General features: G+C 64.1%; 54 protein-coding genes, 2 tRNA genes and 1 pseudogene (1 of these 57 only partly in view). 33 read left to right on the top strand and 24 right to left on the bottom strand.

Annotated features, from left to right (window positions below):
* The first annotated feature begins 131 nt into the window (after nt 1-131).
* Both RBH22_RS05525 and RBH22_RS05520 read left to right on the top strand, forming a co-directional pair.
* Nucleotides 132-1,226 carry a putative sulfate/molybdate transporter gene (locus RBH22_RS05525; protein WP_306676790.1) on the top strand — a complete coding sequence of 365 codons (1,095 nt, stop codon included), beginning with the start codon at nt 132-134 and terminating at the stop codon, nt 1,224-1,226.
* A gap of 309 nt (nt 1,227-1,535) precedes the next feature.
* Entirely contained in the window at nt 1,536-3,023 is a 1,488-nt protein-coding gene (locus tag RBH22_RS05520; RefSeq protein ID WP_256545204.1) for an MATE family efflux transporter, read from the top strand.
* 317 nt (nt 3,024-3,340) lie between these two features.
* On the opposite strand, the gene RBH22_RS05515 is transcribed toward RBH22_RS05520, so the two are convergent.
* Both RBH22_RS05515 and RBH22_RS05510 read right to left on the bottom strand, forming a co-directional pair.
* Nucleotides 3,341-3,655: a hypothetical protein gene (locus tag RBH22_RS05515; RefSeq protein ID WP_306676789.1), complete on the bottom strand. Its 315-nt coding sequence runs from the start codon at nt 3,653-3,655 to the stop codon at nt 3,341-3,343.
* A gap of 63 nt (nt 3,656-3,718) precedes the next feature.
* The gene (locus tag RBH22_RS05510; RefSeq protein WP_306676788.1) at nt 3,719-4,549 is read right to left on the bottom strand and encodes a helix-turn-helix domain-containing protein; all 831 of its coding nucleotides are present in this window, start codon (nt 4,547-4,549) and stop codon (nt 3,719-3,721) included.
* Nucleotides 4,550-4,841: 292 nt separating this feature from the next.
* Between RBH22_RS05510 and RBH22_RS05505 the strand changes: the two genes are divergently transcribed.
* The gene (locus RBH22_RS05505; protein WP_306676787.1) at nt 4,842-5,648 is read left to right on the top strand and encodes a helix-turn-helix domain-containing protein; all 807 of its coding nucleotides are present in this window, start codon (nt 4,842-4,844) and stop codon (nt 5,646-5,648) included.
* Nucleotides 5,649-5,759: 111 nt separating this feature from the next.
* The gene (locus RBH22_RS05500) at nt 5,760-6,098 is read left to right on the top strand and encodes a HalOD1 output domain-containing protein (protein ID WP_306676786.1); all 339 of its coding nucleotides are present in this window, start codon (nt 5,760-5,762) and stop codon (nt 6,096-6,098) included.
* 67 nt (nt 6,099-6,165) lie between these two features.
* Here the strand turns inward: RBH22_RS05500 and RBH22_RS05495 are convergent, their stop codons facing one another.
* Nucleotides 6,166-6,519, bottom strand: a complete 354-nt coding sequence (locus tag RBH22_RS05495) for a hypothetical protein (protein WP_306676785.1) — start codon at nt 6,517-6,519, stop codon at nt 6,166-6,168.
* 1,592 nt (nt 6,520-8,111) lie between these two features.
* On the opposite strand from RBH22_RS05495, the gene RBH22_RS05490 reads away from it, so the two are divergent.
* Complete coding sequence (locus RBH22_RS05490; protein ID WP_306676784.1) at nt 8,112-8,582, top strand: DUF5805 domain-containing protein; 471 nt, start codon at nt 8,112-8,114, stop codon at nt 8,580-8,582.
* Complete coding sequence (locus RBH22_RS05485; RefSeq protein WP_306676783.1) at nt 8,572-9,642, top strand: tyrosine-type recombinase/integrase; 1,071 nt, start codon at nt 8,572-8,574, stop codon at nt 9,640-9,642. Before RBH22_RS05490 ends, RBH22_RS05485 begins: the two co-directional genes overlap by 11 nt.
* A 48-nt stretch (nt 9,643-9,690) precedes the next feature.
* On the opposite strand, the gene RBH22_RS05480 is transcribed toward RBH22_RS05485, so the two are convergent.
* The 3 genes from RBH22_RS05480 to RBH22_RS05470 are packed head-to-tail and all read right to left on the bottom strand — an operon-like array spanning nt 9,691 to nt 12,457.
* On the bottom strand, nt 9,691-10,752 hold the full coding sequence (locus RBH22_RS05480; RefSeq protein ID WP_256289815.1) for an ABC transporter ATP-binding protein: 1,062 nt from the start codon (nt 10,750-10,752) through the stop codon (nt 9,691-9,693).
* Between the two features lie 3 nt (nt 10,753-10,755).
* Nucleotides 10,756-11,565, bottom strand: coding sequence for an ABC transporter permease (locus tag RBH22_RS05475; protein ID WP_256289814.1), 810 nt, complete (start codon nt 11,563-11,565; stop codon nt 10,756-10,758).
* Nucleotides 11,540-12,457, bottom strand: a complete 918-nt coding sequence (locus RBH22_RS05470; RefSeq protein ID WP_306676782.1) for an extracellular solute-binding protein — start codon at nt 12,455-12,457, stop codon at nt 11,540-11,542. Before RBH22_RS05470 ends, RBH22_RS05475 begins: the two co-directional genes overlap by 26 nt.
* A 60-nt stretch (nt 12,458-12,517) precedes the next feature.
* Here RBH22_RS05470 and RBH22_RS05465 point away from each other — a divergent pair, with 60 nt between their 5' ends.
* Entirely contained in the window at nt 12,518-12,943 is a 426-nt protein-coding gene (locus RBH22_RS05465) for a Tfx family DNA-binding protein (RefSeq protein ID WP_256289812.1), read from the top strand.
* 95 nt (nt 12,944-13,038) lie between these two features.
* Nucleotides 13,039-13,560 carry a phosphopantetheine adenylyltransferase gene (locus tag RBH22_RS05460; protein WP_256545190.1) on the top strand — a complete coding sequence of 174 codons (522 nt, stop codon included), beginning with the start codon at nt 13,039-13,041 and terminating at the stop codon, nt 13,558-13,560.
* Between the two features lie 24 nt (nt 13,561-13,584).
* On the opposite strand, the gene RBH22_RS05455 is transcribed toward RBH22_RS05460, so the two are convergent.
* The gene (locus RBH22_RS05455; protein WP_256289810.1) at nt 13,585-13,893 is read right to left on the bottom strand and encodes a transcription initiation factor IIB family protein; all 309 of its coding nucleotides are present in this window, start codon (nt 13,891-13,893) and stop codon (nt 13,585-13,587) included.
* 83 nt (nt 13,894-13,976) lie between these two features.
* Between RBH22_RS05455 and RBH22_RS05450 the strand changes: the two genes are divergently transcribed.
* Nucleotides 13,977-14,059: transfer RNA gene (locus RBH22_RS05450), tRNA-Leu, on the top strand.
* Nucleotides 14,060-14,532: 473 nt separating this feature from the next.
* Here the strand turns inward: RBH22_RS05450 and RBH22_RS05445 are convergent.
* Nucleotides 14,533-14,973: an SRPBCC family protein gene (locus RBH22_RS05445; RefSeq protein WP_306676781.1), complete on the bottom strand. Its 441-nt coding sequence runs from the start codon at nt 14,971-14,973 to the stop codon at nt 14,533-14,535.
* 112 nt (nt 14,974-15,085) lie between these two features.
* Here RBH22_RS05445 and RBH22_RS05440 point away from each other — a divergent pair, with 112 nt between their 5' ends.
* From RBH22_RS05440 to RBH22_RS05430, 3 genes and pseudogenes are all read left to right on the top strand, one after another.
* Nucleotides 15,086-16,273, top strand: a complete 1,188-nt coding sequence (locus tag RBH22_RS05440; protein WP_306676780.1) for an ABC transporter ATP-binding protein — start codon at nt 15,086-15,088, stop codon at nt 16,271-16,273.
* Nucleotides 16,270-17,079 carry an ABC transporter permease gene (locus RBH22_RS05435; protein WP_256289807.1) on the top strand — a complete coding sequence of 270 codons (810 nt, stop codon included), beginning with the start codon at nt 16,270-16,272 and terminating at the stop codon, nt 17,077-17,079. The genes RBH22_RS05440 and RBH22_RS05435 overlap by 4 nt, the downstream gene beginning before the upstream one ends.
* Before the next feature lie 72 nt (nt 17,080-17,151).
* A pseudogene (locus RBH22_RS05430) lies at nt 17,152-17,682 on the top strand (class I SAM-dependent methyltransferase); the annotation flags it as partial.
* Nucleotides 17,683-17,784: 102 nt separating this feature from the next.
* Here RBH22_RS05430 and RBH22_RS05425 read toward each other — a convergent pair.
* A complete protein-coding gene (locus RBH22_RS05425; RefSeq protein ID WP_256289805.1) occupies nt 17,785-19,239 on the bottom strand; it encodes a DHH family phosphoesterase in 1,455 nt (484 codons plus the stop codon).
* A gap of 186 nt (nt 19,240-19,425) precedes the next feature.
* Between RBH22_RS05425 and RBH22_RS05420 the strand changes: the two genes are divergently transcribed.
* Nucleotides 19,426-19,499: transfer RNA gene (locus RBH22_RS05420), tRNA-Lys, on the top strand.
* 157 nt (nt 19,500-19,656) lie between these two features.
* Here RBH22_RS05420 and RBH22_RS05415 read toward each other — a convergent pair.
* Complete coding sequence (locus RBH22_RS05415) at nt 19,657-20,142, bottom strand: Lrp/AsnC family transcriptional regulator (RefSeq protein WP_121570647.1); 486 nt, start codon at nt 20,140-20,142, stop codon at nt 19,657-19,659.
* A gap of 201 nt (nt 20,143-20,343) precedes the next feature.
* Between RBH22_RS05415 and RBH22_RS05410 the strand changes: the two genes are divergently transcribed.
* A complete protein-coding gene (locus RBH22_RS05410; RefSeq protein WP_121570646.1) occupies nt 20,344-20,676 on the top strand; it encodes an FUN14 domain-containing protein in 333 nt (110 codons plus the stop codon).
* A 24-nt stretch (nt 20,677-20,700) separates the two neighbouring features.
* Here the strand turns inward: RBH22_RS05410 and RBH22_RS05405 are convergent, their stop codons facing one another.
* Nucleotides 20,701-21,426 carry a ribosome assembly factor SBDS gene (locus RBH22_RS05405; RefSeq protein ID WP_121570645.1) on the bottom strand — a complete coding sequence of 242 codons (726 nt, stop codon included), beginning with the start codon at nt 21,424-21,426 and terminating at the stop codon, nt 20,701-20,703.
* Nucleotides 21,427-21,689: 263 nt separating this feature from the next.
* Between RBH22_RS05405 and RBH22_RS05400 the strand changes: the two genes are divergently transcribed.
* Complete coding sequence (locus tag RBH22_RS05400; protein ID WP_256545182.1) at nt 21,690-21,875, top strand: hypothetical protein; 186 nt, start codon at nt 21,690-21,692, stop codon at nt 21,873-21,875.
* A 130-nt stretch (nt 21,876-22,005) separates the two neighbouring features.
* On the opposite strand, the gene trxA is transcribed toward RBH22_RS05400, so the two are convergent.
* Together trxA and RBH22_RS05390 are read right to left on the bottom strand one after the other, a co-directional pair.
* Nucleotides 22,006-22,344 (bottom strand): thioredoxin, encoded by a 339-nt coding sequence (trxA, locus tag RBH22_RS05395; RefSeq protein ID WP_256545181.1) that lies wholly within the window; start codon nt 22,342-22,344, stop codon nt 22,006-22,008.
* A gap of 133 nt (nt 22,345-22,477) precedes the next feature.
* Nucleotides 22,478-23,146 (bottom strand): 2,5-diamino-6-(ribosylamino)-4(3H)-pyrimidinone 5'-phosphate reductase, encoded by a 669-nt coding sequence (locus RBH22_RS05390; RefSeq protein ID WP_256545180.1) that lies wholly within the window; start codon nt 23,144-23,146, stop codon nt 22,478-22,480.
* 137 nt (nt 23,147-23,283) lie between these two features.
* On the opposite strand from RBH22_RS05390, the gene RBH22_RS05385 reads away from it, so the two are divergent.
* The gene (locus RBH22_RS05385) at nt 23,284-24,309 is read left to right on the top strand and encodes a glycosyltransferase family 4 protein (RefSeq protein ID WP_306676973.1); all 1,026 of its coding nucleotides are present in this window, start codon (nt 23,284-23,286) and stop codon (nt 24,307-24,309) included.
* 117 nt (nt 24,310-24,426) lie between these two features.
* Here the strand turns inward: RBH22_RS05385 and RBH22_RS05380 are convergent, their stop codons facing one another.
* Entirely contained in the window at nt 24,427-24,840 is a 414-nt protein-coding gene (locus RBH22_RS05380; protein WP_256545179.1) for a hypothetical protein, read from the bottom strand.
* A 149-nt stretch (nt 24,841-24,989) separates the two neighbouring features.
* Here RBH22_RS05380 and RBH22_RS05375 point away from each other — a divergent pair, with 149 nt between their 5' ends.
* The gene (locus tag RBH22_RS05375) at nt 24,990-25,745 is read left to right on the top strand and encodes a GNAT family N-acetyltransferase (RefSeq protein WP_306676778.1); all 756 of its coding nucleotides are present in this window, start codon (nt 24,990-24,992) and stop codon (nt 25,743-25,745) included.
* A 157-nt stretch (nt 25,746-25,902) separates the two neighbouring features.
* Here the strand turns inward: RBH22_RS05375 and acs are convergent, their stop codons facing one another.
* Nucleotides 25,903-27,888: an acetate--CoA ligase gene (gene acs / locus RBH22_RS05370; protein ID WP_306676776.1), complete on the bottom strand. Its 1,986-nt coding sequence runs from the start codon at nt 27,886-27,888 to the stop codon at nt 25,903-25,905.
* Between the two features lie 171 nt (nt 27,889-28,059).
* On the opposite strand from acs, the gene RBH22_RS05365 reads away from it, so the two are divergent.
* From RBH22_RS05365 to RBH22_RS05350, 4 genes are read left to right on the top strand one after another with little or no spacing between them, the layout of a single operon-like run.
* On the top strand, nt 28,060-28,677 hold the full coding sequence (locus tag RBH22_RS05365) for a nitrous oxide reductase accessory protein NosL (RefSeq protein WP_256289798.1): 618 nt from the start codon (nt 28,060-28,062) through the stop codon (nt 28,675-28,677).
* On the top strand, nt 28,677-30,791 hold the full coding sequence (locus tag RBH22_RS05360) for a NosD domain-containing protein (RefSeq protein ID WP_306676775.1): 2,115 nt from the start codon (nt 28,677-28,679) through the stop codon (nt 30,789-30,791). Before RBH22_RS05365 ends, RBH22_RS05360 begins: the two co-directional genes overlap by 1 nt.
* Nucleotides 30,788-31,570 carry an ABC transporter ATP-binding protein gene (locus tag RBH22_RS05355; RefSeq protein WP_306676774.1) on the top strand — a complete coding sequence of 261 codons (783 nt, stop codon included), beginning with the start codon at nt 30,788-30,790 and terminating at the stop codon, nt 31,568-31,570. Before RBH22_RS05360 ends, RBH22_RS05355 begins: the two co-directional genes overlap by 4 nt.
* Nucleotides 31,563-32,573, top strand: coding sequence for an ABC transporter permease (locus RBH22_RS05350; protein WP_306676773.1), 1,011 nt, complete (start codon nt 31,563-31,565; stop codon nt 32,571-32,573). Before RBH22_RS05355 ends, RBH22_RS05350 begins: the two co-directional genes overlap by 8 nt.
* Before the next feature lie 87 nt (nt 32,574-32,660).
* On the opposite strand, the gene RBH22_RS05345 is transcribed toward RBH22_RS05350, so the two are convergent.
* Nucleotides 32,661-33,299, bottom strand: a complete 639-nt coding sequence (locus RBH22_RS05345) for an FAD-dependent oxidoreductase (RefSeq protein ID WP_256545173.1) — start codon at nt 33,297-33,299, stop codon at nt 32,661-32,663.
* A gap of 378 nt (nt 33,300-33,677) precedes the next feature.
* Between RBH22_RS05345 and RBH22_RS05340 the strand changes: the two genes are divergently transcribed.
* Together RBH22_RS05340 and RBH22_RS05335 are read left to right on the top strand one after the other, a co-directional pair.
* Entirely contained in the window at nt 33,678-35,432 is a 1,755-nt protein-coding gene (locus tag RBH22_RS05340) for a 2-oxoacid:acceptor oxidoreductase subunit alpha (protein ID WP_256289793.1), read from the top strand.
* Nucleotides 35,429-36,292 (top strand): 2-oxoacid:ferredoxin oxidoreductase subunit beta, encoded by an 864-nt coding sequence (locus RBH22_RS05335; RefSeq protein ID WP_256289792.1) that lies wholly within the window; start codon nt 35,429-35,431, stop codon nt 36,290-36,292. Before RBH22_RS05340 ends, RBH22_RS05335 begins: the two co-directional genes overlap by 4 nt.
* Before the next feature lie 59 nt (nt 36,293-36,351).
* Here the strand turns inward: RBH22_RS05335 and RBH22_RS05330 are convergent, their stop codons facing one another.
* Complete coding sequence (locus RBH22_RS05330) at nt 36,352-38,481, bottom strand: methyl-accepting chemotaxis protein (protein WP_306676772.1); 2,130 nt, start codon at nt 38,479-38,481, stop codon at nt 36,352-36,354.
* A gap of 592 nt (nt 38,482-39,073) precedes the next feature.
* On the opposite strand from RBH22_RS05330, the gene RBH22_RS05325 reads away from it, so the two are divergent.
* The 3 genes from RBH22_RS05325 (at nt 39,074) to RBH22_RS05315 (ending at nt 41,525) form a co-directional block, all read left to right on the top strand.
* Nucleotides 39,074-40,309: a digeranylgeranylglycerophospholipid reductase gene (locus tag RBH22_RS05325; protein ID WP_306676771.1), complete on the top strand. Its 1,236-nt coding sequence runs from the start codon at nt 39,074-39,076 to the stop codon at nt 40,307-40,309.
* A gap of 94 nt (nt 40,310-40,403) precedes the next feature.
* Nucleotides 40,404-41,186, top strand: a complete 783-nt coding sequence (locus RBH22_RS05320) for an aldo/keto reductase (RefSeq protein ID WP_306676972.1) — start codon at nt 40,404-40,406, stop codon at nt 41,184-41,186.
* Between the two features lie 144 nt (nt 41,187-41,330).
* Nucleotides 41,331-41,525 carry a hypothetical protein gene (locus RBH22_RS05315; protein WP_306676770.1) on the top strand — a complete coding sequence of 65 codons (195 nt, stop codon included), beginning with the start codon at nt 41,331-41,333 and terminating at the stop codon, nt 41,523-41,525.
* Nucleotides 41,526-41,768: 243 nt separating this feature from the next.
* Here the strand turns inward: RBH22_RS05315 and RBH22_RS05310 are convergent, their stop codons facing one another.
* Nucleotides 41,769-42,158 carry a DUF2237 domain-containing protein gene (locus RBH22_RS05310; protein WP_256289789.1) on the bottom strand — a complete coding sequence of 130 codons (390 nt, stop codon included), beginning with the start codon at nt 42,156-42,158 and terminating at the stop codon, nt 41,769-41,771.
* Nucleotides 42,159-42,206: 48 nt separating this feature from the next.
* Complete coding sequence (locus RBH22_RS05305; protein WP_256289788.1) at nt 42,207-43,313, bottom strand: DUF373 family protein; 1,107 nt, start codon at nt 43,311-43,313, stop codon at nt 42,207-42,209.
* A gap of 176 nt (nt 43,314-43,489) precedes the next feature.
* Here RBH22_RS05305 and RBH22_RS05300 point away from each other — a divergent pair, with 176 nt between their 5' ends.
* The gene (locus RBH22_RS05300) at nt 43,490-44,227 is read left to right on the top strand and encodes an SDR family oxidoreductase (protein ID WP_256546628.1); all 738 of its coding nucleotides are present in this window, start codon (nt 43,490-43,492) and stop codon (nt 44,225-44,227) included.
* A 156-nt stretch (nt 44,228-44,383) separates the two neighbouring features.
* Here RBH22_RS05300 and RBH22_RS05295 read toward each other — a convergent pair whose 3' ends face one another.
* Complete coding sequence (locus tag RBH22_RS05295) at nt 44,384-45,307, bottom strand: phosphoserine phosphatase (protein ID WP_121570625.1); 924 nt, start codon at nt 45,305-45,307, stop codon at nt 44,384-44,386.
* A 330-nt stretch (nt 45,308-45,637) separates the two neighbouring features.
* Here RBH22_RS05295 and RBH22_RS05290 point away from each other — a divergent pair, with 330 nt between their 5' ends.
* Both RBH22_RS05290 and nth read left to right on the top strand, forming a co-directional pair.
* Nucleotides 45,638-46,084, top strand: a complete 447-nt coding sequence (locus RBH22_RS05290; protein WP_306676769.1) for a DUF371 domain-containing protein — start codon at nt 45,638-45,640, stop codon at nt 46,082-46,084.
* Between the two features lie 83 nt (nt 46,085-46,167).
* Nucleotides 46,168-46,974, top strand: a complete 807-nt coding sequence (nth, locus tag RBH22_RS05285) for an endonuclease III (protein ID WP_256545166.1) — start codon at nt 46,168-46,170, stop codon at nt 46,972-46,974.
* A 51-nt stretch (nt 46,975-47,025) separates the two neighbouring features.
* Here nth and RBH22_RS05280 read toward each other — a convergent pair whose 3' ends face one another.
* The 3 genes from RBH22_RS05280 to RBH22_RS05270 all read right to left on the bottom strand — a co-directional run bounded on the left by RBH22_RS05280 (nt 47,026) and on the right by RBH22_RS05270 (nt 50,019).
* Complete coding sequence (locus tag RBH22_RS05280; RefSeq protein WP_256289785.1) at nt 47,026-47,526, bottom strand: hypothetical protein; 501 nt, start codon at nt 47,524-47,526, stop codon at nt 47,026-47,028.
* 115 nt (nt 47,527-47,641) lie between these two features.
* Nucleotides 47,642-48,028, bottom strand: a complete 387-nt coding sequence (locus RBH22_RS05275; RefSeq protein WP_256289784.1) for a methylglyoxal synthase — start codon at nt 48,026-48,028, stop codon at nt 47,642-47,644.
* 71 nt (nt 48,029-48,099) lie between these two features.
* Complete coding sequence (locus RBH22_RS05270; protein WP_306676768.1) at nt 48,100-50,019, bottom strand: beta-CASP ribonuclease aCPSF1; 1,920 nt, start codon at nt 50,017-50,019, stop codon at nt 48,100-48,102.
* A 264-nt stretch (nt 50,020-50,283) separates the two neighbouring features.
* Between RBH22_RS05270 and RBH22_RS05265 the strand changes: the two genes are divergently transcribed.
* The 4 genes from RBH22_RS05265 to RBH22_RS05250 all read left to right on the top strand — a co-directional run bounded on the left by RBH22_RS05265 (nt 50,284) and on the right by RBH22_RS05250 (nt 54,185).
* The gene (locus RBH22_RS05265) at nt 50,284-50,775 is read left to right on the top strand and encodes a hypothetical protein (RefSeq protein WP_256545162.1); all 492 of its coding nucleotides are present in this window, start codon (nt 50,284-50,286) and stop codon (nt 50,773-50,775) included.
* Between the two features lie 172 nt (nt 50,776-50,947).
* Nucleotides 50,948-52,414, top strand: coding sequence for a proline--tRNA ligase (proS, locus tag RBH22_RS05260; protein ID WP_256289781.1), 1,467 nt, complete (start codon nt 50,948-50,950; stop codon nt 52,412-52,414).
* A 131-nt stretch (nt 52,415-52,545) separates the two neighbouring features.
* On the top strand, nt 52,546-53,361 hold the full coding sequence (gene dacZ, locus RBH22_RS05255) for a diadenylate cyclase (RefSeq protein ID WP_256289780.1): 816 nt from the start codon (nt 52,546-52,548) through the stop codon (nt 53,359-53,361).
* Nucleotides 53,361-54,185: a mechanosensitive ion channel domain-containing protein gene (locus RBH22_RS05250; protein WP_256289779.1), complete on the top strand. Its 825-nt coding sequence runs from the start codon at nt 53,361-53,363 to the stop codon at nt 54,183-54,185. The genes dacZ and RBH22_RS05250 overlap by 1 nt, the downstream gene beginning before the upstream one ends.
* A gap of 44 nt (nt 54,186-54,229) precedes the next feature.
* Here RBH22_RS05250 and RBH22_RS05245 read toward each other — a convergent pair whose 3' ends face one another.
* Nucleotides 54,230-54,473, bottom strand: the end of a protein-coding gene (locus RBH22_RS05245; protein WP_256289778.1) for an acyltransferase. It continues 377 nt past the right edge of the window; 244 of the gene's 621 nt are visible here — the last part of the coding sequence; the start codon falls outside the window, past its right edge — the gene reads right to left on this strand; it ends in the stop codon at nt 54,230-54,232.

The following is a 54,473-nucleotide window of genomic DNA, read 5'->3' as shown; positions in this document are numbered from 1 at the left end:
TGATTCGTCTTCTATTATATCTGTCATTTTGAGTGCTGAGAAGAACGATCGGATAAACGACTTCCGTAGTTCCTCTCGCACCACAATAGCTTACCCAGACGTTATATCTCCCGAGGGACTCTGTCGAAGTGATGGACGTCTTCGCCCGGGGCCAGTACAGTAATCGGCTCGATTTCTCCCGAAACGAACTCACGGGAGCGTTAGGAGATTCGGTTACTGTTCTCCCGGTCGTCGTCGCCGCCGCGGCGCTCACGGACCTCTCGCTTTCACGGCTCCTGCTCGGCTTTGCGGTCTTTCAGGTCGTCTGGGGGCTCCACTACGGGCTCCCGATATCGGTCGAGCCGATGAAGGCGCTCGCGGCCCTCGTCATCGCCGGTTCGCTGACGACGTCTGAACTGGCGGTCGCCGGGCTCCTCGCCGGGGGCATCCTCCTCGCTGTCGGCGCGACTGGGACGCTCGCGCGAATCGAACGGTACGTCGGCCAGCCAGTGATTCGTGGCGTCCAGTTGGCCGTCGGGCTCGTGCTCCTCGAAACGGGAGTCCGGTTGAGCCTCGACGGCGTCTGGTACGCGCTCCTCGCACTCGCCGTCGTCGGGATCAGCGTCGCGATCGGTCAGCGACGGGCGAGCACGCTGGCCGTACTCGCGGTGGGCATCGGCATCGGACTGGGACAGACCGGGCTCCCGGACCCGCACCTTCCGACCGCGGCGCTCGCCCTGCCGAGTACGGCGGGGCTCTCGTCGGATTCGATCGGCGCGACTGTCGCGCAGTTGGCGATGACCGTCGGCAACGCGGCCGTCGCGACGTCGCTTCTGCTCTCGGATTACTACGACGCGGACGTCTCAGCCGACGACCTCGCGAGCAGTATGGGCGCGATGAACCTCCTCGCGGTCCCGCTGGGTGCGATGCCGATGTGTCACGGTAGCGGTGGCGTCGCGGGCAAGTACGCCTTCGGCGCGCGGACGGCGGGGGCAAATCTCATCCTCGGGATCCTCTACGCGCTGGCGGCCGTCGTCGCCGTGGGCGCGATCGCGGCGTTCCCCCTGGCGATGCTCGGGGTCGTCCTCGCGGTGATCGCCGTCGAGCTCGGCCGTGCTGGCCTCAAAACCGACTCGCTCTCGCTCACGGTCGGCATCGGCGTCCTCGGCGTCGTGACGAACGTCGGCGTCGCGTTCGTAGTCGGGATTGCGGCGTATCTGCTGCGCAAGCGGTTCCGCGACGACTGATACTATCGGACAGAAATTCGTGAATGATGTTGACACCCACGGGTGCCGGTGATTTTCACATCATTCTGTCCGACAGTATGAAGCCGGCTGTACGAGCGATAGCCCCTCACCGAACGGAACCGCTATACTCGCTGAGCGAGTATTTTGTCTCAGTGTCGTCCGCCAGTTCGCGTCTCGATTTTCTCGGGGACACGTGCGAAGAACCAATCTGTTCGCGCCTCCCGTCTGCAGTAAGAGCGGTTTCGCCGACCGTACGCGATCGATGCGCAAGCGTGCGACGGTGCGCCGCCGAACGGCGTTGGTGAGACGATGAGCGGAGGTCCCGGAGCGAACCGTGCAGTGAACGTCACGGACGGCCCTCTGATCAAGCCGCTTTTCGTCCTCTCGCTGCCGATCGTCCTCACCAATCTGCTGCAGGTGGCGTACAACCTCGCAGACACGTTCTGGGTCGGACGGCTCGGACAGGACGCGGTCAGTGCGCTCTCGTTTTCGTGGGCGATCGTGTTTCTCATCATCACGCTCGCGGCGGGCTTCACGGTCGCCGGGACGGTGCTGGTCGCACAGAACAAGGGCGCGGGCAACCTGGACCGTATCAACGCAGTCGCCGGGCAAACTATCGCGTTCGTGATCGGCCTCTCTATCGTGTTCTCGATCATCGGCTACGCGCTGGCGCCCTGGTTGCTCCAGTTGATCGGTGCAACGCGCGGGACCGAGGTGTTCGCGCTCTCGGTCACGTACACGCGGACGATGTTTCTCGGGATTCCGTTCGTCTTCGGGTTCTTCATCTTTCAGTCGCTGCTGCAGGGTTGGGGTGACACGCGGACCCCGCTGTATCTGATGCTCCTCGGCGTCGTGCTCAACGTCGTCATCGACCCGTTTCTCATCCTCGGGTTCCAGAACAACCTCCTGTTCGAGGTCGCCGGCCTCACTACGCTTCAGGCGGACCTCTACAGCGCGACGGGCTTCGCCGGGTACGGCGTTCAGGGTGCCGCGATCGCTACCATCGCTTCCCGGGGCGTCGGAGCCGTGATCGCGATCGGGCTGTTGCTCTCGGGCCGCGTCGGCATCCACCTCACGCTGAGGGACTTCGTGCCGACGCGCGAGACGGTGAGCAAGATCTTCCGCATCGGCGCGCCCGCGAGCATCGAGATGAGTACGCAGTCGCTGGGTGTGACAGTCGTCACGGCGCTCGTCGCGCTCGCGGGCGCTGAGGCCGTCGCCGCCTTCGGGATCGGAACCCGGGTCACCTCCCTCGTCGTGCTCCCCGCGCTCGGCCTCGCACGCGGGACAGAGACGGTCGTCGGACAGAACCTGGGGGCGAAGCAGCCCGACCGGGCGAAGCGGGCCGTCTTCGCGAGCGCCGGGATCACTGCTGGCGTGCTCGTCGGGGTCTCTGTGCTCGTCTACCTCAACGCCGCCGCGATCGTCGGCATCTTCATCACTGGTGCGGAGGCCGCCGCCGTCGTCGCTGCAGGCGCGGAGTACCTCCGGATCGTCGGCGTGACGTACGTCTTCCTCGGCGTGTTCTACGTCGTCCAAGGTGCCTACCGTGGAAGTGGAAGCACTCGACTGGCGATGATCTTCGGCATCGTCGGGCTCATCCTGCTTCGCATCCCGCCGGCGTACGCCCTTTTGGCCTGGTTCGATATGGGTGCTACAGGCGTCTGGTACGGCATCGCCGTGGCGAACGTCCTGATGGTGCTGCTCTCGGGTGCGTACTTCCTTCGTGGGACGTGGACTGACGGCGTCGTCGACCGCGGACAGCCGAGACGCGACATCCCAGCAGACGACGATTAGCTGATCTAGCAGACGACCATAACCGATCTGCCGGAGGCGTCGACAAGTGAAAGTTGAGACTACAGAGGGTTTAGCGGGGCTACGATGCGTGAATTTGACCGATTCGATCTGTGTAAACTGCTCTAGATGGCTCTCCAAGCGGCTATTCCTGTCACACACTCAATCATATGGGCAAATTTTCGAGACTTCCAGCAGCGTAGCCACTCAGCGGCACGCTAACCCGAATAGAGTTCCTCACTACCCGATTCCAGTTTCCTTCTTCAGCAGCGTCAGCGTGTTGCCCGCTGTAATCACCGGTGAGTGCTCATACTCGCCAGTCAACTCGGCTTGGACGAGTAGATCAGCAGGAACGCCCTGAAGAGTTGTGACATCTCGTATCGAGTCGGACCGGAGTACTGGTCGTGGGGACTGAACTCCGCGTAGGACAGTGGATACTGACAGACGAACCCCTCGACCGAGTCGTGGGCGTTGTGCTCGTACCAGACTCCCGAGACGGTCCGGAAATCCTCAGTGAGCGCCGGTAGTGAACTCTGGTCGTACAGTGGCGTCGAGTCGTAGGCTGGCCAGTCGAGATACTGTGTTGTAGCTATCGAACGGAAGACATCGCGCCGAGAGACGGCAGTCGGTGCCATCGGGGACACGTCTGCCGTTCCCGGCCAATGATTTGCCGTTCTCTCCGACGCTCCCGTGGGGACCTAAGTTTCCTCAGTTTCGGGGTCATTCACAGACAGCAATCCCGTCGCCATCAGCCGTCGCGTGATTGCGACCAACCCGTTGTCGAATCCGCGGCCAAAGACGCCTTGTTCGTGCTCACGGCCGTCTGCCCTCGTTTCGGTGAACGAACTCACCAAAATCGCCTCACGGTCGGCCAGTAACAGCCGACTGATTTCGGTATCGTCATCTGGAAGCGGTGACCGGCTCAACCAGTCCAATCCTGAGACGAACACCTCTATATCCGGGAGGGCATCCTGAATCGCGGCCCGGAGGTCTTCATCGACTGTCCCAATGATGACGTTCACATCGCGTTCCTGAGCCGACTGCAGTTGTTCGGCCAACCGGTCGGTGAATATACTCTCGTGGCCGATCACGAGGATTAACTCCTCTGTCGCTCCCTCGATCAACTGCCGCGTCCGGCTCGTAATGCCCTGATCGCCGGAGATGGACCACACCTCGTGGGTAGCCTCTGTCGAGTCTCCCTCATCGGTCGGTTCAAGCCCGGTCAGGGCACTCCGGAGTGACTCGGTGCGCTCGGCGTACTCCGACTGGAGGGTGTTGATAGCCTCGTCGATAGAGACCGCCCGAAATATCTGCGGGTTCGAGTGCTGGGTTTCTACCAGCCCCTTTGATTCCAGTACGCGAATCGCGTCGTAGACGCGCGTCCGGGGTACTTCGGAGGTCTCGCTAATGTCCTTGGCCGTTCCGCGCTGTCGGCGTGCGAGCGCGACGAACGACTTGGCTTCGTACTCTTTGAGCCCGAGTTGTTGGAGCAATTCGATCGCTTGGTCTTGATTTGAAACATCTTCCATTGGTCCCAACCTCGACTGCTACCTTCTGGTTTGTGCCCCGGATGTTTAGTACGTCCCACCGACATCTATCGATGTCACCCAAATTATCACAAAATGACCTCGATTTTGAGTGCTCTGAGCGCCTTGAAATCGGAACTATTCATCTATTCACTCACTTAATCACAATACTTCTTTGTGCGGGTAGCACGGAGGGTAGAGTGGCGTGTAGGCACAGATTTGGTCCCAACCTCTCTGTCGCTACACGTCAGAAGCCACCATACACGGTGGTTTTCACGAGATTGGTGACGAGTTAATGTCCGGCGATCCATCCGACCAAGCACGATTCACGGCCGTCAAACAGCTCAAAGCGCTCGGCCTCAGTACCTACGCCGCCCGGACATTCGTCGCCCTGGTCAGTCTGGGCGAAGGGACTGCTCAGGACGTGAGCGAAGTTGCCGATGTCCCCCGAACACGCGTCTACGACGCAGCTGACGAGCTTCATGACCGCGGTCTCGTCGACGTGAAACAGTCGAGTCCCCAGCGATATTGGGCCATTTCGACAGAGACGGCCGGCCGTCACTTCGAACAGGAGTACAACCACCGAGTGACGGTCCTGACAAGCGCACTCGACGAGCTTGCATCAGCGACTCGCAGTACTGAACAGCAGGGTGTCTGGACGGTAACTGGCCGGGACACCGTGACCGAACGCGTCGTGGATTTCATCTCGTCCGCTGATGATGAGGTCGTGTATATGACTGTCGGGGAGCTACTGACCGACGAGGTCGCTGAATGCCTCTCGACCGCCAACGACCGTGGAGTCTCGATTCGGCTCGCAGAGATGTCACAATCCGTCGAAGCCCGACTCGAACAGGACGTTCCTGACGCGCAACTGTTCGAATCGGTGTGGGACTGGTCGGATACGCCTGCTGGTCGCCTCCTTATGGTGGACCAGAATAAGACGCTCGTGAGTGTGCTCGTCGACGGCAACGGTGAACACCCACCCGAACCTCGTGACGAAACCGCTATCTGGGGCGCGGGTCAGACGAACAGCCTTGTCGTAGTGCTGAAAGCGCTGTTCACCTGGCAGCTCAACAACAATCGCGACTCTCAAAATGAGTAGTAACTCGGATACTCACAACAACCCCATACAGACCCGAGTTCAATATACGGGACCAGAAGCAATGGTGGTTGCTCCCGCTGTCGCTTCTTCCACGACAACTGGTGATAGCTAATGGATGACGACACGAACAGAGTTGACGACTCGGCGACCTCCGACCAGACCGACAGCACAGATGCGAGACCCCCGACAGTTCGTCACAACTGGCAGCAGTCGGACCAGCCCAGTGTGATGGTCGTCGAAGCAGTTGCTGCAGCCACTAATCGGCCCACGACGGAGCTCCCACCGCTGCAGAAAACCCTCGATGCGGATGCACTCGATACACTACTCAACGGACAGCCATCATCAGTAACGGTCTCTTTCCGGTATGCCGACACCGCCGTCTCGGTGAGCGAGAACGGAAGCATAGAAGTCCACGTCGATGGAGACCTCAGAGAGGAAAACAACGGATAGGAACTGTGGTCCATCAAAACACGCCACGGGACCCCGACTATGTGACGGCTGCTCAATCGAATAACGATCAGGAGGTAAACGACGATGTCTCTTCTTGCTGCTCGTCGATGGCCTCAAGCAGTGCGAGAACATTTTGGAACTCTCGACCTCGATGCACGGTTCCCTGGCTGGTGTCGTACTCGATCACGTTCGCGTCCTGTAACTTCGGCAGGTGAACGTGGTGAAGTTCGATACTTCGATGTTCTACAGAACCGTTGCCATCGGGTTGCAGTGAATCCGCCCCTCGCAGGTGCTGTGTGAGTTGGTCGACAGTCGTCCCGTCGGGTGTGTCAGCCACCCGGCGGAGAATCTGTCGTCGCTGCTGGTTGGTCAGCAGCTCTAGTGCTGTCTCGGTCGCTATCCGCTGTTCTGAGTTACTCATAAGTAGTCCCACTAAGTTCAGTTGGGACGTTAGCTCGCGTGAACACGGACTAGATACTTCACAGACCTAACGGATACTCGTGTCGTTAACCCGAATCCTCAAAGTGTGCAGACGGTTCGAGATGTATCTGGGCGAATTTGGGAGAAAATGATCTCAAAACCGTATGCATTGAGACGGCCAGTCTCAACTTCTGGTCGACAGGATATTGATATAGCGGAATAAAGTTTATACGTTCGAGCACAGACGCGAATCCTATACACTACTTGACGGTAATCACAGAATACGGACAGATTGTGCGAGATCTAGTTATGAAGTCACTCAATTCTCTGTGTGGGGACAGGCGTGAACCCGGAAGGCTACAGAGGAGCGGCTCCCCCGCCTAGCGCGTGGCCTGCGCGTAGCGTAGTTGCATCGCACCGATGTCCAGGATGCAAAGAACTCGTTGGAAGACCGTTCATCGGCATCAGCCTTCGTTCATTCTTCTTTCGCTCTGATAGAGGCGCAGTCGGTACGAAAATGATGCCCCCTGAGCGTGTATGCCCGAGCGTACGTACGAGGTCCCTTCAGGCCGATAGGACGGCCAGAAACGCGCGCCGCAGGACAGTGGAGCGTCCGACCACTCCGAGGCGACGCCGCTTGGAGTAGGATCGAGCACACAACACGACACACAGCCATCAAAGATACCCCTGACTACGATCCGAACTCTCGCTCACAGGGTAGCTGCCACGTACCGCTTGTTTGCTATCGAGGCGGCGCGTATACGAAGGCGAGACAGTCGGGTCAGGTCCTCACGACTACTGTTTGGCGTTTCACGCTTTGCCAGAGAGTTCGGCTATCAGGGAGTAGAGAAGTGGACGATTCCGCAGGATGACGGGACGTTCTCGAACCCGTCGTACTCGGAGTACGTCGTCATCGAGGCCAGGGATACCGGTGACGGCGACCGCTTGTTTCTACCAAAGTAGCACGTCCCTGGTCTATCGAACGAACGGTGCAGCAGTTGCGCGGCTCGGTAATCGACAGCGCGATTGCCTGTGCAGAGGCCTACGGGGCACAGTTGGTCCTCGGCGCTCCCCACGGAGAGTTAGTCCCGCTGTCGAACGTCCGACGCAGATAGTATGTGTGTCCACGTAACGAGGAATCCGAGGTCCCGAAGTCAACACCAGTTCGACTGACTCGAATAGAGCAATGGCACGATACAGTCACATCAGCATCTGGTCGGGATATCGAACCGAACCCGGGAGACTGATCTTTGGCAGCGACCCCCCGGAGTAGCGGGCCGAAGATACCCATTCAGATTTCGGGGGCCGATCGGCGCATCCGAGTGACTGACTCGGGCGCATTCTGTTGCATCGACAGAACAAGAATTTCAGTACTGGATCGCCTCTGCTGGAAGCGACCTATTCCTCGAAAATAAGACCTATAAAGAACGTCAGAATATAAGTGTGTGAATACAAGCACTTCGCAGATTTTAGATTGTAGAAATACAAATAACCTGATTATAGCCCCGGAAAGTCGCAATCAGAAACACATCTAATCTCTCTTATTCTGGTATCTACAGTAAAGTGAAGTGGGGGGCAAACGCAGGGTGTGGTATGGCTGCCGAGGAAGTCGACACCGAGCGGGCGACGGTAATGACGTACGTTCCCACCTATCAGAAAGAGCGCTGGAAAGAACACGCAGAGCAGTTGGGGATGAGCCAAAGCGAGTTCGTTCGGACGATGGTGCAGGCAGGCCGCCGCGACTTCGAGGTCCCCAACAGGCCCGGATATGAAGAATCCGGTGAAGGGGCAAACGGAGGGTCCGAACCCCAGGGGTCAAGTTCCGAGAACGGGCCAACAACACAGGACACCGAAGACGACTTCGAACGTCGCGTCCTCGAGGTCCTCTCGTCCTCCGAGTACCTCTCGTGGGACGAACTTCTCGCGGCGCTGACAGACGACATCGAGAGCCGTCTCGACGAGACGCTCCAGGAGTTACAGGCGTCGAACGCCGTGCGATACAGCGGGCGGCGCGGCGGCTACGCTCTCGCACCCGGCGGGGCGGAGGAGCACAATGAGCGCTGAGACCGCCGAGGGCGAGGCTCTCGAAGATCCGATCGCGTACTTCCTGCAGGATATGACGTACCACGGGAAGTCAGAACGGACCCGAGACGCCTACGAGCGCGTCCTCCGTCGGTTCGAGGCCTTCCTGAGCGATCCGTCGACGACTCCGAGCGGGTCACAGACCTCGGTCGCCGAGGCGACACATCGCGACTGTATGGCGTGGATCCACTCGCTCCGGCGATCGGACGTCGCCGACAGTACGGTCGCGACGTACGCCTCCTATCTGCATCGATTCTACGCGTACCTCGCGCAGGTCGGCGCGTTCGAGTCCAATCCGATGACGCTCGTGATAGAGGAGATGGACGAACGGATCGACACGAACCCCTCACGGCGGGAGATTTCACTCCCCGATATGCGGGACTTTCTTGCCACGGTCACGCATCCCCTCGATCACGCGGTCGTCACGACGCTTCTCAAGACCGGAATGCGCGTGGGAGAACTCTGTAATCTCGACCTCCGCGACCTGGCGCTCGACGACGACACACCGATCGACGCTGTATCGAACGGGATCGTAACGTCGCGCCCGCACCTCGACGGCCGTGGACCGTCGCTCTACGTCGCCGCTGAACCCGCGGCCGGGGCCGTCGTCGCCGGCGAGGAGCGCACGGCGTCGAACAAGCGGAAGCGTTCGACGGTGATCCCCGTCGATGACGAACTCGGAGTCGCGCTGCGTCGCTGGCTCGCGATCCGTCCGGCGGCGCGCTCGCCTGCAGAACCGTTGTTCGTCAGTACGTCGGGGAGCTGGGGAAGTCGGCTCACACCCGATATGGTGCATCACCTCGTCGAAGGACACGCGAGCGACGCCGGCTGGCATAGATCCGGCGGTGGTGCGGAAGAGAACGTCACCCCACACTACTTTCGGCACTTCTTCACGACGCATCTCCGCGATCGGACCGGCGATCGAGGGATCGTCAAGTATCTCCGGGGCGACGTCGGGGGCGACATCATCGACACCTACACCCACAACTGGGGTGACCAAGTCCGCGAGACCTACGAACGGCACATTTACTCGCTGTACTGAGCTGGGGGCGTCGTCTGAGCGGACACACGTAAATTGTATATCGCTATATCAAAGCTCGGCCTGGGCGTGTGGGATCAGATGGACGGCTTGCGGCGGAATCGCCACTTGGACGGGAGCGCCGGCGTCGATTGCTAAGCGATCAAAGGCAGGCGGACGAACGGTCGTCACCAGCGCGAGCGACGTCCCGGCGGCATTCACGTGGACACGATATTCCGTCCCTTCGTTCAGCCAGTCGTCGACGGTCCCACGAATCACGTTCGTCGGGTGGATCTCTGAGCCGTCGGCTGGACGGGCGCTCGGATCACAGAGTCGGATCCGTGAGGGGTGCAGACAGACGGTTACGGCCGACTCGGCCGGAACAGGCTCACTTGTCCGTAGTTCGACGTCGCCGACCCGAACCGTCGCGCCGCCTGTGGCGACGCCCTCGAAGAGGTTCTCGTTCCCCGTGAACGTCGCGACGAACCGCGTTTCCGGTTCTCGGAGTACGGTCGACGGCGGGCCGATCTGCTCGATCGTGCCGTTCCGGAAGATCGCGATGCGGTCGCCCAGCGCTGTTGCCGTCCGCTGATCGTGCGTCACGTACACGACCGGGATGTCCAGCGAGTCGAACAGCGCGTGGAGTTCGATTCGCAATCGACGGCGGATGGGCGCATCGAGGCTCGAAAGCGGTTCGTCGAGGAGCAGCGCGTCCGGGTCGGCCGCCAGAGTGCGCGCCAGCGCGACGCGCTGTTTTTCGCCGCCGGAGAGCGTCGCGGGCCTGCGGTCGAGGACGTCCCGTATTTCGAGCAGCGTCGCGAGTTCGTCGATCCGACCGCCACTCGTAGCCGCGTAGCCGATGTTCTCGCGGGCGGTCAGATGCGGGAACAGCGCCCCGTCCTGAAAGACCAGCCCCGTCCGGCGGTCTTCGAGCGATCGCCCGCTCAATGCTCGGCCGTTCAGCGATACGGACCCCGAGTCGGGAGCGACGATCCCTGCGATCACCGACAGCAGCGTCGTCTTCCCGCTGCCCGAGGGACCGAGTACTGCGAGGACCTCGTCGTCGACGGTCGCGTCGACGGGGCCGAACTCGAATCCAGCGTACGTCTTCGTGAGAGCGTCCAGTTCGAGCATCGATTACTCCAGGGGGTTCTGTCCGAGAGCGTTGAGGACGACGAGCGTCGCGACCGCGATACCGACCAGCACGACGGCCGCGGGGAACGCGTTGTCCAGGCCGAGCGTCGTGAACGAGACCCAGATCTGCACCGGCATCGTCCGCGGGTAGTACGCGAGCATAATCGTCGCGCCGAACTCGCCGATCGAGCGCGCGAACGCCAGCGTGACGCCCGCGAGGATGCCCGGCCACGCGAGCGGGAGCGTGACCCGGCGGAACGTCGTAAAGCGGCTCTTGCCGAGCGACCGCGAGGCGTACTCCAGGCTTCGGTCGACGCTCTCGAAAGCCGCTTTCGCCGTGACGACGACGAACGGCGACGACACGAACGTCTGCGCGAGCACGACGCCCGCAACCGACCGAGTCAGCGGCAGTCCGTTGGCGGCCGCCAGCCGTCCAACGACCGTCTCCGGGCCGACGATCGTCAGCAACACCATCCCGCTGACGATCGGGGGCAGAACGAGCGGGAGTACGACGAGCGCAGTCACCACCGTCTTGATCTGCCCGTCAGCGCGCGCGAGCCAGTATGCGAGCGGGAGACCGAACACCGTCGCGACGAGGGCGCTCGTGCTCGCAGAGACGATCGAGGTCGTCGTCGCCGAGACGATGTCCGGCTGCGTGATGCGGCGCAGCACCACGTCGGGCGGCTGGCTGACGACGAGCGAGACCAGCGGCAGGAGGTAATAACAGAGCAGGACCGCGCCGAGCACGAACGTGATCGACAGCCAGTCGAACCGTCCGACGCCGGAGTCAGTTCGCGATTTCGCTGGGAACATTGCCGGTGTAGGTGGGGTAGTCGTCGGGGATCACGAAGCCGAACTCCGAGAGGTACGGTCCGGTCGTGTGGGTCTGAAAGACGTCGGCGGCGGCCGACGTCTGGCTTCGGAGCGTCGCACCGTAGCTGATGAGGCCACCCTCGACGACCTTGCCGCTCGGGAGTTCGTAGGTTGCGTTCGCGTACTGTTCGGCGTAGGAGGGATCGCTGAGGTCGATCGCTGCCGGGAGTTCGACGTAGTCGTAGCCGCGCTCGACTGCCATATTCCGGTAGGCGATCGCGGCGTCGATCGATCCGGTCTCGAACTGGCTGACGAGTTGCGTCTCGGGGTAGATCTGGTCGCGGCTCGGGATCGCATCGCGAAGGTCGCGGTCAGTGTCGTAGTAGTCCGTCGCGAGTTCGAGGACGAAGAGGGTCCGGTAGCCGAGCGGGTCGAGGTCCGGGTCCGTCCGCCCGAGTTCGACGTCGCCGTCGAGTAGCGGACGGTACCACGAGTCGGTTCCGGCGGCAGCGATGCGTTCCCCGCCGTTGCTGTCGGGGTTGTAAGCGACGACGACGGAGTTGGTCGCGAACTCGGCGTACCAGTCTGGTCGCATCGGGCCGTCGAACAGCGCGACGTCGGCGACGGAGACGACGTCCGGGTCCTTCTGTCCCTCCGCGACGAGGCGGGCGACCTCTGCGGACCCGTGGGCTTCGATCTGGACAGGCGTGTCGACGCTCGAACGGAGCCCGTTTTCGAGCGCGTTGTTCAGGCTCCCGGCAGCGAGTATCGAGACGGGGGTCGCAGTCGTCCGGTCGCGACCGACGACGCCGGCACACCCGGCGGTCCCGGTGAGGAGCGCCGCGGCCCCTGCGAGAAACGAGCGCCGACCAGTCGGCGGTGCGACGACCATCGGTCCAAAATCTAATGTTTAACCAATAAACTTACCTCAAACAGATCTGTTTGACTTCGTATGGCCAACGTGGACTCGACAGTCCTGACAGAGCGACAGGTCGAGGTGTTAGAGCGACGCGAGCAGGGTAAGACCCAGCGGGAAGTCGCCGAGGAGTTGGGGACCACGGACGCGAACGTGAGCGCCATCGAACGCGCCGCAGAGGCGAACGTCGAGAAGGCGCGTCGAACGCTCGAACTCGTCCAGACGCTGCGGGCGCCGGTGCAGTTCACCGTCGCGGCGGGGACGTGCTTCGAGGACATCGTCGATCAGATCTACGCGCAGGGCGACGACGCCGGTCTCAAAGTCGACTACTGCCGGCCCGAACTCTACGCGCATCTCTACGGACTGCTCGGCGACGTCGCGAGCGAGAATATGCTGGAAGAACCGATCGACGTGGGACTCACGAGCGACGGAACGGTGAAAGTGTTCGCCGAAAGCGGCTGACACCGGGATTCTGTGCAATGGCGTGGATCGTCGGGTGCGGCCGGTACTCGACGGAGACCCGCCCAGTTTAAGTCCCGGGAGGACCTCGGCCGCGTATGCACGTCGCGCTGGGCGGGACGTTCGATCCAGTCCACGACGGCCACCTCGCGCTCTTCGAGCGTGCGTTCGAGTTAGGCGACGTAACCGTCGGGTTGACGAGCGACGAACTCGCTCCGAAGACCCGCCACGTCGACCGCTACGTCAGGTCGTTCGAGGATCGGAAGAACGATCTCGTCGCCGAATTAGAGCCGCTCGCCGCGGCCCACGACCGCGAATTCGAAGTGCGCAAACTGACCGAGCCGACCGGAATCGCCACCGAACAGAAGTTCGACGTCCTCATCGTGTCCCCGGAGACCCGCGAGGGGGGCGAGCGAATCAACGAAATCCGTCGGGAACGCGGGTACGACCCGCTCGACATCGAGGTCGTCGAGCACGTCAGCGCCGAGGACGGCGAGCGCATCTCGTCGACGCGCATCGTCAAGGGCGAAATCGACCGCCACGGAAACGTCACGCCGGAGCGGGACGGCCGCGGCCCGAAGCAACCGAGCACCGAGGAGTCCGAGCGATCCGACGCCTGATTGTGTCCATTTCTGCGTCCTCTGCTACCACGACGGCGGTTGGAATCCCGCCGACTCGAGCACCGGCTTCCAGTGCTGTTGGACGCTGAGCCGGGTCACCTCCATCGCGTCGGCGACGCGAGATTGCGACCGTTCCTCGCCGGCGATCAACGCGCCCGCATAGAGGCTCGCGGCCGCTATCGCACGCTTGGAGCGGTCTTCTTCGGGGGCTTCCGAGAGGAACAGATCCGCGGCGACCGAGCGCGCGTCGGATCCGAGCTCCAGTCGGTCTGCACCGCGCTCGATCCGGTTCAGCCACTCCTCGTTGGCGACGCGGTCCCGGGCGCTGTACATACACTGAGGTGCGTCGCCACTGCATAAGAACCCTGCGCGCGGAGCGACAGGTTGATTTGGGCCTTCGCTGTAGATGGGGCTGCGCGCGGGTAGCCAAGCGGTCAAAGGCGCAGCGCTTAGGACGCTGTCCCATAGGGGTCCGCAGGTTCGAATCCTGTCCCGCGCATATTCTGTCCGAGCGACAGCGAGGACGAATATCGTTCCGAAGGATTCGAATCAGGGAGCGTCGCGAGCGGAGCGAGCAGAGCGACCGTGGTTCGAATCCTGTCCCGCGCACTGAGGAGCAAAGCGACGAGGGAGCAGGCACGGATTCGAGCCCTGCGAGTCGCAGCGCGCGAACGGAGTGACCGTGACCGTCTCGTTCCGGTTCGAATCCTGTCCCGCGCATATTCGGTCCGAACTATAGTAGCGTTTGCAAGTCTTCACTCACAGAATCCCACGCAGTCGTGCGGTTGGCTGTGTAATCAGTTGCCAATGCTACTATAGCGAGGGCGAACCGGCCGCGACGTCGAGGCCGGATCGGAACGATGTCGATCATTCTGAAGCCACGTCTCAGTGTGCCATCTTTGAGCCGCGCTCTCGTCCGATTGTGCCTGTGTGTCTGGAATCCGGGGAATGCGTTCGGGAGTGATCCAGCGGTCAGGCGTCGCCCGGTTCGGAGAGCTGCTGGTCGAGATTCGCCAGCGTCCGTTCGAGTTCGCGTCGGTTGTATCGGGCGGCGATCGGACCGAGCACTCGATCGAGGATCGGTGGCAACCCGAGGTCGTAATCGGCGGCGTAGGTGACAAGCGTCCGGTCGTCGACAGTCTCGAACGTCCACTGGAGGCGTCCCTCGATGTCGCCCGACAGCTCGAAGACGATCCGTTCCGGTGGTTCGTGGACGACGCCGCGCACTTCGCCACGGAACGGGAGGCCGAGGCGGTAGGTGTAGCGCGCTCGCTTCCCGCCGTTGTCGAGCACGCCGAGGGTTTCGACGCGCGACAGTCGCGGTGAGATGCGCGCTTGGTTCTCGGGCACGTCCATATACTCGAAGACCGCCTCTCGTGGTCGGTCGATCACAGCCTCTGCGACAGCTCTCATACCGACTGGTGGGTCGGCAGTCACTAAACGACGGTGGCGGATTCGTCGGGAGAGGACCCAACGGGGTGCGAACCGGCTGTAGCTTTTGTAGTTCCGCGCCTTCCAGACGACAATGGATGCGGATGGCGGCGACGGGCGGGTGGCGGGCGGCGGCGACGGGCAGGCAGCGAGTGGCGGCAGCGTCACCACCGGGCCGGAATCCGAGCGATCGACGACCCACAGCGCAGACGTCGGAGCCGAGACGAACGGGAAGAGACGACCCGGCGACGACACTGACGTCGCGTCCGGGTCAGCGTCGCTGGACGACCACGCCGACGTCGCTGTCGCCGTCGAGGGGCTCTCGAAGCAGTTCGGAACGGGCTCCGACGCCATCACGGTGGTGGATTCGGTCTCGTTCGAGATCGAACCGGGCTCGGTCGTCGGACTCCTCGGCCCCAACGGGGCCGGCAAGACGACGCTCATCAAGTCCATCCTGGGGATGGTGCTCCCGGACGAGGGCTCGGTCCGGATCTGCGGAGTAGACGTGCCAGACCGCCCACGGGCGGCGTACGGGCACGTCGACGCGATGCTCGAAGGCGCGCGAAACGACTACTGGCGTCTGACCGTCCGCGAGAATCTCCGGTACTTCGCGACCATCGGCGGCATCGATCCCGACTCCGTGGCCGACCGCCACGAGCGGCTGCTCGAACGCCTGGAGTTGGCGGACAAAGTCGACGTCGCGGTCCGGAATCTCTCCCGCGGGATGAAGCAGAAGGTGTCACTCGCGAGTACGCTGGCGGGCGACGCCGACGTGATCTTTCTGGACGAGCCGACGCTCGGCCTCGACGTCGAGAGTTCACGGACGCTCCAGCGTGAACTCCGGCGGCTCGCCGAGGACCGAGGACTGACGGTGATCCTCAGCAGTCACGATATGGACGTCGTCGAGGCGGTCTGCGATCGGGTCCTGATTATGTCCGGCGGGCGGATCGTCGCCGACGACAGCGTCGACGCGCTCCTCGGTCGCGGCGAGCGACACGGCGTCCGGATCGCGAGCGGCGACTTCGATGCCGACCTGCTGGCGGACCTCCGCGCGGCGTTCGACGTGACTGGCGTCGAGCGCTTCGAGCGTCGGCCCGGTGCGCGCGTCGACGTGACGACCGACAGCGACGGACTGTACGCGCTGATGGCGCGGCTCGAAAAGCAGGGCGTGCGGATCGATCGTCTCACTGCGGTCGATCCGGATCTCGAAGACGTGTTCGTCGACCTGACCAGCGATCGCAAGGAGGAAACAGAGGACCAGCGATGGGAGGAACGGCGATGAGTGCCGGTCAGCGGGCGGGGCAGGGACCGAAGCCGGCCGGGTACTACCACCTCGCGCGGGCCGTCCTCTACCGCGAGGCCATCCTCTTCGTTCGGTACCCCGCCAACGCGATCGGCGGCGTCGTCATCGCCCTGTTCTTCTTCGGCGTGCTGTTCTACGGCGGGCGGATGGTCGCGGGCCGAGCGCTGACTGACTCGATCGAGGGGATCGTGGTCGGCTACTTCCTCTGGACGCTCTCGGTCGGCGCCTACTCGTCGATCTCGAACGACATCGGCAGCGAAGTCCAGTGGGGGACGCTGGAACGGCACGTGATGACGCCGTTCGGGTTCGCGCCCGTCGCGATGCTGAAGGGGATCGCCAAGATCGTCCGGACGTTCCTCACCTCGACGGTGATCCTCGTCGTGATGCTCGGTATGACCGGCACGGCGCTCCAGCTCAATCTATTTACCGTCGTCGTCGTCGCCACGCTCACCATCACGTCGGTGCTCGGACTCGGGTTCGCGGCGGGCGGCGTGACACTGCTGTACAAGCAGATCGGAAGCTGGCTCAATCTGCTGCAGTTCGGCTTCGTCGTCCTGATCTCGGCGCCGTCGCTGGACGTCCCGTGGCTCAGCCTCCTCCCGTTGGCGCACGGCAGCGGCCTCCTCCAACGCGCGATGCTCGACGGGACGCGGCTCTGGGAGTTCAGCGCCTTCGACTTGGCGCTCCTCCTCGCGACGGCCGTCGGCTATCTCGGCTTCGGGTACTTGGTCTTCCAGTATGCGACCCGCAGAGCCCGACGCCTGGGTGTTCTCGGAGATTATTGAGCGGAGAGCGCCCGCCGCCGACCGGCCAACCGGCCGACGCGCCTATGCGGCTCGCTGCCCTCCTAAAGTAAGATGGACCGAAACGCGATCCGGCGGGCGTGGGAGGAGATTTCGGAGACGTACGCCGAGCGGCGCGATCCGAGCGGCTCAGACGCCGACTTACTCGGTCGGCTCCGAGACGAGTTGGGACCGGATCCGACTGTCCTCGACGTCGGCTGTGGCGACGGCGCACGGACACTCGCGAATCTCCCACCTGGCAGCATCGGCCTCGACATCTCCCGGCGCGGCCTCGAACTCGCCCGGGAGAACGTGCCGGAGAGCCACCTTCTCCAGGCGGAGATGCGGGACCTCCCAGTAAGGGACGACAGCGTCGACGCGGTCACCGCGTATCACGCCGTCTCCCACGTCCCGCGAGCGGCGCACCCGGACGTGTACCGGGAGTTCGCGCGGGTATTGCGTCCCGGCGGCCGCCTGTTGATGACGCTGCCGCGCGGTCGCTTCGAGACGGTGCGTCGGGGCTGGATGGGCGGTCGAATGTTGTTCTCGGCGCCCGGCCGCGACGCCACGCTCTCACAACTGCGGGACGCCGGCTTCGAGAACCTCTGAACCGAGACCGTGAGCGATCCGCTGGGGAGCGACGCGGAGTTCGTGTTCGCAGAACGGGCCACAGACGGCGCTTGAAATCGAAAAAAAACGAGAAGCGTTTCAGCTACCGTTGCCGCTCTCGGAACTGTCGACGCCCATCGCTTGAAACAGTTTCTTCCGGACGGCTTCTTCGGTCAGTTGCAAGAGCGTATCGCGGTTGTCGTCGCTCGTCTCGATGCCAGTGAAGATTCCCAGCGGGATCTCGACGTCGCCCTGCGTGGAGTGTCCGCCCGTTTCGCCGATGCCGGCGAAGGCGTCCTGCAGGATCTTCCCGATGTTCATCCGGATGTCTTTCGAGCGCGCAGAGAGGAAGATGCGGTCGTCCGCGATGCCGAAGACGGCGGTTGTCGTGATTCCTTCGAGCTTCAAGAGGTGCTGTGCGGCCTGTCCGAGCGCGTCGCGGTCGCGGATGAAGCCGGCGTTCGAGACCAGATGACTCCCCTGGACCTCGCGGTTCTGGATGGCTTCTGCGAGGACGTCGAGCGTCTCTGGCGACATCGAGGGCGACTCGACCTGTTCGAGCGTGTCGTGGTTGGCGAAGGGATAGAGATACGCGGCGGCGGTGAGATCGGCAGGGGTCGTCTCGCGCTTGAAATCCAGCGTCTCCGAGCGGATTCCGTAGAGCAGCGCGGTCGCGACCGCCTCGCTGGGCGAGAGGTCGAACTCTTGGAGGTACTTCGTGAGGATCGTCGACGTCGAGGAGACGTTGGGACGGACGTCGGTGAACTCCGCCTCGATGTCTTCTTCGGGCTCGTAGTGGTCGATGAAGATGTCGACGTCGACGTCGAGATCGGGGTCGCCCGACTTCATATGGTCGACCAGCGCGACGGCCCCGTACTCCGAGAGGGGCTTGCCCTCCGAAAGCGGGACGAGTTCGATCCCAAGCAGATTCACGAACGCGCGGTTCTCCTGGTGGCCGATCTCGCCGTCGTAGTTGATGACTGCGTCGACGCCGTGCTCGCGGGCGATCGCCTGCAACGCCACCGCCGAGGCGATAGAATCCGGATCCGGGTTGTCGTGTGTGAGAACTGCGAGCCCTTCCGTCGCCCCTTCGAGCACTTCGGCGAGCTGTCGGGCCTTGTATTCGAGTTCGCCCGATTCGAGCGACCGCAGCGCCGAGTCCGCGATGACCTCCGAGGGGTTGATCACGACGTCGGCACCCAGTTCAGCGAGTTCGTCCTCGGAGACGGGGTCCGACGCGCGCACGACGATGAACTGATCGCCGTTGCGCTCGCGGATCGCCGAGACCGCCGCCTTGTTCGCCTCGACGTCGGAGGCGAGGATGAGGACGACATCTCGATCGGCGACCGCGTCGGCGACGTCGGGATCGGCGATGTTCGTCTGTTGTGCGTTCAGATCCTGATCACGGAGGGATTCGACGCGGCTCTCGTCTTTGTCGAGGATGAGGACGTCTTTGCCCTCCTCGGCGAGTTCTTCGGCCACCGCGTAGCCAACGCTCCCGCACCCGAGGATGGCGTAGGTGGACATCGACGAGATAGTGACCCCGGCGCTCATTCTGACGCCAACTCCGGTCGGACGCCACTTAACAGCACTCGTTTGGTGAGCAGCGGTGCGGCACTCGGGGAGGCAACGCCGGGGCGTCCGGATCTGAGTCATTTCAATCGGGTCGTGAGAGTCACTCCCGACCGTCGGCCGAAAGGAAACACATATAATTGCGCCACCAGAACTCAGGGATGCAGTGGGCCGGTAGCTCAGTCCGGCAGAGCGTCTGACTCTTAATCAGACGGTCGCGCGTTCAAATCGCGTCCGGCCCGTCTTCTCGCCGCGAACAACTCCGCGAGTGGCGCGTATCTGATCTGGCCAGAGGCACATTGTACGGAGGTCGCACGCAACGAAGCGAGCACGTCCCACCGTGCGTTCAGATCGCGCCCCGCCCGCCTCTCCTGTCCCTACACCCGTAGATACACGTTCTCACTCGTCTGCGAGTTCGGTGAGCAGCGTCTCCAAGTCGTAGTTCTGCAGCGCCCGCGTGCTGTGTCGGAGCGTCGAGACGACGAACGTCGAGTTCGTCCGGCGGACCTCCTCGATCGTTTCGAGGTCGGTGATGAGGCGCTCGACCATCTCGCGGTCGGGGAGGTGTGCGACGACCACGAAGTCGGTCTCGCCCATCGTGAAGTACGCCTGCGAGACCCCCTCGACGGCGAGGATCTTGTCCTCGAAATCGTGGTGTGACCCGTGGTAATCGGTGAGTAACTCGACGAGAACCGTGACGCCGAGTCCGACTTTCTCCAGGTCGATGTCGTACAGATCGTTCTCGATGATGCCCGCCTCGCGGAGATTGTTCAGCCGATAGTGGATCGTCGAGACGGGAATGTCGGTCTCCTCGTGGAGTCGCTCCGGGCTCCCGGTCCCGAGATCAGAGATGGCTTTCAGGAGGCGAATGTCGCGTTCGTCCATAATTCCGATAGGTCCCCATTTCGACCCGGATTCTTTGTAACTTCCGCCTCGTTTGCCTGACATTCCACGAAAATGTGGACTCACGAGAGGGGTGTCTCCCGTCTCGTCATTCTCTGACCGGAGGAAAATAGCCCGGACAGTCGGCCGATATCGGCACGCGATCCCCACAAACGACTTATACTGCGGCGGGAGAGTTTCGGTATGCTCGATTCGTTACAACTGTCGCTGGACCCGACGCAGCTCGGCTTGGAGTTCGGGAGCGGCGCGGTAATCGGCGGCATCATCGGCTTCGCGGCGAAGAAAGTCGCCAAGATCATCGCCGTGATCGTCGGTCTGGAACTGGCGCTCTTCAAGTTTCTCGAATCCCGCGGGATCCTCTCGGTCGACTGGGAACGGCTCACGTCCGGGTTCGTCGAGACGACCCAGAGCGCCGCCAACGGGACGCCGCCGGACTGGATCTCGACGATTCTCTCGACGCTGTCGGTCTCGGCCGGCTTCACCGGCGGCTTCCTGGTCGGCTTCAAGAAGGGATAGTTCGGCTCCGTCGCTACCGCATCGCTACCGCGTGCTGAGTTCGTCTTTGTCTTTGATAATGCGCGTCTCCGCCTCGCCCGAGGTCATCTCGTTGACGAGGTCGTAGAAGTCGTTCTGCATCCCGGCTGGGAAGGTGACGACGCCGACCCACGAGCCGTCCGGCTGCCACTCCTCGCGTTCGAGGTCCCCGTACTCGCGGACCTGTGCCTGGGTCTTGCCGGCGTAGTTGGCCGGGACCTGTACCGCGACAGTCACCTCGTCGAAGCGAATCGGAATGACCGGCCGGAGGGCGTCGAGGGCGTCGTCGACCTGTGACTCCACGCGCTCCATCGGATCGACGCGGAAGCCGGCCTCTTCGAGGGCGCGCTCGATTCGCTCGGGGGGATGCGGCGCGTTGTCCATCTGCGGGTTCACCGCGTTGCGCGCGATGCGGTTGATGAGTTGCTTTCGCTTCTGTTCCTGCATCTCCCGCCGCTGCTCGGCGGTGATCTGGATCTCGCCTTCGCGGACGACCTCGGGGATGATTTCGAGGGGGTCTGTGGTCCCGAACACGGTCTCTAGGTCTTTCTCTGCCGGTCTGTCGCCTCGCGAGGCGTCCTCGAAGACGTCCTCGGCGGCGATGACGTCCTCTAAGTCGCCCTCGAATTCGTCCCGTTTGATGGCGAGAGCGGCGTCGGGGTCGATGAGTACCTCGAACCGCTCGCCGTGCGATTCGAGTCGCGCCGTCACGGCTTCGTCAAGTGAGATCATACCGCTCCCTACTTGCTCCGAAGTAAAAAGCCCTCCCCGCGGCGTCGTGTGAGTGCCGTTCGGATGTGGGACTCGCGTTCCGTCCCGCGGATTCGGGTCCTATCCAGTGAATTCGACCCTCCGCAACCGAGGGCTCGGAACCGCGGGCAGACAGCGGCGTCGGGACGGTAGTCGTGTACTTCCCGCATTAAGGCGCGTTTTCTCGAACGGCCGCCTTCGATAATCGACGATTAGCTATCACCGCTTCTCGCGACAGAACAGGTATGAGCCGCGCTGTCGATTCCGACGCGGATTCCGGAGACCGGGTCTATCACGTCGTCTGTCACGACTGTCCGACCGAACACCTCACGAAGCGGGCGGCCGAGGCCGAAAAGCTGTTCTCGGAGCACCGGTCGGTGACCGATCACGACGTCGACGTCGCCGCGCTGCGGGCGCCCGACGCGACGTGACGTGCGGGCTGTTCCCGCACTGTCTCGGTGGCACGTTCGAGCCATCGGCTCTGGGTAGATACTCGAGGAGGAGTCGACGCGAGGCGTCGAAGCGGTTACAGCGAACGTCAGACCGCCGCGACTGCGGCGCTCAGTTCGACAGCTGTTCGATGACGCCGACGAGGTCGCTCTTCTCTTGGACGCCGATGACGCGCTCGGCCTGCTCGCCGTTCTTGTAGAACTCGAGCGTCGGAACCGATCGGACGCCGGCGTCGCGCGCGAGGCCCTGCAGTTCGTCGATGTCGACTTTCAGGACGGTCGCGTCGGTCTCCTCGGCGATCTCCGCTACTGTGGGTTCGAGCATCTTACACGGCCCACACCACTCTGCGTGGTAGTCGACGAGGACGACCTCGTGTTCGGCGAGAAGTTCTTGGAAGTGTTCCGCGCTCTCGACGTGGATCGGCGCGCCGGTCGATTCTGGCGAACTCATACCACGCTCTACTGGGGGCAGCCCTTTACCTATTTCGAGGATTGGGGCCCGCCTCGCACGACCGTCGGGAACCGTCGATATCGGCGCCGTCGACATACAACGGCGGCGAACGCAGCGGATAAACGACCGATAGTCACCGACCGAGTACCTCGTAGCTGAGCAGGACGCCGTCGTCGACGCGCCGGACGTCTTCGAGCGACAGTTTCGGAAAGTCCTCCACGAATCCGGGACCGTCGACGAGCGTCGGCGCCTCACGGCCGCCGAGGACGAGTGAGCCGACGTACACCGAGAGTTCGTCGACGAGGTCAGCCGCGAAGAGCGAGTGGATGATCTCGCCGCCGCCTTCCACCATCAGATCTGCGACGCCGCGGTCACCGAGCGCGTCGAGCGCCTCCGGAAGCGACACGCGCTCGTCGCCGGCGACGACGACCTCGGCGCCGGCCGCCGCAATCGCGTCCCGGCGCTCGGGGGTCGCGTCCGCCGAGAGGAGGACGTACGTCGTCGCCGCGTCGTCGAGGATCCGCGCGTCGAGTGGGGTCCGTCCACTGGAGTCGACGACGACGCGGGCGGGGCTGGGGTCGTCGCCACGCGCTGCTCGCTCGTCTCGGAGCGCCGCGTCGTCGAGTGTTAGATGGGGGTCGTCGGCGAGGACCGTTCCGATACCGACGAGAACGGCGTCGCTGTCGGCGCGGAGCCGATCGACGCGGGCGAAGTCTTCGGGGCCGCTGATCCGCACCTGCTCGCGGCGGCGCGTCGAGAGTTTCCCGTCCGCGCTCGTCGCTGCGTTGACGACGACGTGCATACCGAACGCTCGGTCCCCCGCGGCAAGCGAATTTCGGTTGCGATTCGGTCGACTCCGCGCCCCCCCGAGACGCGGCACGGACAGGACTTATGTGCGCGAGCGTGGTCACTTCTAGCAAGATGTCGCCGAAAGTGCTGATGCTGGGCTGGGGGTTTCCGCCGAACGTGAGCGGCGGACTCGACACCCACGTCGGGGAGTTGTTCGACGGAATGCGAGCGCGGGGCCTCGACGTCGAACTCGTTCTTCCGTCCGAGTACGCCCCCGAAGACAGAGCAGGAATCGTCGGCGTGCCGACCGGCGACGGCGACATCATCACGCGCGTGGGGCGGATGAGTTCGACGTTCGCCGAGCGCGCACAGGACGCAGACATCGTCCACACACACGACTGGTTCGGCTACGGCCCCGGGTCGCGCGCGAAGTCGAACGCGGACGTCGAGTGGGTCACGACCTTCCACTCGCTGTCGACCGATCGGAACCTCGATCCGCCAAAGAGGGAAGTCGAGACCGAGCGCCGACTCGCCGAACGCGCGGATCACCTCATCGCCGTCAGCGAACTCACCGCCGGCGACGTCCGCGAACACTACGGCGGCGATTGCCGGGTCATCTACAACGGGTTCTCGGAGTGTGAGACGACCGGGCGGGACTTCAAGGCCGAACTCGGAATCGACGGCGAGATGCTCTTCTTCGTCGGTCGTCACACCGACCAGAAGGGAATCGCCCACCTCGTGTACGCCTTAGAGAAGCTCCGTCGAGACGACGTGACGCTCGTGATGGGCGGTTCGGGGCATCTCACGGCACAGCTCAAGCGATTCGCGGAACTACTCGACGTCGACGACCAGATCGAGTGGGTCGGCTACGTGCCCGAGGAGGAACTGGGCGACTACTACGCGTCTGCGGATCTGTTCGTCTCGCCGTCGCTCGCCGAGCCGTTCGGGATCACGATCACCGAGGCGCTCTCGGCCGGGACGCGCGTGGTTGCGACCGAGAGCGGCGTCAACGAGGTGCTCTCTGAGGGGTGCGTCGTCGAGGTCGAACCCGAATCGGAGTCGCTCGCAGATGGAATCGAGCGGGGTCTCGAACTCGACGGTGCGCCGACGTACGACCCGATCACCTGGGACGAAGTCGTCGAAGAGACCATCGCGTTCTACGAGGAAATCGTCTGATAGTGATTACTCTCACTGTGTACCGCCGAGCGCCACTCCCGGTGGCGATGGTCGGCGGTAAGAGACGAGAGTAACCATTATGAGACAATCGGAGGCGCCGGTGCTGTTTTTGCGGTCCTACCGAAGGAGCCGTACGTCTGTCACGGGCTCGGGATGTCGGATGCGGTATCCCTCCGCAGTCGGAACGAGGCCCTCGCTCGGCAGGCTCTGTCTGGCGGCCTGATACGGACTGTCGCTCTGGATTCCCTGATACGGGCTGTCTCGCGTCCCCCGGTACGGACTGTCGTCCTGTGCGGACTGGTAGGGGCTGCCATCGCGTCGGACCGCGTCGCGCTCGAAGTCCTCCGGCGGCAGGTAGATCCGTTCGCCCGACGCCGAGCGGACGACGACGGCGGTGTCGCGGTCGCCGCGCATCGTGATGACGGTCTCTCCGCCCTCGATGTTCACAGCGAAGTTGACCTGCTCGTCCGCGCCGCTGCTTCCGCTGTCGGGTTCGGCGCTCCCATCCTCGTCGCGCCCGTCTGTATCCATAATAACTAGAGTGACAGCATTGTACTTATATTTCTGCCGTAGCGCAGAGTCCTGCGCGCGTTCGGTGGTCACATCGAACCCCCGATTATATACACCGGCCAGTATATGTGGCCCCCGAAGGTCAAGTAGGGGGACGACGAATAAGGGGTATGGACGTCCGTGACGCAACGACGGAAGACGTCGACGACATCCGACGGGTCGCAACGGAATCGCTGACCGCCTCTTACGGGCACGCGATCGACGAGGAAACGATCACGGCTGCCGTCGACGAGTGGTACAGCCCCGAGCGACTGCGAGAGTCGCTGACCGACGACACCGAGGTGTTCGTCCTCGCGCTCGACAACGGCGCTGTCGTCGGGTTCGCCCAGAGCGAGATTTCGGACGGTCGCGAGACCGTCGGCTACCTGGACTGGCTCCACGTCGTCCCGGACCACCGCGGTGAGGGCATCGGCTCACAACTCCTGGCGCGTCTCGAACAGGAACTCGTCGACGCCGGCGTCGACCGAGTCGAAGGCCGCGTCCTCACCGAGAATCGGGAGGGCGTCTCCTTCTACGACGAACAGGGCTTCACCGAGGTCGGCGAGCGGACCGTAGACATCCACGGCGAGTCGTTCACCGAGCGGGTCTTCACGACGTTCCTCGACGAGGAGGAACCCGCGCCGAGCGGCCTCGTCGAAAAGCAGGTCGGCGATCGGACCGTCCACGTCGCCTACGACGAGTCGGTACGCGGCTCCGAATCGCCCTTCTTCGCCGTCTACCTCGACGACGCACAGACCGAGCGCTACGGGTGGATGTGCGGGGCCGACGAGAGCTTCGACGTCGCGATCGACACGATGGAGCGCTTAGAGTGTAACGAGTGCGGAAACCGCCGAAAGCCCGTCCGCTGGGACGCCGCGTATCTGTAACCCCACATTTTTCGACGGTGAGTTCCCTCGCGGTACGAAGTGCTGAACACACCAGGAAAACGCTCGCGTCGCTATCTGTACTCCGACGGCGTCTACGCCGATCCGCGACTCGGCCGCATCCGAGAGAGGAATCAGGTCGCGGGGCGCTTTGCGCCGTTTATCGCTCGACTTTGTCCTGGATCTCTTTGACGATCTCCGGGTTGCGGAGCGTCGTCGTATCGCCGAGTTCCTCCTCGTTCGCGATCTCTTCGAGCAGGCGACGCATAATCTTCCCCGAGCGGGTCTTCGGGAGTTCCGGCGTGAAGACCACCTGCTGGGGGCGCGCGATCGGGCCGATGGCGTCTTCGACGCCCGCGACGATGCGCTCGCGCATCTCGTCGTCGCCGTCGTAACCGTCTTCGAGAATCACGTACGCGTAGACGGCCTCGCCTTTCACCTCGTGTTCGCCGCCGACGACCGCGGCCTCGGCGACGCCCTCGACGCCGACGATGGCGGATTCGATCTCCATCGTTCCGAGTCGGTGCCCGGAGACGTTGATCACGTCGTCGACGCGGCCGAGGATCGTGATGTAGCCGTCCTCGTCGATCTTCGCACCGTCCTCCGGGAAGTACACCCATTCGTCGGCGTCGGCGTCGGAGTACTCCTCCCAGTACTCCTCGATGAACCGCTCGTCGTTGTTGTACAGCGTCCGAAGCATTCCGGGCCACGGCTTGTCGACGGTGAGATAGCCCGCGCGGCCGGACTCGACCTCGTCGCCGTTGGTGTCGACGACGCGCGCGTCGATGCCCGGCAGCGGCGGCCCCGCAGAGCCCGGTTTCATCGTACAGACGCCCGGCAGGGTCGTGACCATCATCCCGCCGGTCTCTGTCTGCCACCAGGTGTCGACGATCGGGCACTCCTCGTTGCCGATGTGCTGGTAGTACCACTTCCAGGCGCGGGGGTTGATCGGCTCGCCGACCGTCCCCAGGAGACGCAGACTGGAGAGGTCGTGTTGCTCGGGGAACTGCGAGCCCCACTTCATAAACGCGCGAATCGCCGTCGGCGCGGTGTAGAACACGTCGACGGCGTACTTCTCGATGATCTCCCAGAGGCGGTCGCGCTCGGGGAAGTCCGGCGTTCCCTCGTACATCACGGTCGTCGTCCCGAGCGCGAGCGGCCCGTAGACGATGTAGGAGTGGCCCGTGATCCAGCCGATATCTGCCGAACACCAGTAGGTGTCCTCGGGTTCGAGGTCGAGGACGGCGTGGGAGGTCCACGCCGTGTAGGCGAGATAGCCGCCGGTCGTGTGTTTCACGCCCTTCGGCTGGCCCGTCGTTCCCGACGTGTACATCAGGAATAACATATCCTCGGCGCTCCGCTCGACAGGGTCGACGCGGTCGCCCTGGTGGTCGGCCATCAGGTCCTCCCAGGCGTATTGGTTGCCCTTCAGGTCGTGGTCGAAGCCGTCGTCGCCGAGGCGGTCGACGACGACCGTCGCGTCGACCCCGTGGTCGACGCCCGCTAAGCCCTCGTTGGCCTTCTGGAGGTGATCGAGGGCGTCGCCGCGGCGGTAGTAGCCGTCGCAGGTGACGAGATAGCGAGAGTCCGCGGAGTTCATCCGGGTCGCGAGCGCGTCCGCCGAGAAGCCGGCGAAGACGACCGAGTGCGGCGCGCCGATCCGCGCACACGCCAGCATCGCGATCGGCAGTTCCGGTACCATCGGCATATAGAGGGTGACGACGTCGTCTTCCTCGACGCCGAGGTCGCGGAGGGACGCGGCGAACTCGTTGACTTCGCGGTAGAGGTCCTGATAGGTGTAGGTTCGCGTGTCGCCGTGTTCGCCTTCCCACTTGATGGCGACGCGGTTCTTGTCGCCGTTCTCGACGTGCCGGTCGACGCAGTTGTACGAGGCGTTCAGCGTGCCGTCCGGGAACCACTCGTAGAAGGGTTCGTTCGAGTCGTCGAGGATCTCACTGTACTCTCGGTCCCAGTCGAGGAGGTCGGCCGCGCGACGCCAACTGTGCGGCCAGTTCTCCTCGAACTCCTCGTAGATGCCCGGATCCGAGACGTTCGCCTGCGATACGAACTCTTCTGTGGGCTCGAAGCTCTCCTGTTCGACCAGTCGCGCTTCGAGGTCCCCGTCTCCGTCGCCGTTGTCAGTCATATTCACTCACAGTTTTCGAATACCGGGTGATAAATCTGTGCGACCCGGTCCGCGAGGCGTCGAAACCGAACTACTGCGGCGATGTTTCTCGGACAGTAGCCACTTCCTATCTGCTCTCAAAAGCCTGGAATCGCCCAGAGTCTTTTATTACGCGGTCGCGTAGCTTGGTCTATGTGTGAGGAGCAACCCTCGGGAGTCGACGAGCAGGCTGACGCGACGTCGGTCGGGCGCCGCCGCCTCCTGCTCGCGAGTGCGGGGGCCGCGACCGTCTCGTTGACCGGCTGTCTCGGTGGCGGCGGTGGCGGGAACACAGAGCCGCCGGCTGCGGTCACGATCCCCGAGACTGCGACCTGTGAGGTCTGTGGGATGGTGATCCGCCAACATCCGGGGCCGTCTGCCGAGATCTTCTACAAGGACCAACAGCCGAACGGGCACGAGAATCCAGCCCGTTTCGACAGTACCTGGGAGGCCTACCAGTACGAGTTCGAGAAGGACGACAGCGGCTGGGAGGACGTCGCGTTCTACGTCACCGACTACTCGTCGGTGGACTACGAGACCTACGAGGACGGCGGCGACATCCTCATCACGCGACATTTCGAGGCGTCGACGTTCGTCTCGGCGACCGACGTGACCTACGTCGTCGACTCCGAGGTGAAAGGAACGATGGGCCGTGACCTGATCGCCTTCTCGAACCGGGAGGACGCCGAGTCGTTCCAGTCCGAGCACGGCGGGTCGCTCACGACCCACGACGGAGTCACCCCCGAAGTCGTCGCCGGCCTCGGAATGTGATGGCGATCCTGTCGTCGACGGGGACGAAGTGGGTGACGGCCGCCGTGACCCTCACGCTCGTCCTCGCGAGTCTCTCGTTCGCCCTGACGCCGGCGAGCGGCGAAACGCTCCGCCCGGTCGACTTCGACGACACCGTGAGTATGGGCGGGACGGGCGTCGACACACGCCGCGCTGAGGCGGAGGGGTTCGCTCTCCCGCGAGCGCAGGTGTTCTACTCGGGCTACCGCTACGTCGTCGGCTACGTCGGCGTCGAGACCGTCGTCAGCGAACTCGGCGACGCGAGCGCCCAGCGGCAGTTCGGAGATCCGCTCGCGGTCTACGTCTCGGACTTCTCGGACATCACACCCAATCTGACCGAGGAGGGGTACGTCGTTCCCGAGCGCGGCCGCGCCGTGGGCTGGACGCCCGCCGAATCTGCGTACTTCGTCGTCGGGAGCGAGGCGACGATCCCGTCCGGATCGGTGATACTGCCGTTCTCCGAGCGCAGCGACGCCGAGCAGTTCGCCGAGCAGTACGGCGGCGACGTCGTCGACTGGGCGGCCCTCCAATCCCGCGTCGGCGACCCGCTGCCGTCCCGGCTCGATCGGTTCGAGGCGTCGATCGACGCCCGACACGAGTGGGCGAACGAGACCGTCACAGAGACCGCCGAGCGCCGCGACCGACCGCGGAGCGTCGTCGTCGACGCGGATAGCTCCACCACGGAGGGCTCTGCGATAGACGCCTCGGCCACAGGCGACGTCGCTACCGCGGCGACGATCGCGGACGCCACCGCCGCTGCACCGCCGAACACGACCGTCTACCTCCCGCCGGGAACGTACGACGTCGACGACGTGGTCGTGAACAAGTCCATCACGCTCGCGGGCGCGGGACCCGAGACGGTCATCAACGGTGACGGAAACCGCAGCGTCGTCTTTCTGAAGGGCGACGGCTCGGCCGTCCGCGACCTGCGCGTCACCGGCGTCGGCGACGTCGGGAGCCGCGGCCGCGACTTCCGGAACGGCTCGGTCGACTGGGATACGACGGTCCAGTTGGCGTACGGCTACGGCGACGCGGCGATCGTCCTCGACGGGGCGGCCGGCGCCTCGGTCGCGAACGTCGAAATCGACACCTCCGCGAGCGGTGTCATCGTCCGGGAGAGCCCCGACTCCGCGCTGACGAACCTGACGGTGCGCGGCGCTGCGACGGCCCGCGAGGGCTTTATGGGCGTCGTGCTCATCGGCGCGCGGAGCGTCGTCCAGGACTCGGTGTTTATCGACGGCCGTGACGGCGTCTACACCCACCGCGCGGACGGGAGCGTCGTCCGGGACAACCGCGCCGATCCCGGTCGCTACGGCGTCCACGAGATGTACACCTCCGAGTCGCTGGTGGCGAACAACACGGTCCGGAACGCGCAGGCCGGCGTCATCGTGATGACTCGCCCGACGGACAACATCATCGTGGGCAACGACGTCCGACAGAGCACGTACGGCATCGTCCCTGCCGGCGGCGACTCCTACTACGCGCGAAACGTCGTCGTCGACAACGAGCGCGGGCTCCAGGTCGCCGGCGACCGCAACACGTTCGCCGAGAACGTCGTCATCGGCAACGAGATCGGCGTGCGCGCGAGCGACATCCTCCCGTCGAACTGGGTGCTCAGAAACGACTTCGTCGACAACGAACAGACGGTGGAGTCCACCATCGGACCGCTCCGTACCTGGTCACACAGCGGGGTGGGCAACCACTGGGGCGCACTGCCGATCCCCGACGGGAACGACGACGGTATCTACGACCGCCCGTACCGGCCGTCCGGGTCGGTCGACTCCCGGATCGGGACGGTCTCGGGCGCGACCGCGTTGGCGCAGTCGCCCGCGGTCGCGACGCTCCGTCGCGTCCAGGACGCCGTCTCGGGGCTCCGACAGTCCGGCGTCGTCGACACGCACGCCCGGACGGAGCCGTTCCATCCCGAAGTGATCGCCGCCGCGCGGGCGGTCGATACCGAGGGGTTCCTCGCGGAGGAACGTTCGACGAACGACAGCGCGACTACCGACGAGACGATGATGACGAGACCAGTCGACGAACGGCGGATCGAAGTGGAATCGAATCGACACGTGACAGCTCAGGAGGCGACAGCGTGAGCGACGACAGACCCGCGGCGCTCCGGTCGACGGGCGTCGAGCAGTCGTTCGGCGACGTCGACGTCCTCTCGGGCGTATCGCTGACGGTCGAGCGCGGCGAGGTCGTCGCCCTCGTCGGCCCGAACGGCTCCGGGAAGTCGACGCTCCTGCAGATTCTCGCCGGCGTCAGTCCGCCCACCGACGGCTCGGTTACGGTACCGCGCCGCGCCGGCGGCGCACGCAGCGTCGGCTATCTCCCACAGCAGCCCGCGTTCCGCGAGGGGTTCAGCGCGCGCGACACGCTCGAATTCTACGCGGAACTCCTCGACGGCGTCGACAGCGAGGACGTCGCGGCGACGCTCGACCGGATCGGCCTCGGAGACGTCGCGGATCGCGCGGTCGGATCGCTCTCGGGAGGAATGACTCGATTACTCGGGCTCGGACAGGCCGTGCTCGGTGATCCCGCGGTGTTGATCCTCGACGAACCCGGGAGCGGCCTCGACCCCGCGATGGTCGAGCGACTGTTCGAGGTCGTCGGCGAACTCGCCGCAGAGGGCACCGCCGTCGTCGTGGCGTCACACGAACTCCCGGCGGTCGAGGCCCACGCCGAAACCGTCTACATTCTCGACGACGGCGGCTTCGTCGCGAGTGGGTCGCCGACGGAACTCCTCGAGGAGACCGACGCGGCGTCGCTCTCGGAGGCGTTCCTCCGGATCGTCCGCGCGCAGGCGGGCGAATCGACCGTTAGAGCAGGTATCGACGAAGGACAGAGCGCACAGGAGGTGTCGGGCGGTGAGTGAGTCGGACGCCGACGAGAGCGCCGACGCGCGGCCGGCGGACGGGTCGACGGCTGCGGGCAACGGGCAGGTCGACGCGTCTGCGAGCGAGGCCGCAGTGGAGGACGAACAGCCCGAGGCGACGACCGGCGAGGGCGACGAAGCGAGCGCGGCGGCCGAACGGAGCGAGTTCGCTCGTCTCCGAGCGAACCTCTTCGTCGTCGCGACGCGCGAACTCCGGACAATCGCCCGGACGCCGGCGCTGCTCGCGCTCTCGGCGGCGTTCACGCTGAGCGTCGTCGGCGTCGCGTGGGCCGGAACGGGCGGTGGCGGCGGGTTCGTCCCGCTGACGCTCGATCTGCTGACGTTCGTCGAGGTGCTCGTCCCGCTGCTCGCAGTCGCGTTCGGCTACCGATCGATCCTCGGTGACCGCCAGACCGGCGAGTTGGACGTCCTCCGGACGTACGACGTGCGGCGGGTCTCCTACGTCGGCGGGGTCTATCTGGGGCGCGCACTCGCGCTCGTCGGCGTCGTGGTCGCCACGCTGTTCGTCGTGGGGCTGTTCGTCCCGTTCCTCACGGCGGACATCCCGACGTTCCTGGCGATCAACGCCGCGGCCGACTCGGGCGTCCGCTACGTTCGGTTCGTCGTCCTCGCGGGCGTGTTCACGCTCGTCGTGCTCGCCGCGACGATCGCGATCTCGGCCGCGGCGCGAACCGTCCGGACGGCGTTCGCACTCGCCGCCGCGCTGGCGCTGGCGCTCGTTCTCGGCATCGACACCGCGCTGGTGGCCGGCCTCGCGAGCGGCGTGCTTCCCGAAAGCGGTCTCACGGCACTCCTGGCGCTGAGCCCGAACAGCGCGTTCCGCGGGCTGGTTCTCTCGACGGCGGTCGGTGTCGTCGGCGGCGCGGAAGTGAACGCGGGCGACCCGCTTTTGAACACTGTCGGTCTGCTCGTGTGGCTGGTCGGCAGTCTCGCGGTCGCCGTCTGGCGGGTCTGGCCCGCCGTCGAAGAAATCGAATCCTGATACTGTCGGACAGACCGATGTGAAGATGCTCGGCTCCCCCCGGTGCCGCACTGCTTCACGGACGTCTGTTCGACAGTATGACTGTCCTCAGCCGAAGTTTTCGACTTTCGCGTCGTCGGGATCGACGCCGGCGACGTCGAGCGCGGCCGTGGCGTCCTCGACGAACGCCGCGAAGCCGTAGACGAACACCTGCTCGTCGTCGGCGCCGGTCACTGCGGCGGCGACCTCCTCGTCGATCGCGCCGTCGACGACGACGACAGACGCGCCCGCCTCCCGGAGCGCGTCGAGGCGGCTCTCGTGCGCGGGCGTGTCAGTCTGGTATACGATCGCGGCCTCGTTGCCGTCGTCGACGGCGGCTTCGGCGATGCCAACCGCAGGGCCGACACCCGGTCCCCCCGCGAGAACGACGACGCGTGCCTCCCCTTCGTAGTAGCTCTGTCCGAACGGCCCGGAGATATCGAGTTCGTCTCCCGCTTCGAGGTCGAGCAGGAACTGGCTGAACGGGCCGGCCTCCTCGGGATCGACGCCGACGGTGACCTCGAAGGTGTCGTCGACGCCCGGCGAGGAGAGCGTATAGAAGCGCGCGTACTCCTCGCCCTCGACAGTGGCGGCGAGTTTGATGAACTGTCCAGGCTCGGCGTCGAATCCGTCCGGCGACTCCAACTCGAGTGCAACCGTCTGCGGTCCGACGTCTCGGACGGCGCCGACGGCGACTGTCGCGTCCATACGCTCACGTTTTTCGTCCGGTGAGAAGGACTTTGCCTTCCGGCGTCGATAGAGCACACCCCGATTGATACTGTCGGACAGAACTGTGTGAAGCGTATCGGCACCCCGTGGGTGCCAACATCATTCACGAACTTCTGTCCGATAGTATGAAAGCTCCAGAACTCCCGATCGGTCGGTCCACCCCTTCCCAGTCACGCGTTCGAAATTGCTTGTGGACGAACGGTCAGTTACTCGCGCAATATTTGCTACTCGCTTCTCAATATGTTCGATATTCGGAGTATACTCGTTTGTTCGTAAACTTTCTGGGCTAGCAAATCGCCCCTTTTTTCAATGCTTTTCAGAAGGCTTTTCTTAGATCCAAGGGAACCCCTTAGCCACATGCCTGCGGACTTCAACTGGGCCATCGGCGGCGAAGCCGGCGATGGCATCGACTCGACGGGGAAAATCTTCGCCCAGGCACTTTCCCGGGCCGGGCGACACGTATTCACGTCGAAGGACTTCGCGTCCCGGATCCGTGGCGGCTACACGGCGTACAAGGTGCGGACCGCCGTGGACCCCGTGCAAAGTGTCGTCGACCGCCTCGACGTGCTCATCGCACTGACCCCGCGCACGATCGAGGAAAACCTCGACGAACTCCACGAGGGTTCGGTCATCATTTACGACGGCGACCGAACGACGATGGAGAATGTCGAGATCCCCGAGGGGATGGTCGGACTGGACGTCCCCCTCAAGCGACTGGCCGAGGAGGCCGGCGGTGCCATTATGCGCAACGTCGTCGCCCTCGGTGCAGCGTGTGAGGTGTCGGACTTCCCGATCGAGAACCTCGACAGCGCCTTAGAGAAACGGTTCGGCTCGAAGGGTCAGGCCCTCGTCGACAACAACAAAGAGGCGGCCCGGAAGGGTCGCGACTACGTCGCCGAGGAGTACGACCACGAGTTCGACTACGAACTCGAAACGACCGACGCCGATTACGTCCTGCTCAACGGCGACGAAGCCATCGGAATGGGTGCGATCGCCGCGGGCTGTAAGTTCTACGCCGGCTACCCGATCACGCCTGCGACGGACGTGATGGAGTATCTCACGGGCCGAATCGAGCAGTTCGGTGGCCACGTGGTGCAGGCCGAAGACGAACTCTCGGCGATCAACATCGCACTCGGCGCGGCCCGAGCGGGCGCGCGCTCGATGACGGCGACGTCGGGTCCCGGGATCGACCTGATGGCCGAGACGTTCGGCCTCGTCGCCACGAGCGAGACGCCGCTCGTCATCGTCGACGTGATGCGCTCGGGTCCCTCGACCGGGATGCCGACCAAGCAGGAACAGGGCGACCTGAATATGATGCTGTACGGCGGCCACGGCGAGATTCCGCGGTTCGTCCTCGGCCCGACGTCGATCTCGGAGTGCTTCTGGAAGACCGTCGAGGCGTTCAACCTCGCCGAAAAGTACCAGACGCCGGTCTACATCGCCGCGGACCTCGCGATGGCTGTGACCGAGCAGACGTTCCCGCCGGAAGCGTTCGATATGGACGAGGTCGAAATCGAGCGCGGCAAGGTCGTCGACGAGGAGACGATCGACGAGTGGCAAAACGAGAAGGGGCAGTTCCAGCCGCACGCGATCACCGACGACGGCGTCTCGCCGCGCGCGTTCCCCGGCACAGCCGAGGGTGCGCATATGTCGACGGGCCTCGAACACGACGAGCTCGGGCGACGGACCGAAGACACCGAGATGCGCGTCGAGCAGGTCGACAAGCGCAACCGGAAGGTCGAGACCGCGCGCGAGGAAGAAGACTGGACGCCGCGTGAGTTCGGCAACCCGGACTCGGAGAACCTCGTCATCTCGTGGGGCTCGAACGAGGGCGCGATGACCGAAGCAATCGACTTCCTCGAAGAGGAGGACGTCGACGTGCGGTTCCTCTCGGTCCCGTATCTGTTCCCGCGACCGGACCTCACCGACGAAGTCGAGTCGGCGGAGAACGTCGTCGTCGTCGAGTGTAACGCCACCGGCCAGTTCGCGGACATCGTCGAGCACGACACGCTCTCGCGGGTCGACCGTGTGAACAAGTACGACGGCGTGCGATTCAAGGCCGACGAACTCGCAGCAGAGATCAAAGCGGCCCTACAGGAGGCAGACCAATGAGCTCGGACGTTCGATTCACGGACTTCAAATCAGACAAGCAACCGACGTGGTGTCCCGGCTGCGGCGACTTCGGGACGATGAACGGGATGATGAAGGCGCTCGCGAACACGGGCAACGATCCCGACAACACCTTCGTCGTCGCCGGGATCGGCTGCTCCGGCAAGATCGGGACGTATATGCACTCGTACGCGCTCCACGGCGTGCACGGGCGCGCGCTCCCGGTCGGCACAGGTGTCAAACTCGCCAACCCCGATCTCGAAGTGATGGTCGCCGGCGGCGACGGCGACGGCTACTCCATCGGCGCGGGTCACTTCGTCCACGCCGTCCGACGCAACGTCGATATGACGTACGTCGTGATGGACAACCGCATCTACGGTCTCACCAAGGGCCAGGCCTCGCCGACCTCGCGCGAGGACTTCGAGACGTCGACGACGCCGGAAGGCCCCCAGCAGCCCCCGGTCAACCCGCTCGCGCTCGCGCTCGCTGCGGGCGCGACGTTCATCGCGCAGTCGTTCTCGACTGACGCCCAGCGGCACGCCGAGATCGTCCAGGAGGCCATCGAGCACGACGGCTTCGGCTTCGTCAACGTCTTCAGCCCCTGCGTGACGTTCAACGACGTCGACACCTACGATTACTTCCGCGACAGCCTCGTCGACGTCGCCGAAGAGGGCCACGACCGCACGGATTACGACGCTGCCAAAGAGAAGATCCTCGAGGCCGACAAGGAGTACCAAGGCGTCATCTGGCAGGACGAATCGTCCGTGCCGTACGACCAGAAGCACGGTCTCGACGAGAACATGTCCGAGATCGACGACGGTGCGCCCGAGGGCGCGATGGACCTCGTTCGCGAGTTCTACTGAACGGAACGCGCTACCGCGTCTGATTTTTTCGACGGCACTTACTCGTGGATGGTGGGTCGCTACTGGGAGAAGCCAGCCGTGTGGTCGCCACCATCGGGCTGCGCTGCTGCGGCCGCACCGCCCGTGCCGGTTGGTGCCGGGACCGTTCCGGCGTCCGTTTCCGACGCGACTGACTGGTCGATGTCCGCGGTGTCACCGATCTCGAACTCCGAGACTTGGTCGTGGAGGGACTCCGCGAGTTGGGTCAGGTGTTGGATGTTGTCCGTTGCCTCCGACAGCGAGGCGGCCTGTTCTTCGGTTGCCGCCGAGACGTTGCTCGCCTCCGCGGCCGTTTCTTCGCTCACGCTCGACACCTCGTCGGCCATTGCGACGACCTCCTCCGAGGAGGCGGCCTGGTCGTCGGTGGCAGTACTGATCTCTCTGATTCCGCCCTCCGCTTGCTGGACCGCGGCCGCGATTTCGTCGAACATCTCGATGGCGTCCTCGATGGTGTCGGCGCCGCGTTGGACCTGTTGATCCATCGCCTCCATCTCGTCTGTCGTCTCGGCGGTCATCGCTTGAACGTCCGAGATGCTGGCTTCGATTTCGTTCGTCGCCTGCGCTGCTTCCTGCGCTAAGCCTTTGATCTCCTCGGCGACGACGGCGAAACCGTCGCCCGCCTCACCGGCCCGGGCGGCCTCGATCGAGGCGTTCAGTGCGAGCAGGTTCGTCTGCTCTGCGATGTCGGTGATCAGTTCGGTGATCTCACCGATCTCTTCCATCTCGTCGTCGAGCGCGTCGACGCGAGCGGCTGCCTGGTCTGCGTGCTCTTCGATCGACGTGATCTCCTCTGTCGCCGCTGCGGCGTACTCTTGGCCCTCCTGGCTCCGCTCGACGGCGGTCGAAGCCGTCGCGGCAACCTCCTCGGCGGAGGAGGCGATCTCCTCGACCGTCGCGGACATATCGTTCATCTCGGCGGAGACCTCCCGAAGGCTCTCGCTTTGGTTCTCGGCGCCCTCCGAGATTTCCTCGACAGAGCCGGCAACTTCCTCGCTCGCCTGTTTGATCTCTTCGGCACTACTGGAAACCTCCTCGCTCGATGCTGCCACCTGAGTGGCTATCTGTTGAATGCTACCAACGTTCGCGCGGAGTTGGCCGACTCCTTCGTCGAGATTCGAGAGGACAGTACCGTACGCACCGGGACGGTCCGTGTCGATCTCCTGATCGAGGTCACCATCGCTGAGGGCGTCGCTGACGTCCCTGATTTCCTTGAAACTCCCAGTGAGTTGGTCGGTCCCATCGTCGATTCGCATCAGAATATCGCCGTAGACCCCGGGATAGGACGTGTCGATGTCCTGCCCTAAGTCGCCTTGTTGGAGGTTTTGACTGACGGAGTCGAGTTCGTCGACGGTGCCGCGGAGATTCTCCTGGAGCGTCTGAAACGCGTCGACCATCCGACCGAGTTCGTCGTTCTCGGGATGGTCCTCGATATCGGCGTCGAGGTCGCCTTCACTGGCCGCGATGGCGGCTTCGGAGAGTTGCGAGACGGGGCGTTTGATCCGTCGGGCAACGAACACCCCGATTGCGATGGCCAAGACGAACGCGGCGACGGTGAGTCCGAGGATCTGGAGCTGTGTTCGCTGCGTGACCTGATCAGCCGCAGCGACCTGCGCTGTCAGATCTTCCTGTGCCGAGGCTTCGATGGTGTGCGCGTGCTCTTCCATCTGCGTTCGAAGCGCTTCCATCTCAGTCGCTCTGTCGGCAGCAACGTCGGCGTTTCCGGCGGCTCGCGCAGCGAAGAACTCCTCGCCGAGTTGGGTATACGTCTCGTGTTTCGACCGGAGTTCGCTGAACTGTTCCTGTTGGCTCGCGCTCAGGTGTGTGTCCTCTAACCGAGCGGCGGCCTCCGAGAAGCGTTGATTCGCCTGTTGGAACGACTCGCGTGCGCCCGATTCCTCGAGCTGTGCGGACTGGACCGCGGCGCGCTGCTGTTCGACCGCGATGATGAGCTGTGCGGCGGCGTCCATCTTCTCCCCGTCCTCGGCGATCACATGTGCCTCCTCGTCGACCGTCCCCACCGCTCCGTAGCCGACGAAACCCGTGACTCCGACGAGCGCCGCCACGAGCACGAACGCGATGATGAGCTTCGGACCGACGTCGAGTCGGTCGATCGTCAACCGATCGAAGAGACGGCGAAGTGAAGTTATCATTCGTTGTGGTCAGCTGTTTCCGTGTGACCAAGAGGCTAGGCCCGCAATTATCACTGCGCGAAATCCGAGAAGAACTACAAATAACTCTATTGGCCACCTATCATTTATCTGCCACTATTGGTGATGCGCAAACGAACGAGAGAGGAACAGGACACCGGTACCGTTCATTCGTAAGAGGCCCGGAGCAAGAGGGCAACTATGCCGGCCGAAGCCTACGACATCGTCGTCGGTGGGGAACCGCGGGATCGTTCACTGCGGGGACGGGGACGTCAGAGGTCCTCGACGCCGACCCGTCTTCGGCGTCGCCGGATGCGGTCACTCGTCTCCGACTGTCTTCGGTGAGGCAGAGATGCAAGCGACGCCACACGCATTGTGTTGCTTTCGAGTGCGGGATTTCGCCGTCTCACGGGGAACAAGACTGTTCCGGCGCGTTTTTTACTTACGCGCCGATGTGAGGTAGTAATGACTGCGGACGCCGTACTAACCGATCGAAGACGCGAACGAACGGGACAGCACTTCCAGCGCGGTGTCCGCACGACCACTGCAACAGTACACCAGTATCTGCAGCCGACGTACACTACGGAACTACGCTATGTCTGAGAACTACGACGTCGTCATCGCCGGCGCGGGGCCGGCCGGAGCACAGTGCGCGCGAGACCTCGCACAGCGCGGGTACGACGTACTCGTGCTAGAGGCAGAACCCGAAGACCAGTTCCCCAGGCAGTCGAACAAGTCGACGGCGGGAACCTTTGCGTCGATGACGGGCGCGTTCGGGATCCCCGACGACGTCGTGATGAACTACACCGACGAGGTCGTCCTCGAATCCCCCAGCGAGCACTTCGTTCAGAACCAACCCGGTGCCGTGCTCGAGTTCGCCGAGTTCAAGCGGTGGCTTGTCGCCGAGGGGCGAAAACACGGCGCCGAGTACCGCTTCGATGCACGCGTGAACAACCCCATCGTGGAGGACGGATCCGTCGTCGGGGTGCAGTACGCCGGCGACGAGACGGTGTACGGCGATATCGTCGTGGACGCCACGGGACCAGCAGCGCCGCTCGCGAAGAAACTCGACGTCTGCGATCTCAAGCGGAAGCATCAGGCGATCGGCATCGAGTGGGAGATGGAGGGCGTCGCTATCGACCACCCCGAGTTCGCGGATCTCACCGACGCGATGATGCTGCGCCTCGACCACGAGTACGCACCCGGCGGCTACTCGTGGATATTCCACACCGGCGGCGACACGGCGAAAGTCGGCCTGTGTTACATCCAAAACGAGAGCTACCAGGAGTACGGCGACACGTCGAAGAGCATCGACGACCACCTCCACCACTGGTTGGAGACCGACCCCCGCTTCGCCGACGCCCAGCGCCTCACGGACAAACAACAGCACCGCGGGAGTGCACACATCCAGATGCCGGACGATCTCAGCACGGACGGATTCATGGCTATCGGCGATACTGTTCCGACCATCGATCCGCTGTGGGGCGAAGGAATCCACAAGTGTATGGAATCTGCGCGGGCCGCTGCCATCACTGCGGACCGCTGCCTGATGGGTTCGAAGACGGACACGTCTGCGGACGCGATGTCTATCTACGATTCCCTCTGGCACGCCCGCGTCGCACCGGACATGCGGACGCGGTTGACGATGACCCAGCTGCTGTATCTCGCCCCGAACGAACGGTACGACCGCCTGATGAACGACCTGAACGCGATGGGCGTAGACACGCTCAGCGATGCAAACGACGGCAGTATTCGCAGTCTCTCGAAACTCATCCACCTCGACGATCTGCCGTTGCTCGCACGGTTCGCGAAACAGCGACTCACCGAGTGACCTCGTCGTCCGATATCCAAACATCTAATCGGCCGAGCGACCTTCATCGGATATGAGTTATCGCCAAGAGCAACGCGTACCGCTCGCGAACGGAATGCCGATGCTCGGACTCGGCACGTGGCAGAACGACGACCCCGAGGAGTGCGAGAACGCGGTCAAGACGGCACTAGAAGCGGGCTACCGTCACATCGACACCGCACAGGCGTACCGCAACGAGGAGAGCGTCGGGCGCGGGATCGCCGCAGCCGACGTCCCCCGCGAGGACGTCTTCCTCGCGACGAAGGTGTGGATCGACAACCTCGCGTACGACGACGTCCTCGCCACGACCGAAGAGAGTCTCGATCGGCTCGGCGTCGACTACGTCGACCTCCTGTACGTCCACTGGCCGTCCCGCGAGTACGACTCCGAAGGCACGCTTCGGGCCTTCGACGAACTCGTCGACGAGGGGAAGGTCGAACGCATCGGCGTCAGCAACTTCGAGCCCGAACACATCGACGAGGCGATCGAGCGAACCGACGCGCCGATCTTCGCGAACCAGGTCGAACTGCACCCGCTGTTGCCCCAGGAGGAACTCCGCGAGCACTGCGCAGAGCGCGACGTCGAAGTCGTGGCGTACTCGCCGCTCGCCCGCGGAGAGGTCTTCAACGTACCCGAACTGACCGAAATCGCCGAGAAACACGACGCCAGCGAGGCGCAGGTGTCGCTCGCGTGGCTCCGCGAGAAGGGCGTCACAGCCATCCCGAAAGCGACGAGCGAGGCACACATCCTCGACAACTGGGAGTCACTCGGTCTCGCTCTCGACGACGAGGACGTCGCGAAGATCGACGCGATCGAGCGGACGGACCGCCGTATCGACCCCGACTTCGCGCCCTGGTGAACCGACGCGCGGTCTAAGACGGCGTCACGCGGCTCGCTGTCGGTGCCGACGTTCAGCGTCGTCGACAGTTCGACGCCACGTTCGTTCTCGGTGGACGCGAACGGCAGCAACCCATTTGTCGCACGGGTGCTAACGCCCATCCGTATGGAATTCAACCTGACCACGACGGCCGGCGTTCTTCTGGCGCTGATCGTCGCCGGGACGGCAGTTCTCAGTGCCGCGGGCGTGATGGCCACGAGCACGGTATTGATGATGGTGACGCCCGCGATGCTCGTTTTCGGAATCATCTGCGTCGCGGTCGGCGTCAAACACGGCGAGTACCGCGCTCGCGCGTCCTAATTCGGCGTCCGACGGCCCTCGGAGAACGGTTCGCCCGCCGGATAGCGGGCCGAAGCGTACAGCGAGGCGGACCGGGCGGCAGTGACGCGACGACCCGGTTCCGCGACTGCACTCCCGCGACTGCACCCCCGCGACCACACGGTTTTCGTCTTACAGTAGCATTTGCAAGCCTTCGCTCACCCGATCGCCCGACAGCGTGTGATCGGGTGCGGAATCAGTGGCAACCCCGACGATAGATGCGTCTCACGTCTCGTACGCGTGGGCTTCGAGCGTCTCCAGTTCGACGGAATCTAACACGGCCTCGTTCGTCGCTTCGAGAACGACGGGCGGTACGGTCGTCTCCGGGAGGCGCTCGGTCCGCGTGGCTTCGAGCGCTTCGAGCCACCGGCCGAGACAGAGACACCAGCGGTCGCCCGGTTCGAGCCCGGGGAACTGGAACTCGGGCCGCGGCGTCACGAGATCGTTGCCCTGCTCTTTGCTGAACCTCAGAAATTCGTCTGTCATCACCGCACAGAGTTCGTGTCGTCCCCGGTCGTCGGGATGCGTTCCACAGCAGCCGTCGCGCTCGAAGCCGGTCGTCGGATCGGCGCTACAGGTGGCGAGTTCGCCGCCGCGGACGTTCCGTTCGGACATATCGACAGATTGGATCGTGTGAATAAAAGCTCCCGGCTGGTGCGAAACTCACTGCGCCACGTCGTCGAATCCCTCGCCGCTCATACTCGCCGCGACCCGGACGCCGACGATGCTGATGACGATCCCGGCGACGATGAAGCCCGCGAGCCGTTGCTGTGGCGTCACGACGTACCCGAGAATCTGTGGGTCCGCGAGGACGGCCTCGCGCTGGAGGAACCAGCCGGCGAAGCCGCGGACGACCAAGCCGAGCGCGACGACCCCGAACGGGAGGTTCAGGTAGGGGGTGCTGACGGCGTCGGCCCCGATGAGTTCGTCGAGCAACCGTCCGGCGCTCGCGGTGAGCGCCGCGAGCGCGAGCCACGGGACGGCGCTGTAGGTGAACTGCATCGTCCGGAGGACGATCGACTCGGGACCGAACTGCGGAGTCACCGAGAGCGCACCGAGGAAGATGCCGACGAGCCCCAACCCGAGGCTGACCGCGTAGGTGACGACCGACACCCGGCCGGAGTACAACGCGGCGCGCACCCGCTCTGGGATCTCCGCGAGGTACTCGTCGATCGCGAGACCCTTGTACAGCAGGACGGCGCCCAGAAGCGCCGCGAGGCCCGCGAGGGCGACCGTCGGCGCGAACTGCGTCAACAGGATCGGCATAAACAGAAGCGTCGCGCCGAGCGGCACGAGAACGGTCGTTCTGAGTTCTTCGTCGGCCAGGAACTGTTTGAGCAGGTAGTACGTCGACTCGATGTCGTGAGCCTGCCGGACGACGACGCGGTCGACCGAGTCGATGCGGACCCGACTCTCGACGACGGGCACGACCCGCTCGTCGTTCGCGGAATCGAGGACGACGACCGCCGACTCCGGGTCGTACTCCTCGACGAGGGCGTCGACCTGAGCCGATAGGGATCGGTCCGCCCCGACCAGCGAGTCTCCGCCGCCGGAGACGACCGCCACGACCGCCTCCTCGCGCTCGTCGCCGAGGTCGCGAGCGACGCGAAGCGCTTCCAACAGGCAGTTGACGCTCGAATCCTCCGGATCGGCCAGTCCGACGTCGGTGACGAGGGACTGGACGGACTCCCATCCGACAATCGGGAGTTCCAGCCCCGCCGTTCGGCCGATGTCGTTGGACCGGTCGACACAAAGGACGAGCGTGGTCACGGTCGTGAGAAGGTATCACTCAGTTAAATTACTCCCGGTCAGCCGAGCAGAAGTGAACGTGCGTGGGGCACGAGCGGAGCGTTTGCACGTCGTCGCCGCGCGAACGGCGTTCGGCGACCGCCCACGTCACCCTTTTTCAGGGGTGGGTGCGTCTGTCTGTGCTGGTGAGACAACAGATGGGCGAGAAGGTCACGCTGGTGACTGGTGCTAGTTCAGGAATCGGGCGGGCAACGGCGAGTGCGCTCGCCGAGAACGGACACAGCGTCGCGCTGGCGTCCCGATCGGAAGACGAACTGCAGCGTATCGTCGACGACATCGAGACCGAGACTGAAGCGGAGGCGATCGCGATCCCGACCGACGTGACCGAGGAGTCACAGGTAGAGGCGATGATACAGGCGGTCGTCGACGAGTTCGGTCGCCTCGACGCGGTCGTGAGCAACGCCGGCCTCGCGCTGAGTGGGGACGTCGAGTCGATGCCGACTGACCACTACAAAACGATGATGGGTGTGAACTGCGATGGGATGTTCTACACCGCGCGCGCAGCGATCCCCCACCTGCGAGAGAGCAGCGGCACCATCGTGTTCACGGGGAGCATCGCCGGGAAATACCCGCGCGGAACGTCGCCCGTGTACGCGGCCTCGAAGTGGTGGACGCGGGGGTTCGCCCTATCGCTCTCCGCACAGATCGGCGACGAGGACATCGGCGTGACGGTGATCAATCCATCCGAGGTTCGCACCAACTTCAACAGCCAAGAGGGGACCGCCTTCGAGGACGCGTTTGAGGAAGGGGAGGTCACGGAGCCAGGGGACGTCGCGGACGCGGTGATCTATGCGCTGAGTCAGTCGAATCGGAACACCGTGGCCGAACTGGATCTGTACAGAAAAGACAAACTCGAAGACATGGAACTGGGCTGAAGGCCTCGGGAGACAGAGCGACGGCAGGTCGTCTCAGAGTGTGTCGGCGCCGATCGAGACACGTCACGCTCACGGGGCCCGTCGAAAAGGTGAAAACGAAAACCGCGGCATAGATCGAAGAATTCCGAACCGGTCGGGTCCGGGGGTCGCCGGCGTTTAGAGCAGCCCCGTCTTCTGGAGCTTCATCAGGTCCTCGGTGTCGAGGGTCTCGCCTTCCTTGAACTTCTGGTAGATCTCCTCGGCTTCTTCCTTGGCGGCCTCGCGCTCCTCGGCACGCTCGTCCTCGCGCTCCTGCTCTTCCTGCTTGTCGAGCTCGCGGAGGCGCTTTTGGACGCGGACGAAGTCCTCGTGGTGCTTGTCGGCGGACTCCTGGGCTTCGACGAACAGCTCGTGCATCGCGTCGGCCTCGTCACGGATGTCGTCGGCCTCGCGGTAGGCCTCGATCATCTGGTTGTGATGTTCCTGGGCCTTGTCGGCGAGCTCTGTCACCTTCTGGTGGTGCTGGGAGGCTTCCGAGCGGACCTCTTCGGCCTCTTCGATGAGCTCTTCGAGTTCACCGCTGTCCTCGACCTTCTCCTTCTTCTGGCGGAGCTCCTCGCGCTTGTCCTCGATCTTCTCGATGAGTTCGCGCTCGTCTTCGGTCGAGAGCACCTCGGTCTGCTGGCGGAATTCGAGCTGCTCGATCTCGTCTTCGAGCTCCTCGATGTCCTTGCCGTCGTCGAGCTCGAGGTCCTCTTTCATCTGCTCGACCTTGTCGAACAGCTCGTTGGCCTTCGCGTTGAGCTCGTTGCGGCTTTCTTTGTGCTCTTGGACCTGCTCGTTGAGCTCGTCGCGCTTCTCGCGGTGTTCCTGAGCCTCGTCGACCTTCTCACGCGTCTTCGCGTTCAGGTCGTCGCGCTTGGATGCGCGCTCGGAGGCCATCTGGTTGAGCTCGTTTCGTCGGTCTCGGAGCTGGCCAGCGACCTTGATGAGCTGACCTTTGGAGCCGTTTTCGAGCTTGTCGTCTGTAAGCTCGATATTGTCCGAATCTTTGAGTTCCTGTACGTCGTAGTCCTGAAGAACGTCTTGCTGCGTCACCATGCGTAATCAAACCTCGATACCATCACCGCTCCGGACCGTGGCGGCCGCTCTTCGAGCGCTGCCGACCGTGGATAAGAATTCCCGATCATTCTGCGTGCTGTGCCGCCGGAACGCCGGAGGCGTTCTGGTATCTACTTCTTGTCGTCTACTACATATAAATCTGCCGGTGGTCGCGACGGCTGAAAACGCCTGTCACACCCCGTCTGTGCGCCGTGTGAGTCGTTCCCAGTACCCAGTATGAGTATATAAATCAAGGTGGTACTGTGTCACACAGTGCGCGGCGAGTCGCCGACCGAGCGAGACTTACGGAGGGGTCGCCGAAGGCCGCGTATGCGAGAGCGAGAAGTCGTCCACGCACGCGGACACGAGAACGTGACAGCCGAGCACAGCAGTACGTTCGAGGTGACCAGCGACGACTGGCTCACTCCCGCCGGCGACTGCATCCTCGCCGTCGAGGCGGACCGCGTCCCGGCCGACTTCGACGACGCTTTCGTCGAGGCCTGCCGCGATCCCGAGGCAACGATTATGGCCACACTCACGGTGACGACCGACGAGGGCGACACCTACACGGAAACTGTGGAGGGACGCGGGCACCCGGACCTCGTCTTCGAGAACGAGCGGAGTCACGTCGGGCGCACGAGCGACTACGTCGACGACCGGACGATTCTCGTCGGCGCCGACGCCGCCGCCGCAGACTTAGATCGAGAACTCGTCGACGCGCTCGCGGCGGGGGCAGACGTCCGATTCGAACTCGTCGTCGAACGCGATCAGGACTGACGTCGCTGTACCGAGTCGTCGTGGACGGTTCCCGACGGGGGATCGGCCGACGACTTTTTTCACGCGCCGCCGAACCTCGGAGTATGCCCGAGGAACCGCAGGAGAACATCAGCGGCGGCGCAGACGGGAGCGCGGCCGCAGTGTTCGAGACCGGCGAGGCCGGCACGCGCGCGGAGGCAGTCGTCGACGAACTCGGTCGGCGCTACTGGCAGAAGACCTACGGGGGAAAGGACGCCTTCGAGTCGCTCGTCCGGACGATTCTCTCACAGAACACGAGCGACGTCGCGAGCCAACCCGCCCACGACGCGCTGATGGAACGCTACGGGGGCGACGACAGCGACCTCGCGGCCGCGCTCGCCAAGGCAGAACAATCCCAGCTCGCCGAGACCATCTCCTCGGCCGGGCTGTACAATCAAAAGTCGGAGATGATCATCGGCGCGGCAGAGCGCATCTGCGAGGAGTACGGTGGTGCGGGCGGCTTCGACGCGTTCGTCCGGGAGGAACGGCCGAGCGACGTGCGCGAGTCACTGTTGGACATCCACGGCGTCGGTCCGAAGACCGCCGACTGCGTGCTCCTGTTCGCGGGCGGGCGCGACGGCGTTTTCCCCGTCGACACTCACGTCCACCGAATCGCGCGGCGGATGGGGTTGGCCCCGGCCGACGCCGACCACGAAACCGTCAGGGAACGTCTCGAGGCCGACGTGCCGCCCGAAAAGTGCGGCTTCGGACACACCGCGATGATCCAGTTCGGCCGCGAGTACTGCAGCGCACGCAAGCCAGCCTGTCTGGACGGTCCCGAGGCGTGTCCGCTGTACGATCTCTGTGACCGGGTCGGCGTCGACGAAGTCGCCGAGTCGGTCGTCGATCCCGCAGCCGCCGGCGGCGAATAGTGGAGACGGGGACGGAGACTGAAACGGAGATCCGAGCAGTCCGTGGTCGGTTCAACAATCGCGCGTATCGACGCCCGAAACCGGGCCGTCGCTCGGTTCGTACGTGGAATCGTCGATCGAATCAGAGAACATCGGCAGCGAGAAACGGTAGTCGAAGAGGATCACGAACGAGTCCCAGACGCCGCTCGCCGAGACAGTCTCCGGATCGCCCTCGAAGACGACGCCGGTTCTGAGTTCGATGATCTCCGAGCCGACCGCGACGCCCTCGGCCGCCAGTCCGAGCGCGCTCGGCGGCGCGGGATTCGTGAACAGCGACGTGTGAACAGTCACGTTGATGTGCGGGTTGCCGTCGCCGATCGTGAGGTCGTGACCGCCATCCGGGAAGCAGCGGCGCTCGTTCGTGTCGGTACCGCCCGCAGTGGAACCATCGCCGCCGCTCGATTGTGCTGCGACAGGTGCCGCCGCGACCAGGAGTGAACCGACGACGAGGAACGTCGCAAAGAGTGCAAACGACCGGACAGAGAACGGGTCGGGCGTTCGGGAAAGAGGCATAGCGAACGCTTGATCGCTCTCGGGATTAAGTCTCGGGGCGCAGTTCTCAGCGTTGAGATTCTACAGTTGAGTGACAGCCGCGGACCGGACCCCGAAAATCGGGAGGGCAGGTCGCCTACGACGACTCGCCGTCCAGGCCGCGGACGAGTTCGTCGAGGACGGCGTCAGCGCTCGCGAGGTTCGTCGCCAGTGGGATCTCGTGCACGTCGCAGATCCGCAAGAGTGCGGTGATGTCTGGCTCGTGTGGCTGTGCGGTCAGTGGATCACGAAGGAAGACGACACCGTCGCAGTTCTCGTCGGCGATCTCCGCGCCGATCTGCATATCGCCGCCGAGCGGCCCGGACTGCTTCCGCTCGATGTCGAGCCCCGTCGCCTCTCGGAGGCGTTTGCCCGTGGTGCCCGTGGCGATCAGGTCGAACCGTTCGAGGTCGTCGAGCCGGCTTCGAGCGAAGGAGATGATGTCTGGCTTCTTCTCGTCGTGAGCGATCAGCGCGAGGCGCATACGACCGTTCCGCGGGCAGGTGATAATAAGATTCGCACGGGGTCGAATCGACGCGAAAAGCGCTGTGGGGCCTACAGGAATCGGAACGTTTCGAGGTTCTTCGGCGCGAACGTCCGCAGGTGGTAGTCGTGGTACAGTCCCGACGAGAGGTCCTGGACGGAGCGCTCGTCGCCGTGGACACAGAGGATCTTCTCGGGACGGGGGTTCATCGTCTTCACGAAGTTTTCGAGGCCCTGTCGGTCGGCGTGCCCAGAGAAGCCGTCGACCGTCTCGACGTCCATTTCCAGTTTCAGCGTCTCCGAGCGCCCGACGCGGTCCCCGCCGATCGGGATCTCGTCCCAGCCGTTCTGGATACGGCGGCCGAGCGTCCCTTGCGCCTGGTAGCCGACGAAGACGAGGCGGGAGTCCGGCTCGGGGCCGATGTGCTTGAGCCAGGACATAATCGGGCCGCCGGTGACCATCCCCGACGTAGAGAGGATGATCGCCTGATCGCCGTCGGCGACGTCCTGGCGCTCGTCGTCGCCGCCGTCGATGTGGTTGAACTCGTCGGCGAGGAAGGGGTTCTCGTCCTCGTGGAAGATCCGGTCCCGGAGGTCGTCGCGGAGGTACTCGGGGTAGGTCGTGTGGATCGCGGTCGCCTCCCAGATCATCCCGTCGAGGTGGACGGGCATACTCGGGATCTTGCCGGTCCGCATCGCCTCTTCGAGGACGAGCATCAACTCCTGAGAGCGCCCGACGGCGAACGCCGGGATGACGACCTTGCCGCCGCGGTCGTACGTCTCGTTGATGACGTCGAGCAGTTCGCGTTCGGAATCTTCCTGGTCGGTCTGGTAGTCGTCGCGGCCGCCGTAGGTCGACTCCAACACGAGCGTCTCCACGCGCGGGAAGTCGTTGACGGCGCCGTTGAACAGGCGGGTGTCCTCGTAGTGGATGTCGCCGGAGAACGCGACGTTGTAGAGGCCGTCGCCGATGTGGAAGTGCGAGACCGCAGACCCGAGGATGTGCCCGGCGTTGTGGAACGTGAGTTTCACGTCCGGTGCGATGTCGGTGACGTCGCCGTACTCGATCGGGATGGTGTGTTTGATCGCCTCGCGGACCATCTCGGACTCGTAGGGCGGCGTTCGGCCCTCCTTGGCGGCGACGTCGAGGTAGTCCAGTTGGAGCAGACCCATCAGATCCCGAGTCGGCTCGGTCGTGTAGATCGGCCCGTCGTAGCCGTACTTATACAGGAGCGGGACGAGCGCCGAGTGGTCGAGGTGGGCGTGCGTCAGCACGACCGCGTCGAGCGAGTTCGCGCCCGCACCGAGCGCCTCGGGCACCTGCAGATACGGGACGTCGTCGGAGCCGGGCTTGTCACCGCAGTCGATGAGGATGCGCGTCTCGGCCGTCGAGAGAATGAACGAGGCGCGGCCGACCTCGCGGCAGCAACCGAGCGTCGTGATGCGGACCCACTGTTCGTCTGCGAGCTCCTCGCGGTGGATCTGTCGGCCGACGCGTTCGAGGATCTGTCGGCGGTCGTCGCGCTCCTGTTTGAGGAAGTTTCGGACGTTCGACACCGTCGAGGACTCGATCGGCGGCGTCCGAACGACCTCGGGGGTCCAGCCGACCTCCTGGGTGATTTCGCGCAGCGTCGCGCCGTGGCGGCCGATGACCATCCCGGGCTTTTCGGCTTCGATGACGACCTCCCCGGTGTCCTCGTGGAAGTCGAGGTCGGTGACGCCGGCTTCCTCGGGGATGACCTCGAGGATCCGGTCGCGGGCCTGATCGGGCGGCGAGAGCGCCGCCGGATCGGGGCGAACGGTGATGCGCTTGCGGAGTTTGCCGGCGAGGTCACGGACGAGGTCACCGTTCTGGGCGAACCGCTTCGGATCGCGCGTGTAGATGACCAGCTCCGGACCCTCGTAGGTGACGTCCGACACCGAGATGTCGGCCGGCAGTTCCGCTGTGATCTCTGCTTTCAACTCCTCGAGTTGCGTATCTACTGAACTCATAACTGAGAGCGTTCCGTCGGGATCGTCACGGACGGACGATTGATCGGGGTACCCTTCTCCTGAAGCGGAACCGGCAGTGCGAACACTCCGTCGATGCGGGGATGCGACGATGTCGCGTGAGAGAGCATAGGACGACGTTGTGAACGGCAATCTCTGCGGTTCTAGCTGCGAAGAGGCAGGGAGAACCCGCTTAATCCAGAATACTTCGGCCGGCGTATAAAAGCCTTCGCAAAGTCGAAACCCTGAGGGGTCTTCGTGGCGGGTATGGACGTTACTCCCGACCGCGTCGCGACCGAAGCCGCGTGGGTCCTAGACAGAAGCGACGAGGTGGTGCCGATCATCAACGAGACGCGGCAGCGACTCGCCAACGAGTTCGACGTGACCGTCGACACAGTCGAGACGGAACGGTACCGCGAGGAGGTCAAACGCGTCTTCGCCGACGGCGACGTCGCCGTCAACGTCGCCGCCTACGTCGGCCTCCTCCGCGAGTTGGACGTCGCGGGCGACTATCCCGGCTTCGTCGTCGACGAGGTGCTCGGGCGTGAACTCGCCGCGACGATTGCCGGCGGCGCGCCACTGTCACTGCTCGCGCAGGCGACGTTCCACTACGCGGACGTGCTGACGCACTCGGACGGTGGAGCCGGAATCGACGACCTCGACGCGGCGCTCGCCGCGGGGTTCCAGACGCGACTCCCGGGGTGGAGCTGGCAGGAGACCGAGAGCCCCTTCGCGGTCGACCCCGATCGGTTCGAATGAGGGTGCCCGCCCGTCGGCACGTGGCGTGTCCGCGCGTCGGGTGTCGGCGCTGGGCGTCCCGGAGTGAGCCGTGCGACGTTTCCCGCGTCTTCGGCGCCCGCCGAACCCCGATAACACAGTCCCAGCCGTCCTATCAGGGGATTTAAGACCGCCCTGAGGCTCGAAATACGTAATGAGCGACGACCAGGAACTCGGCATCACCGAGTCGAAAGAATACAACACCGGCGAGTGGTACGCCGAAGTCGTCCAGAAGGCCGGCCTCGCGAACTACGCGCCCGAGGGGATGAGCGGATTCATTGTCACGCGCCCCCGCGCGTACGAACTCTGGGAGCGCATCCAGGGCCACCTCGACGGCCTGTTCAAAGACACCGGTGTCCAGAACGCCTACTTCCCGCTTTTCATCCCCGAGAGCTACCTCGAACGGGAGAAAGACATCGTCGAAGGCTTCGACCCCGAGGTCGCGTGGGTCGAGCGCGCCGGCAATCAGGAACTCGAAGAGCCGCTCGCGGTCCGCCCGACCTCCGAGTCGATCATCACGCCCTACATCTCCCAGTGGGTCCGCAGCCACCGCGACCTGCCGCTGCGTGTGAATCAGTGGGCGTCGGTCGTTCGCTGGGAAGCGACGGAGACGAAGCCGTTCTTCCGGACGAAAGAGTTCCTCTGGCAGGAGGGTCACACCGCGCACGCCACCCGCGAGGACGCCTGGGCGGAGACGACGCGCCGCCTCGATCAGTACGAGGAGACCTACGAGGATCTGCTCGCGATGCCCGTCCTCCGCGGCGCGAAGCCCGAACACGACAAGTTCCCCGGCGCGGACACGACGACGACGGTCGAAGCGCTGATGCCGGACGGCAAGTCCGTCCAGGGAGCGACCTCCCACTACCTCGGCACCTCGTTTGCGGAGGCGTTCGACATCACCTACACCGACGAGGACGAGGAGACCCAGATCGCGCACACGACCTCGTGGGGGCTCTCCTGGCGGGCGCTCGGCGCGCTCATTATGACGCACTCGGACGATCAGGGGCTCGTTCTACCGCCCGCGATCGCGCCCGAGCAGATCGTCATCGTTCCGATCTGGCAGGCCGACACGAAGGAGGACGTCCTCGAATACGCCGAAGATATCGCCGCGGATCTCGAAGCCGCCGGCATCCGCGTCGAACTCGACGACCGCGACGAGCGCAACCCCGGCTTCAAGTTCAACGAGTGGGAGCTGAAAGGCGTCCCCGTCCGGATGGAGATCGGCCCCAACGAGGCCGACGACGGGACGGTCACGCTGGTCCACCGGCCCGACGGCGAGTCGACCGAAGAAGACAGAGACGACATCGTCGAAACTGTCGAATCCCACTTCGACGAGGTGTACGCGAAACTGTACGCCGCCGCCGAGGAGAACCTCGAAGAGAACGTCCGCGAGGCCACAGACCGCGCGGAGATCCTGGGCACGCTCGGCCAGCACGGCGGCTACGTCAAGGCGCCGTGGTGCGGCGATGAGGAGTGTGAAGCCGAGATCAAAGAGCCGATCGCCGCCGAGATCGTGATGGTTCCGCTCGACGATCCTGACGCGGAGATCCACCACGACGAAGACTGCGCCATCTGCGGCGACGACGCCGTCGAGACCGCGTACTTCGCGAAGTCGTACTGACGCGTACGCGACTTCGCCCGGATCTGTCAGTCATTTTTTATTACTCGTCCTCCGTCTGTCGTCCGTCTGACGGCTATCACCTTCGAGAACGTCCCACAACGCTTTACAGCGCCCGGAGAATAGCGGTAGCAATGTCGGCGTTATCGGACATCCTGGGCGATCTCGTGTCGGACGTCGAGAGCGTGTTTCTCTTCTCGCCGAGCAGTTCCCACTACGAGCGGTTCGCAGACGCCGATATCGACGAGGAACTGGTCGTCATCGCGCCCGAGAACGCCGTCGAGGCCGAGACGTACGTCGAACTGCCGCTGGAGTTCGACAACGTCAGCGATCGGATCAGATTCGGCGTCGAGGGCGCGCTCGAACAGGAACTCGTCGAGGAGGGCGACGTCGTCGCGTGCAGCGTCCGGATCTTCGACGGCGACGCCGACGGTCTCGTTCGGGTCCGCATCGACGAGTCGATGCGTTCTGGCATTTACGACCTGTTCGCGAACTCGCGGGCGGATCCGAGCGTCATCCGCGACGTCTTCGAGGTCGCGATCGAGCTCGGCAAGAAGGGACAGAAGGGCAAGCCGGTCGGCGCGCTGTTCGTCGTCGGCGACGCCGGCAAGGTGATGAACAAGTCCCGCCCGCTCAGCTACAACCCCTTCGAGAAGTCACACGTCCACGTCGGCGACCCCATCGTGAACGTGATGCTCAAGGAGTTCTCCCGCCTGGACGGCGCGTTCGTCATCTCGGATTCGGGGAAGATCGTCAGCGCGTATCGCTACCTCGAACCGGCGGCCGAAGGGGTCGACATCCCGAAAGGGCTCGGTGCGCGCCATATGGCCGGCGCGGCGATCACCCGCGACACGAACGCGACGGCCATCGTGCTGTCTGAGTCCGACGGCCTCGTCCGGGCGTTCAAGGGCGGGCAGATCATCCTGGAGATCGATCCGGAGGAGTACTGATGACGGGGGAGGGCCTACTGTCGACACACACTGTGTTACAGTTCGACCCTGGGCAGTTCCTCGACATCTTCGACGCGGTCCCGCGTGTGGTCTGGGCAGTGTTGCTCGTCGTCGTGGTCGGGCTGATCGCCGCCGCCGTGCTCGGCACGCTGACGACGCGTGCGCTCGTGCGGTTCGGTGTTCCCGAGGCGATCGAGGGCACAGCCTTCGAGCGGACGGCGCGTGAGTTCGACACCTCTACTGTCGAAGTACTCGGCACGCTCGTCCGATTTTTCGTCCTCGGCATCACATTCCTGGCGGTGCTTTCGGTTGGCAACATCACTGTCGCAGCCAGTTTCTGGAGTCACACAGTACAGTTCCTCCCGCAACTCTTCTTCGCGGTCATCATCCTCATCGTCGGCGTCGTCGTCGGCGACAAGGTCCAACTCGTCGTCGGCGAGCGACTCACCGGAATCAAACTCCCACAGATCGGCGTCTTCCCCCGCCTCGCGAAGTTCTCCGTGTTCTACGTGGCCGTCCTGATCGCGCTGTCGCAACTCGGCGTCGCCACGCTCGCGCTCGTCGTACTCTTGGCCGCGTACCTCTTCGCGCTCGTACTACTCGGCGGCATCGCGCTCTCGGATCTGCTCAAATCCGGGGCCGCGGGGTCGTATCTCCTGTTGAATCAACCGTACGCGATCGGCGACGAGGTCCAGATCGGCGACGCGCGCGGCATCGTCCAGGAAGTGAATCTGTTCGTCACACACGTCGAGAACGACGGCGAGGAGTTCATCGTGCCCAACAGCACGGTGTTCGAGAAGGGCGTCGTTCGCATTCGGGAGTAGCTCCGCCGTCTGTTAGGGCGCTTCCGTCGTCTGTGCTGCGCTCGTCACTCGTCGCTTCCGTCGGTGCCGCGCTCGTCGCCGTTTTCGTGCTCGTCGCTATCTGCTTCGTCGTCTGCACTCTCACTCTCTCCCATCGGTCGCGCCGGGACGCCCGCAACAGTCGCGTTCGGCGGGACGTCCCGAGTCACGAGGGAGTTTGCCGCGACCTGTGCACTCTCGCCGATCCGCACACCCGGGAGGATCACCGCTTTCGCACCGATCATCGCGCGGTCGCCGACGACGACCTCG

The sequence above is a fragment of the Halobellus sp. H-GB7 genome, from assembly GCF_030848585.1.
GTDB lineage: Archaea > Halobacteriota > Halobacteria > Halobacteriales > Haloferacaceae > Haloquadratum > Haloquadratum inordinatus.
The sequence above is the reverse complement of the archived record's forward strand: the minus strand, read 5'-3'. Positions and strand labels throughout refer to the sequence as shown.

What these genes read in the sequence shown, in the direction of transcription:
- RBH22_RS05525 (WP_306676790.1), top strand. Translation starts at nt 132, where the DNA reads ATGGACGTCTTCGCCCGGGGCCAGTACAGTAATCGGCTCGATTTCTCC.
- RBH22_RS05520 (WP_256545204.1), top strand. Translation starts at nt 1,536, where the DNA reads ATGAGCGGAGGTCCCGGAGCGAACCGTGCAGTGAACGTCACGGACGGC.
- RBH22_RS05515 (WP_306676789.1), bottom strand. Translation starts at nt 3,655, where the DNA reads ATGGCACCGACTGCCGTCTCTCGGCGCGATGTCTTCCGTTCGATAGCT.
- RBH22_RS05510 (WP_306676788.1), bottom strand. Translation starts at nt 4,549, where the DNA reads ATGGAAGATGTTTCAAATCAAGACCAAGCGATCGAATTGCTCCAACAA.
- RBH22_RS05505 (WP_306676787.1), top strand. Translation starts at nt 4,842, where the DNA reads ATGTCCGGCGATCCATCCGACCAAGCACGATTCACGGCCGTCAAACAG.
- RBH22_RS05500 (WP_306676786.1), top strand. Translation starts at nt 5,760, where the DNA reads ATGGATGACGACACGAACAGAGTTGACGACTCGGCGACCTCCGACCAG.
- RBH22_RS05495 (WP_306676785.1), bottom strand. Translation starts at nt 6,519, where the DNA reads ATGAGTAACTCAGAACAGCGGATAGCGACCGAGACAGCACTAGAGCTG.
- RBH22_RS05490 (WP_306676784.1), top strand. Translation starts at nt 8,112, where the DNA reads ATGGCTGCCGAGGAAGTCGACACCGAGCGGGCGACGGTAATGACGTAC.
- RBH22_RS05485 (WP_306676783.1), top strand. Translation starts at nt 8,572, where the DNA reads ATGAGCGCTGAGACCGCCGAGGGCGAGGCTCTCGAAGATCCGATCGCG.
- RBH22_RS05480 (WP_256289815.1), bottom strand. Translation starts at nt 10,752, where the DNA reads ATGCTCGAACTGGACGCTCTCACGAAGACGTACGCTGGATTCGAGTTC.
- RBH22_RS05475 (WP_256289814.1), bottom strand. Translation starts at nt 11,565, where the DNA reads ATGTTCCCAGCGAAATCGCGAACTGACTCCGGCGTCGGACGGTTCGAC.
- RBH22_RS05470 (WP_306676782.1), bottom strand. Translation starts at nt 12,457, where the DNA reads ATGGTCGTCGCACCGCCGACTGGTCGGCGCTCGTTTCTCGCAGGGGCC.
- RBH22_RS05465 (WP_256289812.1), top strand. Translation starts at nt 12,518, where the DNA reads ATGGCCAACGTGGACTCGACAGTCCTGACAGAGCGACAGGTCGAGGTG.
- RBH22_RS05460 (WP_256545190.1), top strand. Translation starts at nt 13,039, where the DNA reads ATGCACGTCGCGCTGGGCGGGACGTTCGATCCAGTCCACGACGGCCAC.
- RBH22_RS05455 (WP_256289810.1), bottom strand. Translation starts at nt 13,893, where the DNA reads ATGTACAGCGCCCGGGACCGCGTCGCCAACGAGGAGTGGCTGAACCGG.
- RBH22_RS05445 (WP_306676781.1), bottom strand. Translation starts at nt 14,973, where the DNA reads ATGAGAGCTGTCGCAGAGGCTGTGATCGACCGACCACGAGAGGCGGTC.
- RBH22_RS05440 (WP_306676780.1), top strand. Translation starts at nt 15,086, where the DNA reads ATGGATGCGGATGGCGGCGACGGGCGGGTGGCGGGCGGCGGCGACGGG.
- RBH22_RS05435 (WP_256289807.1), top strand. Translation starts at nt 16,270, where the DNA reads ATGAGTGCCGGTCAGCGGGCGGGGCAGGGACCGAAGCCGGCCGGGTAC.
- RBH22_RS05425 (WP_256289805.1), bottom strand. Translation starts at nt 19,239, where the DNA reads ATGAGCGCCGGGGTCACTATCTCGTCGATGTCCACCTACGCCATCCTC.
- RBH22_RS05415 (WP_121570647.1), bottom strand. Translation starts at nt 20,142, where the DNA reads ATGGACGAACGCGACATTCGCCTCCTGAAAGCCATCTCTGATCTCGGG.
- RBH22_RS05410 (WP_121570646.1), top strand. Translation starts at nt 20,344, where the DNA reads ATGCTCGATTCGTTACAACTGTCGCTGGACCCGACGCAGCTCGGCTTG.
- RBH22_RS05405 (WP_121570645.1), bottom strand. Translation starts at nt 21,426, where the DNA reads ATGATCTCACTTGACGAAGCCGTGACGGCGCGACTCGAATCGCACGGC.
- RBH22_RS05400 (WP_256545182.1), top strand. Translation starts at nt 21,690, where the DNA reads ATGAGCCGCGCTGTCGATTCCGACGCGGATTCCGGAGACCGGGTCTAT.
- trxA (WP_256545181.1), bottom strand. Translation starts at nt 22,344, where the DNA reads ATGAGTTCGCCAGAATCGACCGGCGCGCCGATCCACGTCGAGAGCGCG.
- RBH22_RS05390 (WP_256545180.1), bottom strand. Translation starts at nt 23,146, where the DNA reads ATGCACGTCGTCGTCAACGCAGCGACGAGCGCGGACGGGAAACTCTCG.
- RBH22_RS05385 (WP_306676973.1), top strand. Translation starts at nt 23,284, where the DNA reads ATGCTGGGCTGGGGGTTTCCGCCGAACGTGAGCGGCGGACTCGACACC.
- RBH22_RS05380 (WP_256545179.1), bottom strand. Translation starts at nt 24,840, where the DNA reads ATGGATACAGACGGGCGCGACGAGGATGGGAGCGCCGAACCCGACAGC.
- RBH22_RS05375 (WP_306676778.1), top strand. Translation starts at nt 24,990, where the DNA reads ATGGACGTCCGTGACGCAACGACGGAAGACGTCGACGACATCCGACGG.
- acs (WP_306676776.1), bottom strand. Translation starts at nt 27,888, where the DNA reads ATGACTGACAACGGCGACGGAGACGGGGACCTCGAAGCGCGACTGGTC.
- RBH22_RS05365 (WP_256289798.1), top strand. Translation starts at nt 28,060, where the DNA reads ATGTGTGAGGAGCAACCCTCGGGAGTCGACGAGCAGGCTGACGCGACG.
- RBH22_RS05360 (WP_306676775.1), top strand. Translation starts at nt 28,677, where the DNA reads ATGGCGATCCTGTCGTCGACGGGGACGAAGTGGGTGACGGCCGCCGTG.
- RBH22_RS05345 (WP_256545173.1), bottom strand. Translation starts at nt 33,299, where the DNA reads ATGGACGCGACAGTCGCCGTCGGCGCCGTCCGAGACGTCGGACCGCAG.
- RBH22_RS05340 (WP_256289793.1), top strand. Translation starts at nt 33,678, where the DNA reads ATGCCTGCGGACTTCAACTGGGCCATCGGCGGCGAAGCCGGCGATGGC.
- RBH22_RS05335 (WP_256289792.1), top strand. Translation starts at nt 35,429, where the DNA reads ATGAGCTCGGACGTTCGATTCACGGACTTCAAATCAGACAAGCAACCG.
- RBH22_RS05330 (WP_306676772.1), bottom strand. Translation starts at nt 38,481, where the DNA reads ATGATAACTTCACTTCGCCGTCTCTTCGATCGGTTGACGATCGACCGA.
- RBH22_RS05325 (WP_306676771.1), top strand. Translation starts at nt 39,074, where the DNA reads ATGTCTGAGAACTACGACGTCGTCATCGCCGGCGCGGGGCCGGCCGGA.
- RBH22_RS05320 (WP_306676972.1), top strand. Translation starts at nt 40,404, where the DNA reads ATGCCGATGCTCGGACTCGGCACGTGGCAGAACGACGACCCCGAGGAG.
- RBH22_RS05315 (WP_306676770.1), top strand. Translation starts at nt 41,331, where the DNA reads ATGGAATTCAACCTGACCACGACGGCCGGCGTTCTTCTGGCGCTGATC.
- RBH22_RS05310 (WP_256289789.1), bottom strand. Translation starts at nt 42,158, where the DNA reads ATGTCCGAACGGAACGTCCGCGGCGGCGAACTCGCCACCTGTAGCGCC.
- RBH22_RS05300 (WP_256546628.1), top strand. Translation starts at nt 43,490, where the DNA reads ATGGGCGAGAAGGTCACGCTGGTGACTGGTGCTAGTTCAGGAATCGGG.
- RBH22_RS05295 (WP_121570625.1), bottom strand. Translation starts at nt 45,307, where the DNA reads ATGGTGACGCAGCAAGACGTTCTTCAGGACTACGACGTACAGGAACTC.
- RBH22_RS05290 (WP_306676769.1), top strand. Translation starts at nt 45,638, where the DNA reads ATGCGAGAGCGAGAAGTCGTCCACGCACGCGGACACGAGAACGTGACA.
- nth (WP_256545166.1), top strand. Translation starts at nt 46,168, where the DNA reads ATGCCCGAGGAACCGCAGGAGAACATCAGCGGCGGCGCAGACGGGAGC.
- RBH22_RS05280 (WP_256289785.1), bottom strand. Translation starts at nt 47,526, where the DNA reads ATGCCTCTTTCCCGAACGCCCGACCCGTTCTCTGTCCGGTCGTTTGCA.
- RBH22_RS05275 (WP_256289784.1), bottom strand. Translation starts at nt 48,028, where the DNA reads ATGCGCCTCGCGCTGATCGCTCACGACGAGAAGAAGCCAGACATCATC.
- RBH22_RS05270 (WP_306676768.1), bottom strand. Translation starts at nt 50,019, where the DNA reads ATGAGTTCAGTAGATACGCAACTCGAGGAGTTGAAAGCAGAGATCACA.
- RBH22_RS05265 (WP_256545162.1), top strand. Translation starts at nt 50,284, where the DNA reads ATGGACGTTACTCCCGACCGCGTCGCGACCGAAGCCGCGTGGGTCCTA.
- proS (WP_256289781.1), top strand. Translation starts at nt 50,948, where the DNA reads ATGAGCGACGACCAGGAACTCGGCATCACCGAGTCGAAAGAATACAAC.
- dacZ (WP_256289780.1), top strand. Translation starts at nt 52,546, where the DNA reads ATGTCGGCGTTATCGGACATCCTGGGCGATCTCGTGTCGGACGTCGAG.
- RBH22_RS05250 (WP_256289779.1), top strand. Translation starts at nt 53,361, where the DNA reads ATGACGGGGGAGGGCCTACTGTCGACACACACTGTGTTACAGTTCGAC.